Source organism: Rhizobium sp. SG_E_25_P2 (assembly GCF_029892285.1).
GTDB lineage: Bacteria > Pseudomonadota > Alphaproteobacteria > Rhizobiales > Rhizobiaceae > Rhizobium_E.
On the sequence record NZ_JARXVM010000008.1, the window covers coordinates 1 to 55,367 of the forward strand.

General features: G+C 61.1%; 60 protein-coding genes and 1 riboswitch (1 of these 61 running past the window's edge). Of the genes, 29 read left to right on the top strand and 31 right to left on the bottom strand.

Features of this window, described 5'->3' with window-relative positions:
* Positions 1-140 precede the first annotated feature (140 nt).
* Both M2360_RS12515 and M2360_RS12520 read right to left on the bottom strand, forming a co-directional pair.
* Positions 141-1,094 (bottom strand): DUF1775 domain-containing protein, encoded by a 954-nt coding sequence (locus M2360_RS12515; protein WP_280775475.1) that lies wholly within the window; start codon positions 1,092-1,094, stop codon positions 141-143.
* Positions 1,095-1,166: 72 nt separating this feature from the next.
* Complete coding sequence (locus M2360_RS12520; protein ID WP_280775476.1) at positions 1,167-1,508, bottom strand: hypothetical protein; 342 nt, start codon at positions 1,506-1,508, stop codon at positions 1,167-1,169.
* A gap of 207 nt (positions 1,509-1,715) precedes the next feature.
* Positions 1,716-1,806, top strand: a riboswitch (glycine riboswitch).
* A gap of 141 nt (positions 1,807-1,947) precedes the next feature.
* Here M2360_RS12520 and gcvT point away from each other — a divergent pair.
* From gcvT to gcvP, 3 genes are all read left to right on the top strand, one after another.
* Positions 1,948-3,084 carry a glycine cleavage system aminomethyltransferase GcvT gene (gene gcvT / locus M2360_RS12525; protein ID WP_280775477.1) on the top strand — a complete coding sequence of 379 codons (1,137 nt, stop codon included), beginning with the start codon at positions 1,948-1,950 and terminating at the stop codon, positions 3,082-3,084.
* 212 nt (positions 3,085-3,296) lie between these two features.
* A complete protein-coding gene (gcvH, locus tag M2360_RS12530) occupies positions 3,297-3,659 on the top strand; it encodes a glycine cleavage system protein GcvH (RefSeq protein WP_280775478.1) in 363 nt (120 codons plus the stop codon).
* Positions 3,659-6,523, top strand: coding sequence for an aminomethyl-transferring glycine dehydrogenase (gene gcvP, locus M2360_RS12535; protein WP_280775479.1), 2,865 nt, complete (start codon positions 3,659-3,661; stop codon positions 6,521-6,523). The genes gcvH and gcvP overlap by 1 nt, the downstream gene beginning before the upstream one ends.
* Here the strand turns inward: gcvP and M2360_RS12540 are convergent.
* The 4 genes from M2360_RS12540 to M2360_RS12555 all read right to left on the bottom strand — a co-directional run bounded on the left by M2360_RS12540 (position 6,502) and on the right by M2360_RS12555 (position 10,051).
* On the bottom strand, positions 6,502-7,299 hold the full coding sequence (locus M2360_RS12540; protein ID WP_280775480.1) for an ABC transporter ATP-binding protein: 798 nt from the start codon (positions 7,297-7,299) through the stop codon (positions 6,502-6,504). The genes gcvP and M2360_RS12540 overlap by 22 nt on opposite strands.
* The gene (locus tag M2360_RS12545; RefSeq protein ID WP_280775481.1) at positions 7,296-8,336 is read right to left on the bottom strand and encodes an iron ABC transporter permease; all 1,041 of its coding nucleotides are present in this window, start codon (positions 8,334-8,336) and stop codon (positions 7,296-7,298) included. The genes M2360_RS12540 and M2360_RS12545 overlap by 4 nt, the downstream gene beginning before the upstream one ends.
* A 23-nt stretch (positions 8,337-8,359) precedes the next feature.
* Complete coding sequence (locus M2360_RS12550; protein ID WP_280775482.1) at positions 8,360-9,463, bottom strand: ABC transporter substrate-binding protein; 1,104 nt, start codon at positions 9,461-9,463, stop codon at positions 8,360-8,362.
* A gap of 207 nt (positions 9,464-9,670) precedes the next feature.
* On the bottom strand, positions 9,671-10,051 hold the full coding sequence (locus tag M2360_RS12555; RefSeq protein WP_280775483.1) for a hypothetical protein: 381 nt from the start codon (positions 10,049-10,051) through the stop codon (positions 9,671-9,673).
* Between the two features lie 217 nt (positions 10,052-10,268).
* Here M2360_RS12555 and M2360_RS12560 point away from each other — a divergent pair, with 217 nt between their 5' ends.
* The 3 genes from M2360_RS12560 (at position 10,269) to M2360_RS12570 (ending at position 11,644) form a co-directional block, all read left to right on the top strand.
* A complete protein-coding gene (locus tag M2360_RS12560; protein ID WP_280775484.1) occupies positions 10,269-10,565 on the top strand; it encodes an alkylphosphonate utilization protein in 297 nt (98 codons plus the stop codon).
* A 142-nt stretch (positions 10,566-10,707) separates the two neighbouring features.
* Positions 10,708-10,971, top strand: a complete 264-nt coding sequence (locus M2360_RS12565; protein ID WP_280775485.1) for a hypothetical protein — start codon at positions 10,708-10,710, stop codon at positions 10,969-10,971.
* 64 nt (positions 10,972-11,035) lie between these two features.
* Positions 11,036-11,644, top strand: coding sequence for a dienelactone hydrolase family protein (locus tag M2360_RS12570; protein ID WP_280775486.1), 609 nt, complete (start codon positions 11,036-11,038; stop codon positions 11,642-11,644).
* A 31-nt stretch (positions 11,645-11,675) separates the two neighbouring features.
* On the opposite strand, the gene sufA is transcribed toward M2360_RS12570, so the two are convergent.
* The 3 genes from sufA to M2360_RS12585 form a co-directional block, all read right to left on the bottom strand.
* On the bottom strand, positions 11,676-12,065 hold the full coding sequence (gene sufA, locus M2360_RS12575) for a Fe-S cluster assembly scaffold SufA (RefSeq protein WP_280775487.1): 390 nt from the start codon (positions 12,063-12,065) through the stop codon (positions 11,676-11,678).
* An 89-nt stretch (positions 12,066-12,154) separates the two neighbouring features.
* Positions 12,155-12,442 (bottom strand): type II toxin-antitoxin system RelE/ParE family toxin, encoded by a 288-nt coding sequence (locus M2360_RS12580; protein ID WP_280775488.1) that lies wholly within the window; start codon positions 12,440-12,442, stop codon positions 12,155-12,157.
* Complete coding sequence (locus M2360_RS12585) at positions 12,442-12,717, bottom strand: hypothetical protein (RefSeq protein WP_280775489.1); 276 nt, start codon at positions 12,715-12,717, stop codon at positions 12,442-12,444. Before M2360_RS12585 ends, M2360_RS12580 begins: the two co-directional genes overlap by 1 nt.
* A gap of 400 nt (positions 12,718-13,117) precedes the next feature.
* Here M2360_RS12585 and rutA point away from each other — a divergent pair, with 400 nt between their 5' ends.
* From rutA to M2360_RS12615, 6 genes are all read left to right on the top strand, one after another.
* A complete protein-coding gene (gene rutA / locus M2360_RS12590; protein ID WP_280775490.1) occupies positions 13,118-14,209 on the top strand; it encodes a pyrimidine utilization protein A in 1,092 nt (363 codons plus the stop codon).
* The gene (gene rutB, locus M2360_RS12595) at positions 14,206-14,946 is read left to right on the top strand and encodes a pyrimidine utilization protein B (RefSeq protein ID WP_280775491.1); all 741 of its coding nucleotides are present in this window, start codon (positions 14,206-14,208) and stop codon (positions 14,944-14,946) included. Before rutA ends, rutB begins: the two co-directional genes overlap by 4 nt.
* A 24-nt stretch (positions 14,947-14,970) precedes the next feature.
* Complete coding sequence (gene rutC / locus M2360_RS12600) at positions 14,971-15,357, top strand: pyrimidine utilization protein C (protein WP_280775492.1); 387 nt, start codon at positions 14,971-14,973, stop codon at positions 15,355-15,357.
* A gap of 194 nt (positions 15,358-15,551) precedes the next feature.
* Positions 15,552-16,322, top strand: a complete 771-nt coding sequence (rutD, locus tag M2360_RS12605; RefSeq protein ID WP_280775493.1) for a pyrimidine utilization protein D — start codon at positions 15,552-15,554, stop codon at positions 16,320-16,322.
* A 22-nt stretch (positions 16,323-16,344) separates the two neighbouring features.
* The gene (locus M2360_RS12610; RefSeq protein ID WP_280775494.1) at positions 16,345-16,857 is read left to right on the top strand and encodes a flavin reductase; all 513 of its coding nucleotides are present in this window, start codon (positions 16,345-16,347) and stop codon (positions 16,855-16,857) included.
* Between the two features lie 62 nt (positions 16,858-16,919).
* Positions 16,920-17,369 (top strand): hypothetical protein, encoded by a 450-nt coding sequence (locus M2360_RS12615; RefSeq protein WP_280775495.1) that lies wholly within the window; start codon positions 16,920-16,922, stop codon positions 17,367-17,369.
* 67 nt (positions 17,370-17,436) lie between these two features.
* Here M2360_RS12615 and M2360_RS12620 read toward each other — a convergent pair whose 3' ends face one another.
* The 10 genes from M2360_RS12620 to M2360_RS12665 form a co-directional block, all read right to left on the bottom strand.
* Positions 17,437-17,757: an XRE family transcriptional regulator gene (locus tag M2360_RS12620; RefSeq protein ID WP_280775496.1), complete on the bottom strand. Its 321-nt coding sequence runs from the start codon at positions 17,755-17,757 to the stop codon at positions 17,437-17,439.
* Positions 17,757-18,125, bottom strand: coding sequence for a type II toxin-antitoxin system RelE/ParE family toxin (locus tag M2360_RS12625; RefSeq protein WP_280775497.1), 369 nt, complete (start codon positions 18,123-18,125; stop codon positions 17,757-17,759). The genes M2360_RS12620 and M2360_RS12625 overlap by 1 nt, the downstream gene beginning before the upstream one ends.
* A gap of 23 nt (positions 18,126-18,148) precedes the next feature.
* Complete coding sequence (locus M2360_RS12630) at positions 18,149-18,529, bottom strand: SUF system Fe-S cluster assembly protein (RefSeq protein WP_280775498.1); 381 nt, start codon at positions 18,527-18,529, stop codon at positions 18,149-18,151.
* Between the two features lie 5 nt (positions 18,530-18,534).
* Positions 18,535-19,758, bottom strand: coding sequence for a cysteine desulfurase (locus M2360_RS12635; RefSeq protein WP_280775499.1), 1,224 nt, complete (start codon positions 19,756-19,758; stop codon positions 18,535-18,537).
* A gap of 207 nt (positions 19,759-19,965) precedes the next feature.
* Positions 19,966-21,243: a Fe-S cluster assembly protein SufD gene (sufD, locus tag M2360_RS12640; RefSeq protein WP_280775500.1), complete on the bottom strand. Its 1,278-nt coding sequence runs from the start codon at positions 21,241-21,243 to the stop codon at positions 19,966-19,968.
* Between the two features lie 14 nt (positions 21,244-21,257).
* On the bottom strand, positions 21,258-22,013 hold the full coding sequence (gene sufC / locus M2360_RS12645) for a Fe-S cluster assembly ATPase SufC (RefSeq protein ID WP_280775501.1): 756 nt from the start codon (positions 22,011-22,013) through the stop codon (positions 21,258-21,260).
* Positions 22,014-22,093: 80 nt separating this feature from the next.
* Positions 22,094-22,507 (bottom strand): HEPN domain-containing protein, encoded by a 414-nt coding sequence (locus tag M2360_RS12650; RefSeq protein ID WP_280775502.1) that lies wholly within the window; start codon positions 22,505-22,507, stop codon positions 22,094-22,096.
* Complete coding sequence (locus tag M2360_RS12655; protein ID WP_280775503.1) at positions 22,508-22,864, bottom strand: nucleotidyltransferase domain-containing protein; 357 nt, start codon at positions 22,862-22,864, stop codon at positions 22,508-22,510.
* Between the two features lie 4 nt (positions 22,865-22,868).
* The gene (gene sufB, locus M2360_RS12660) at positions 22,869-24,338 is read right to left on the bottom strand and encodes a Fe-S cluster assembly protein SufB (RefSeq protein WP_280775504.1); all 1,470 of its coding nucleotides are present in this window, start codon (positions 24,336-24,338) and stop codon (positions 22,869-22,871) included.
* A 133-nt stretch (positions 24,339-24,471) separates the two neighbouring features.
* Positions 24,472-25,635: a cysteine desulfurase family protein gene (locus tag M2360_RS12665; RefSeq protein ID WP_280775505.1), complete on the bottom strand. Its 1,164-nt coding sequence runs from the start codon at positions 25,633-25,635 to the stop codon at positions 24,472-24,474.
* 209 nt (positions 25,636-25,844) lie between these two features.
* Between M2360_RS12665 and M2360_RS12670 the strand changes: the two genes are divergently transcribed.
* The 4 genes from M2360_RS12670 (at position 25,845) to M2360_RS12685 (ending at position 27,689) form a co-directional block, all read left to right on the top strand.
* A complete protein-coding gene (locus tag M2360_RS12670; protein ID WP_280775506.1) occupies positions 25,845-26,522 on the top strand; it encodes an alpha/beta hydrolase in 678 nt (225 codons plus the stop codon).
* Positions 26,523-26,529: 7 nt separating this feature from the next.
* Entirely contained in the window at positions 26,530-26,952 is a 423-nt protein-coding gene (locus tag M2360_RS12675; RefSeq protein ID WP_280775507.1) for a putative toxin-antitoxin system toxin component, PIN family, read from the top strand.
* Positions 26,949-27,158, top strand: a complete 210-nt coding sequence (locus M2360_RS12680) for a DUF6364 family protein (RefSeq protein ID WP_280775508.1) — start codon at positions 26,949-26,951, stop codon at positions 27,156-27,158. The genes M2360_RS12675 and M2360_RS12680 overlap by 4 nt, the downstream gene beginning before the upstream one ends.
* A 132-nt stretch (positions 27,159-27,290) precedes the next feature.
* On the top strand, positions 27,291-27,689 hold the full coding sequence (locus M2360_RS12685; RefSeq protein ID WP_280775509.1) for a type II toxin-antitoxin system HicB family antitoxin: 399 nt from the start codon (positions 27,291-27,293) through the stop codon (positions 27,687-27,689).
* 11 nt (positions 27,690-27,700) lie between these two features.
* Here M2360_RS12685 and M2360_RS12690 read toward each other — a convergent pair whose 3' ends face one another.
* Genes M2360_RS12690 through M2360_RS12700 form a run of 3 tightly spaced genes read right to left on the bottom strand, consistent with a single transcriptional unit; the run spans position 27,701 to position 29,416 of the window.
* The gene (locus M2360_RS12690) at positions 27,701-28,810 is read right to left on the bottom strand and encodes an anhydro-N-acetylmuramic acid kinase (protein WP_280775721.1); all 1,110 of its coding nucleotides are present in this window, start codon (positions 28,808-28,810) and stop codon (positions 27,701-27,703) included.
* On the bottom strand, positions 28,797-29,117 hold the full coding sequence (locus M2360_RS12695; RefSeq protein ID WP_280775510.1) for an addiction module antidote protein: 321 nt from the start codon (positions 29,115-29,117) through the stop codon (positions 28,797-28,799). The genes M2360_RS12690 and M2360_RS12695 overlap by 14 nt, the downstream gene beginning before the upstream one ends.
* Positions 29,108-29,416, bottom strand: a complete 309-nt coding sequence (locus M2360_RS12700) for a type II toxin-antitoxin system RelE/ParE family toxin (RefSeq protein ID WP_280775511.1) — start codon at positions 29,414-29,416, stop codon at positions 29,108-29,110. Before M2360_RS12700 ends, M2360_RS12695 begins: the two co-directional genes overlap by 10 nt.
* A gap of 134 nt (positions 29,417-29,550) precedes the next feature.
* Here M2360_RS12700 and tyrS point away from each other — a divergent pair, with 134 nt between their 5' ends.
* Complete coding sequence (gene tyrS / locus M2360_RS12705) at positions 29,551-30,804, top strand: tyrosine--tRNA ligase (protein WP_280775512.1); 1,254 nt, start codon at positions 29,551-29,553, stop codon at positions 30,802-30,804.
* Positions 30,805-30,858: 54 nt separating this feature from the next.
* On the opposite strand, the gene M2360_RS12710 is transcribed toward tyrS, so the two are convergent.
* Complete coding sequence (locus M2360_RS12710; RefSeq protein WP_280775513.1) at positions 30,859-34,245, bottom strand: DUF3971 domain-containing protein; 3,387 nt, start codon at positions 34,243-34,245, stop codon at positions 30,859-30,861.
* A gap of 118 nt (positions 34,246-34,363) precedes the next feature.
* Between M2360_RS12710 and M2360_RS12715 the strand changes: the two genes are divergently transcribed.
* The 6 genes from M2360_RS12715 to M2360_RS12740 all read left to right on the top strand — a co-directional run bounded on the left by M2360_RS12715 (position 34,364) and on the right by M2360_RS12740 (position 39,878).
* Positions 34,364-34,834 carry a peroxiredoxin gene (locus M2360_RS12715; RefSeq protein WP_280775514.1) on the top strand — a complete coding sequence of 157 codons (471 nt, stop codon included), beginning with the start codon at positions 34,364-34,366 and terminating at the stop codon, positions 34,832-34,834.
* 40 nt (positions 34,835-34,874) lie between these two features.
* On the top strand, positions 34,875-35,702 hold the full coding sequence (locus tag M2360_RS12720) for a ferritin-like domain-containing protein (protein ID WP_280775515.1): 828 nt from the start codon (positions 34,875-34,877) through the stop codon (positions 35,700-35,702).
* Positions 35,703-35,838: 136 nt separating this feature from the next.
* Positions 35,839-37,137, top strand: a complete 1,299-nt coding sequence (locus M2360_RS12725; protein WP_280775722.1) for a peptidoglycan DD-metalloendopeptidase family protein — start codon at positions 35,839-35,841, stop codon at positions 37,135-37,137.
* 54 nt (positions 37,138-37,191) lie between these two features.
* Positions 37,192-37,806, top strand: a complete 615-nt coding sequence (locus M2360_RS12730; protein WP_280775516.1) for a LysE family translocator — start codon at positions 37,192-37,194, stop codon at positions 37,804-37,806.
* Positions 37,807-37,954: 148 nt separating this feature from the next.
* The gene (locus M2360_RS12735) at positions 37,955-39,454 is read left to right on the top strand and encodes a DEAD/DEAH box helicase (protein WP_280775517.1); all 1,500 of its coding nucleotides are present in this window, start codon (positions 37,955-37,957) and stop codon (positions 39,452-39,454) included.
* Between the two features lies 1 nt (position 39,455).
* On the top strand, positions 39,456-39,878 hold the full coding sequence (locus M2360_RS12740) for an NUDIX domain-containing protein (protein WP_280775518.1): 423 nt from the start codon (positions 39,456-39,458) through the stop codon (positions 39,876-39,878).
* A 47-nt stretch (positions 39,879-39,925) separates the two neighbouring features.
* On the opposite strand, the gene M2360_RS12745 is transcribed toward M2360_RS12740, so the two are convergent.
* The 5 genes from M2360_RS12745 to M2360_RS12765 form a co-directional block, all read right to left on the bottom strand.
* The gene (locus tag M2360_RS12745; RefSeq protein WP_280775519.1) at positions 39,926-40,603 is read right to left on the bottom strand and encodes a hypothetical protein; all 678 of its coding nucleotides are present in this window, start codon (positions 40,601-40,603) and stop codon (positions 39,926-39,928) included.
* Positions 40,604-40,713: 110 nt separating this feature from the next.
* Positions 40,714-41,034, bottom strand: a complete 321-nt coding sequence (locus tag M2360_RS12750) for a TfoX/Sxy family protein (RefSeq protein ID WP_280775520.1) — start codon at positions 41,032-41,034, stop codon at positions 40,714-40,716.
* 68 nt (positions 41,035-41,102) lie between these two features.
* A complete protein-coding gene (locus M2360_RS12755; RefSeq protein ID WP_280775521.1) occupies positions 41,103-43,226 on the bottom strand; it encodes a TonB-dependent receptor in 2,124 nt (707 codons plus the stop codon).
* A 130-nt stretch (positions 43,227-43,356) separates the two neighbouring features.
* Complete coding sequence (locus M2360_RS12760; RefSeq protein ID WP_280775522.1) at positions 43,357-44,970, bottom strand: molybdopterin-binding/glycosyltransferase family 2 protein; 1,614 nt, start codon at positions 44,968-44,970, stop codon at positions 43,357-43,359.
* Between the two features lie 100 nt (positions 44,971-45,070).
* On the bottom strand, positions 45,071-46,744 hold the full coding sequence (locus M2360_RS12765; RefSeq protein ID WP_280775523.1) for an NAD+ synthase: 1,674 nt from the start codon (positions 46,742-46,744) through the stop codon (positions 45,071-45,073).
* A gap of 129 nt (positions 46,745-46,873) precedes the next feature.
* Here M2360_RS12765 and M2360_RS12770 point away from each other — a divergent pair, with 129 nt between their 5' ends.
* Together M2360_RS12770 and M2360_RS12775 are read left to right on the top strand one after the other, a co-directional pair.
* Positions 46,874-47,392: a DUF1003 domain-containing protein gene (locus M2360_RS12770; protein WP_280775524.1), complete on the top strand. Its 519-nt coding sequence runs from the start codon at positions 46,874-46,876 to the stop codon at positions 47,390-47,392.
* A 184-nt stretch (positions 47,393-47,576) separates the two neighbouring features.
* The gene (locus tag M2360_RS12775) at positions 47,577-48,623 is read left to right on the top strand and encodes a porin (protein WP_280775525.1); all 1,047 of its coding nucleotides are present in this window, start codon (positions 47,577-47,579) and stop codon (positions 48,621-48,623) included.
* Between the two features lie 53 nt (positions 48,624-48,676).
* Here M2360_RS12775 and M2360_RS12780 read toward each other — a convergent pair whose 3' ends face one another.
* Together M2360_RS12780 and M2360_RS12785 are read right to left on the bottom strand one after the other, a co-directional pair.
* A complete protein-coding gene (locus M2360_RS12780; protein ID WP_280775526.1) occupies positions 48,677-49,096 on the bottom strand; it encodes a GFA family protein in 420 nt (139 codons plus the stop codon).
* Between the two features lie 94 nt (positions 49,097-49,190).
* Complete coding sequence (locus M2360_RS12785; RefSeq protein WP_280775527.1) at positions 49,191-49,682, bottom strand: MarR family transcriptional regulator; 492 nt, start codon at positions 49,680-49,682, stop codon at positions 49,191-49,193.
* 133 nt (positions 49,683-49,815) lie between these two features.
* Between M2360_RS12785 and M2360_RS12790 the strand changes: the two genes are divergently transcribed.
* The 4 genes from M2360_RS12790 to M2360_RS12805 all read left to right on the top strand — a co-directional run bounded on the left by M2360_RS12790 (position 49,816) and on the right by M2360_RS12805 (position 54,854).
* A complete protein-coding gene (locus M2360_RS12790) occupies positions 49,816-51,363 on the top strand; it encodes an AMP-binding protein (RefSeq protein ID WP_280775528.1) in 1,548 nt (515 codons plus the stop codon).
* Positions 51,364-51,398: 35 nt separating this feature from the next.
* Positions 51,399-52,235, top strand: coding sequence for a p-hydroxycinnamoyl CoA hydratase/lyase (locus M2360_RS12795; protein WP_280775529.1), 837 nt, complete (start codon positions 51,399-51,401; stop codon positions 52,233-52,235).
* Between the two features lie 249 nt (positions 52,236-52,484).
* Positions 52,485-53,387 (top strand): calcium-binding protein, encoded by a 903-nt coding sequence (locus tag M2360_RS12800; RefSeq protein ID WP_280775530.1) that lies wholly within the window; start codon positions 52,485-52,487, stop codon positions 53,385-53,387.
* 198 nt (positions 53,388-53,585) lie between these two features.
* Positions 53,586-54,854: a hypothetical protein gene (locus tag M2360_RS12805; protein WP_280775531.1), complete on the top strand. Its 1,269-nt coding sequence runs from the start codon at positions 53,586-53,588 to the stop codon at positions 54,852-54,854.
* Positions 54,855-54,932: 78 nt separating this feature from the next.
* On the opposite strand, the gene M2360_RS12810 is transcribed toward M2360_RS12805, so the two are convergent.
* On the bottom strand, positions 54,933-55,367 hold the 3' end of the coding sequence (locus tag M2360_RS12810; protein ID WP_280775532.1) for a 3-deoxy-7-phosphoheptulonate synthase class II. It continues 939 nt past the right edge of the window; 435 of the gene's 1,374 nt are visible here — the last part of the coding sequence; the start codon falls outside the window, past its right edge — the gene reads right to left on this strand; the stop codon is at positions 54,933-54,935.

Below are 55,367 nucleotides of genomic sequence, written 5' to 3' on the forward strand. Positions count from 1 at the left end.
AATCTAACGGTCCAAGCCAGAGGTCTCTCAACTACTATGTAGAACTCGTCCAGTCCTCCACCGTAGGTGGAGGTTTATTTACTTCATAACAAAAAGAGCGGCGCCGGCCGCTCTTTTCGCATTGGTCCGCCTCGATCGGATCATTTATGCTTGTGCTTGTCCATGCCGCCCTTGATGTCCATCACCGGCAAGGAGATCGCCACTTTGCCAGCCTTGGCGAAAACGAGCGTCATCGGCGTGGTTTCCCCCGCCAGGTAAGGATGCTTCAGCCCCATGAACATCATATGGAGCCCACCCGGCTTCAATTCCACCGTCTGGCCCGCAGGCACGGGAATGCCGTCGGGCAGCTTGCGCATCTTCATCACATCGCCTTCCATCGACATCGCGTGCAATTCGACATGGTCGGCGCCGTCGACGCCTTCCACGGCGACCAGCGTGTCATCTTCCGCGCCGCGATTGGCGATGGTCAGGAAGCCGCCCGCCACCGGCTGGCCGGGCGCCGTCGCCTTGATGAAGCCGGGCGTGATGTCGAGCGATCCCAGCGTGATCGACGCGGGCGCCGCGTCATGGTGATGATGCATGTCCTTGGCAGCAATCAGCGTGACGGTGGGCGCGGGATTGGGCAGGTCATGAGCGTCCTGGCCAGGCGCGGCGACCTCGTTCCACACCGCTTCCGCGCCATCGCATAGCTGCGTGACTGCGAACGGAACCACCGAGCCCGCGGCAAGGCCGGCGAATTTTCCACGGACCGAAAAGATGTCGAAATAGTCGTCCGGCAGATCGCCGCCGCTCCAGCGGATCTCGACCGGTCCTTCGGTGACCGGCTTTCCATGGTCCTTGTATTCGGCCTTGTACTTGCCCTTGATCACCTCGAGGGTCCAGCCGGCCTTCGGCATCGGCTTTGCGGAAATGAAGCCTTCGGGTAGCGTCACCCGCACCTCTTTGGTGGCCTTGCCGTCGCAGCCATGCGGGATCTGCAACTGGGCGAGATAATAGCTGTCGGCCGGGGCTTCGCCCTGGACCAAAGTGACGTGAGCGGAGGCGATGGCGGGGATGGCCGCGACGGCGGCGACGGAAAGAATGGTCTTGAACATAAGGGATCTCTTCTCTGCGCGTGGCGCAAACGGGTTGCCGCAACAGGCGGCGGAATGACGGAAAAAATAGCCTTAGGCTGTCGTCGGCGGGCCGCGAACCGCCATGCGCCGGAAAGTCGGCCGGGGCGTGAAATCGCGATTGGGCGCCGGCGCGCTGAGCCCGAGAAGGGTGAAGACGGGGCCGTCAATCACGGCAAGCGCCGGCGCAGGCGCGCCATGCGGCTGTGCGATCAGGCAGGTCTTACAGTGATCAGCCGGCGTCGACCGCTGGTCGGCGCCGCCGGGTTCGCAGAGCGAAGCGTAGGAACCATCCGGAAGGCGATAATAGGCTCCGGGCGCGCTTTCGGCTCCCGCAAGGGAATGACCGGAGAAGCCCAGCAAGGCATAGGCGAGCGCACACAAAATGCGCAGCATCGCCCCTCTCCCTCGCAAGAATCCCGGCATCATTGTCTCCCCGTCCATCATGCCTAGCCCAATAGCGGCTTCCTGAACAGAGGACTTTGCGCCGCATCAAATCCGAACGCATCGGACGCGAAACACGCCAATAACCTCGCTGCGACAATTTCTGTGGCGATCGCGCCGTTTCCTCTTGTAATCGGGCCCGCCTTGCGGCTATGCCTAGCTCACCCGATGGGAGAGCTCACTGCAAGACAGTGGCGCCGAAGGAGCAACAGCCCCGGAAACTCTCAGGCAAAAGGACCATCGGGCGGGAACAGACTCTGGAGAATGGCGCGTGCGCCTGCCGAAGGGATAACAATCTCAGGCAAAAGGGACAGAGGGGGCTTGAGAACCGGAACCGCGTGACCGCGTCCGGACTTGAGCAGGCGAAAACGCCGAACCCGGGAGACTGTTCGTGACTGAAAGCCCAACTCTCAAAACGCCGCTGCATGCGCTGCATCTCGCGCTCGGCGCGCGTATGGCTCCCTTCGCCGGCTATGACATGCCGATCCAATATCCAATGGGGGTGATGAAGGAGCATCTCTTCACCCGCGGGCAATGCGGCCTGTTCGATGTGTCGCATATGGGCCAGGTGACGATCCGCGCCAAATCCGGCAACCTAACCGAGGCGGCCCTTGCGCTGGAAACCCTGATCCCCGTCGATATCGCCGGACTGAAACTCGGCCGCCAGCGCTACGGCTTCTTCACCAACGAGGCCGGCGGCATACTGGACGACCTGATGGTGTCCAATCGCGGCGATCACTTCTTCATGGTCGTCAACGCCTCGCGCAAGGCCGAGGACATCGCCCATCTCCGCGCTCATCTCTCGGATGTCTGCGATATCGAGGTGCTGGAGGACCGGGCGCTGATCGCGCTGCAAGGGCCGCATGCCGAGCAGGTGCTGGCGGAATTCTGTCCGGAAGTGACCAGCATGGCCTTCATGGATGTCGAGACCGACGATCTCCACGACATCGACTGCATCATCTCCCGCTCCGGCTATTCCGGCGAGGATGGTTTCGAAATCTCCATTCCCGCCAAACATGCCGAAACCGTGGCCCGCCGCCTGCTCGACCATCCCGATTGCGAGATGATCGGCTTGGGCGCCCGCGACAGCCTGCGGCTTGAAGCCGGCCTCTGCCTTTACGGCAACGACATCGACGAGACGACGACGCCTGTCGAGGCCGGGCTGACCTGGGCGATACAGAAAGTACGACGCAATGGCGGCGGCCGCGCCGGCGGCTTTCCCGGCGCGCATCGCATTCTCGCCGAACTGGACAACGGCCCCGCCCGTCTCCGCGTCGGATTAAAGCCGGACGGCAAGGCCCCGATCCGGGGGCATGCGAAACTCTATGCGGACGATGCGGGCCAGCATCTGCTCGGCGAAGTCACCTCCGGCGGCTTCGGCCCGAGCATCGATGCACCTGTCGCCATGGCTTACCTGCCGGTGAGTCATGCCGCAACGGGAACGCGGGTCTTCGCTGAAGTCCGGGGCAAGTTTCTGCCCACGACGGTGACCGCCCTACCCTTCGTGACGCCGGGGTATCGGCGATAACGGCAGATGTGGTGCTCCGCCCCTCATCCGGCTGCCGCCACCTTCTCCCCGCGCCTGCGGGGAGAAGGGAGATGGAGCGCCCGCCTTGCCACATCCTCCTTCTCCCCGCATGCGCGGGGAGAAGGTCCCGGCAGGGGGATGAGGGGCAGTTCGCCGACGTCGATCAGCCAAAAACATCCAAACCTATCAACACTCTCCAGAGGACCCAGACCATGCTGAAATTCACCGAAGAACATGAATGGCTGAAGCTCGACGGCGATGTCGCCACCGTCGGCATCACCCGCCACGCCGCCGATCAGCTCGGCGATCTCGTCTATGTCGAACTGCCCGAGGTCGGCGCGACGCTCGCGAAGAACTCCGCCTCCGCCACTGTCGAAAGCGTCAAGGCCGCTTCGGAAGTCTATTGCCCGCTCGATGGTGAGATTGTCGAGGTCAATGACGCCATCGCCAAGGATCCGGCGCTGGTCAATTCCGATCCTCTGGGCGCCGGCTGGTTCTTCAAGCTCAAGCTCGCCAACCCTTCGGACATCGAAGCCCTCATGGATGAAGACGCCTACAACAGGATGGTCGGCTAATGTCACTGCCTAGCGACTTCACGTTTACGGATTACGATCCCTATAATTTCGCCGACCGCCGTCATATCGGCCCCTCCCCCAATGAAATGGATGAGATGCTCGAGGTCATCGGTTACGACAGCCTCGACGCGCTGATCGACGACACCGTGCCCGCCTCGATCCGGCTCAAGACGCCGCTTGTCTGGGACAAGCCGCTGACCGAGCGCGAGGCGCTCGACAAGATGCGCGAGACGGCCAACAGGAACCGCAATCTCGTCTCGCTGATCGGCCAGGGCTATTACGGCACGATCACGCCGCCTGTCATCCAGCGCACCATTCTGGAAAATCCGGCCTGGTACACCGCCTATACGCCTTACCAGCCGGAAATCAGCCAGGGCCGACTGGAAGCGCTCCTCAACTTCCAGACCATGATCACCGATCTCACCGGTCTCGACATCGCCAACGCCTCGCTGCTGGATGAAGCCACAGCAGCCGCCGAAGCCATGGCGCTCGCCCAGCGTTCCGCCAAGAGCAAGGCGACCGCCTTCTTTGCCGACGAGAACTGCCACCCGCAAACGCTGGCGCTCTTGAAAACCCGCGCCGAGCCATTGGGCTGGACGGTGCTTGTTGGCGATCCCTTCGCCGATCTCGATCCAAGCCAGGTGTTCGGCGCGCTGTTCCAATATCCCGGCACCTACGGCCATGTCCGCGATTTTGCGCCGCTGATGGAGCAACTCCATGCCGCCGGCGCGCTCGGAGCGGTCGCCGCCGATCCCTTGGCGCTCTGCCTGCTGAAATCGCCCGGCGAGATGGGCGCCGATATCGCCGTCGGCTCCACTCAGCGCTTCGGCGTGCCAGTTGGCTATGGCGGCCCGCATGCGGCCTATATGGCGGTGCGCGACGACCTCAAACGCTCCATGCCCGGCCGTCTTGTCGGCGTCTCCATCGATGCCCGCGGCAATCGCGCCTATCGGCTGGCGCTGCAGACGCGTGAACAGCACATCCGCCGCGAAAAGGCGACGTCCAATATCTGCACCGCCCAGGTGCTGCTGGCGGTGATGGCCTCGATGTACGCCGTCTTCCACGGCCCGCAGGGGCTGAAGGCGATCGCCCAGAGCGTTCACCAGAAAACCGTCCGCCTCGCCAAGGGGCTCGAGAAACTTGGCTACAAAGTCGAGCCCGAGAGTTTCTTCGACACCATCACCGTCGACGTCGGCAAACTGCAGGGCGTCATCCTCAAGGCCGCCGTGACTGAGGGCGTTAATCTGCGCAAGATCGGCTCCGACCGCATCGGCATTTCGCTCGACGAACGCTCGCGGCCGGTGACGCTGGAAGCCGTCTGGCGCGCTTTCGGCGGTGAGTTCAAGACCGAGGATTTTGCTCCCGGCTGGCGGCTTCCGGCAAGCCTCCTGCGCAAGAGCGACTATCTCACCCACAAGATCTTCCATATGAACCGGGCCGAAAGCGAGATGACGCGCTATATCCGCAGGCTGTCCGACCGCGATCTCGCGCTCGATCGCTCGATGATCCCGCTCGGCTCCTGCACGATGAAGCTCAACGCCACGGCCGAAATGCTGCCGATCACTTGGCCGGAATTTTCCGAAATCCATCCCTTCGTGCCTGATGATCAGGCCGAGGGCTACCGGATCATGATCGAGGATCTCACGAAAAAGCTCTGCGACATCACCGGTTACGACTCCTTCTCCATGCAGCCAAATTCCGGCGCGCAAGGGGAATATGCCGGCCTCCTCACCATCCGCAACTATCATGTCGCGCGCGGGGATACCCATCGCGATGTCTGCCTGATCCCGACATCCGCGCATGGCACCAACCCCGCCTCGGCGCAGATGGTCGGTATGAAAGTCGTGCCGATCAAGGTGTCTCCGAATGGAGACATCGATCTCGACGACTTCCGCGCCCAGGCTGAAAAGCATTCGGCCAATCTGTCAGCCGTGATGATCACCTATCCCTCGACCCATGGCGTGTTTGAGGAAACGGTGCGGGAAATCTGCGAGATTGCGCATGCCCATGGCGGCCAGGTCTATATGGACGGCGCCAATATGAACGCCATGGTCGGCCTGTCGCGGCCCGGCGATATCGGCTCCGATGTCAGCCATCTCAACCTGCACAAGACCTTCTGCATTCCCCATGGCGGCGGTGGGCCGGGCATGGGGCCGATCGGGGTCAAGGCTCATCTCGCGGCGCATCTGCCCGGCCATCCGGAAAGCGACCATCGCGATGGCGCAGTCTCCGCCGCGCCCTTCGGCTCGGCCTCGATCCTGCCGATCTCCTGGTCCTATATTCTGATGATGGGCGGCGAAGGCCTGACCCAGGCGACGAAAGTGGCGATCCTCAACGCCAATTACATCGCCGCCAAGCTGAAGGGCGCTTACGACGTGCTCTACAAATCCGCCAAGGGGCGCGTGGCCCACGAATGCATCATCGACACAAGGCCCTTGCAGCAGAGCGCCGGCGTCAGTGTCGACGACGTCGCCAAGCGCCTGATCGACTCCGGCTTCCACGCCCCGACCATGAGCTGGCCGGTGGCGGGCACCCTGATGATCGAGCCGACCGAAAGCGAGACCAAGGCCGAACTCGACCGCTTCGTTGAGGCCATGATGTCGATCCGCGCGGAAGCCCAGGCGATCGAGGACGGGCGGATGGACAAGACCAACAATCCGCTCAAAAACGCTCCGCATACGGTGCGCGACCTCGTGGGCGACTGGGACCGGCCCTATAGCCGCGAACAGGCCTGCTTCCCGCCCGGCTCGCTCGGCGTCGACAAATACTGGCCGCCGGTCAACCGCGTCGACAATGTCTATGGCGACCGCAACCTCGTATGCGCCTGCCCGCCGATGGAGGCTTATGCGGAAGCTGCGGAGTAAGCGGCTCGTTCTCTCCGTGCGTCGTCATCCCCGACGGCGCCCAGAGGCAGGATCACCGCATGGCCGGAGCGGGACATGACGATCTCGGCCTCGACGCCGTAAACCCGGCGCAGGGCGGCTTCATCGATGACGGTCGAAAACGGCCCGAAGCCGCCCGATACGCCGTCATCGATCAGCAGCACGTCGTCCACATGCCGGGCGGCGAGATTGAGATCGTGGATGGCGATCAGCGCCAGGGCGCCGCTTTGATCCACATAGGCCCGGAGACGCGCGAAAACCTGCATCTGGCGCCTGAGGTCGAGCGCGCTGGTCGCCTCGTCGAGCAGCAGCAGTTCGGGCGCGCGCAACATGCGCTGGGCGAGCAGCACCAATTGCTGCTGGCCGCCCGACAGGCTGGCCATCGACCGGTCATGCAGATGCTCGACGCCGAAATCGGCGAGGATCGCCAGGGCTTTGTCGAGGATCGCCGTTTCGACGCGCCAACCCAACAGTTCATGGCGTCCAAGCAGTACGGTTTCGACCACGGTCAATTCGGCCTGCACCTGGCAATGCTGCGGCATATGCCCGACGCGCCGAAGATCGATGCCGCCTCCATTCCAGGAGATCGCGCCGCAAAACGGCAATTGGCGAGTGATGGCGTTGATCAGCGTGGATTTCCCCGCCCCGTTCGCGCCCACCAGCCCGACGATGCGCCCGCGCGGCAGGGTCGCGGACAGGCCCTTGAGGATGTCAGCGCGCCCGCGACGGACGGTAACCTGATCGAGAACAAGCGTCATGCTGCGCCTCCCGACCGACCGCCCCGCCGCGCGATGATCGCAAACAGGATCGGCACGCCGGCGACGGCGGTGATGATGCCCACCGGGATTGCTGCGGCCGGCGAAATGAATTTACCGAACACCGACGCGCCGATCAGGATCACCGCGCCGGTGATCGCCGAGAGCGGCAAAGCAAAACGGTGATCTTCCCCCACCAGCGCCCGCGCCGCATGCGGCGCGATCAGGCCGACAAAACCGATGGTGCCCACGAAAGAAACGGCCGCCGCAGTCAACAACGCCACGACGGCGAATGTGCGCAGACGCAGCGCATCCACCGCGAGACCGAGGCTTGCGGCATTGGCGTCGCCGAGCCTCAGCACCGTCAGCGACCAGACATCGCGCAGGATCATCGGCAGGCAACCGACAAAGATGACCGACACTACGGTGACGCTGGTCCAGCTGGATTTGAGCAGGCTGCCGAACAGCCAGAAAACGATCTGCTGCAGCACTTCCGGCGAGGCGAGATATTGCAGCAGCGACTGAACCGACTGGAAGAAGAACAGCACGGCGATGCCGCCGAGCACCAGGATCTCGGGCGTCGCGCCGCGTAACCGGGTGATGAGATAGACGAGGCCGCAGCCCACCAGCGTCATGGAAAAGGCGGCCAGCGGCGTCACCAGATAATTCGGAAGCGGAATGATGTCGCCATACATGATGGCCAGCGCCGCGCCAAAACCGGCGGCGGCCGAAAATCCGAGCGTGAAGGGGCTCGCAAGCGGATTGCCGAGAATGGTCTGCATCTGCAGGCCAGCGGTACCAAGACAAGCGCCCACCAATGCGCCCATCAGCGTCTGCGGCATACGCAATTGCCAGAGGATGGTGGCGATGCCCTTGTCTGCGCCCTCAGGACCGTCGCGCAGCCCCTGCAAGACATCGGAAAGCGGCATGCCGGATGGACCCGTCGTCAAATCGAGCACCATCAGGCCGGCCAGAAACAATCCACAGGCGACGATGGCGACTACACGCCGGGCCGATGCGCGACGATAATCGTCGCGCATCGAGCTTATGCTTTTGGCAGCAATCATTGCGCCGGGGCCTGATAGGGCGCAACGAAGACGCCCTCGGCCTTGATCGGCAGCCAGGCGTCATAATAGTCCCGAATATTCTTGGCCGGATCGATATCCGAGAACGCGTCGGGATAGAGCTGCTTGGCGATATATTGCGCAAAGACATAGTCCGACAGCGTGCGCGCGCCGCCGTGATAGATGGCGTGGACATTGCCGTTCTTCACCGCCGGCAGATCCGACCAGCCGGGACGCGCCACATAGGCCGCCATGCGCTCCTGCAGCGTCGTCATGTCGGAACCGAAGCCGACCTGCACCGATTGCGGCCGCTTCAACCATTCCGAACCGGCGAGCAGGATGAGATCAGGCTTTTGCGCCAGCACATATTCCGGGCTGAGCGGCCCCCAATTCTCGACCTGGCCTTCGGCGATATTGTGGCCGCCAAGCTTCTTGATCAGCGCGCCCCACATATTGTCGCCATAGGAATTTCCGACTTCGGACGGTCCCTTCTGCGCCAGTTCGACATAGACTTTCTGATGCGAGGGGCCGGCCTTCCGGATGCGGGCGTCGATGTCCTCCATCGCATGCTGGTAATTGGCGGCGAGCTTTTCGGCGCGGTCTTCCGTTCCCATCAGTTTGCCGAGCGCCAGTGTCGACGTGACGTGTTTTTCCACCGTCTGGGCGTTGTAATCGAGCACGACGATGGGGATGCCGGCGCTTTCGATCTGCTGGACGCCTTCGCCGAGCGTGTCATAGCTCCAGGCCGCCAGGATCAGTAGGTCGGGTTTGGCCGCGATGACCTTTTCGACCGAAAAATCGCCGTCCTCGGTATTGCCCACATCGGGGATCGAGGCGAGCTTCGGCAGCGCCTTCTCATAGATGGCGAACTGTTTCGGCCGCCAATCCTTCCAGGGCGACAGTGACAGCGCCACCACTTTGTCAAGCGCGCCAGGGCCGCCAATGGCGAGATAATCTTCGTAGTAAAAGCCGAGCACGATCCGCTCGGGGGTCTTCGGCACCGTGACGGTGCGACCCTTCACATCGGTGACGGTGATGTCGGCGAAGGCCTGGGCGGCGAGAGACAACAGGCCAAAGGCCGTGGCGAGAAGCAATTTCTTCATGGTTTCTTTCCAGAATTTCAACAAGGAGCGCATCACCCGGCGACAACCGGGGCGACAGGATCGCGAAAGCGCGAACGCCAGGAAAATCAGCGCGAGATGAGGCCCGGATCGGGCTTCGGACGGCGACAAGCGCAGTGGATGCTCAGGCTCCACGCTCGGAGCCAATCCACAATCGGCTGGGCCAACAGTCGCGGCTGACGGATGAAATCAGGAAAAAACCGGCGGCGCGCGCGGGGCCGCATCGGTGAGAACGATCCTCGGGATGGCCGCTGCATAATGTGAGGACGCATAATCGATAGCGACAGCGTAGTCCTGCCGAACCGCAGCCTGCTGAACGGGCGCAAGATCAACGCCGGCAGCCAATCGGCAAGCGTCGCAACCATATTTCCCGGCAGGCGCCGATCCCCGATCGGACATGTCGGGAACGCAAAGCGGCGAAATCGTGCCGTCTGGAAGCACATAGGCCGCATAATCCGCCTCAATCGCGGATGGCAGAGCCAGCGCGTGATGCTGGAATCCGATCGACAGGAGCGCAACGGCGCAAAGCGCGCGCAGCCACAGTCCCCATGTCGATAGTTTGCCGATCATCGTCTACCATCCCCGATTTTTTCGCCATAACAACAAATTTGGAGTGCTGCAATGCGCTGACAGGTCGCGGGCCCGCTTATCGGTATGTGCGAATATTCCCAAGAGCGCGGCAAGCGCCTGGCATCAGCGAGACACCCGTCCCGCAGCCATGGTCTGATTGCGCCGGCGCGCGCCATGATATATGGCCAGCCCAGACCCCATATCAAAGGATAAAGCGATGGCCGACGACGACTATATCTATGACGAAGCAACCGGCGAATGGCGCCCGGCGTCGGAAATCGCGGCGGACAAAGCTGCCGCCAATGTGGTTGTCGATGCCGCTGGAAATGTGCTTGCTGACGGTGATTCCGTCGTTCTGGTCAAGGATCTCAAGGTCAAGGGCGCGGGCCAGACCATCAAGCAGGGCACGGTGATCAAGTCGATCCGGCTGACCGACAATCCTGAAGAGATCGATTGCCGCCACGACGCCATCAAGGGCCTGGTGCTGCGCACCGAATTCGTGCGCAAGCGCTGAGAGCAGAAATCGGACGCCCCGTTCATCGCGAATCGCGGCGTCCGTCAATCATGATTTTTCGTCCCAAAATGACGCCCTGTTTCGTTTAGAAAATTGTAAGCGTCATCTTATAGAACACGTTTGCTGCATAGAGGAGATGGGCATGAGCCCAGCAAACGTGATGAACACAACCCTTTCAGGCATGCTCAGCCAGACCTCGCAGTTTGGCAATGTCGGCGACAGTCTCGGCGATTTTCAATCAGATACGGCAAGCCAATCCAGGCCTGGGCCCGATAGTCGCGCCAGTGATCTCGCCCGCGAACTGTCCGCCATGTCGGAAACGCGTTTCGTCCGCGAGGAGGCGCTCGCGTCTTTCGAAAGCGGCATGGATCTCTGGGCTGCGCTGATGCTCGTCAAACGCGAGTAACGCCTTCACATCCCGGTCATACGGCGCCGCTACCCCTTGGATATCAATCGAAGGGAACGCCGCGATGCTGCACTACGTCATACGCCGCGCCGGCTCGTCCAGACGTCCGCTGGTCTTCCTGCATGGCTCCGGCCAGGACGAAACCAGCCTGGAGGTTCTGGCGGACCGGATCGCGCCCGACCATCCGGCGATATTGCCGCGCGGCGCGGCGATCTGGGAAGACGGCTACGCATTCTTTCGCCGCCATCCCGATCGCAGCCTCGACCTCGGCGATCTCGCCCAGCAACGAGCGGCTTTCCAGATTTTCCTGGCGGGCCTCAAACGCGCCCGCAGCCTGGCGCGGCGTCCCGTGCTTATCGGCTATTCCAATGGCGCCATCATGGCGGAGAGCCTGTTGCGCGCCTCCCCCTCGACATTCGCCGGCGCGGCGTTGATCAGGCCGCTCAGCCCGGATCTCCAAGAAGAGATCCTGGATCTCGCGGCGATACCGGTGTTGATTTTGGCGGCGGCGAAAGACGAACGGCGGGCCCGCGACGACGCGGAGATGAGCCGCACGCGGCTGGCGCAGGCGGGCGCCCGCGTAGACGTCGCCGAGAGCCCTGTCGGCCATGCCCTGACCGACGACGAGACAAAGCGCCTCTCCGCCTGGCTCGCGGCGCATTTTCCGGATTGACGCGGACTGCGGCTCGAGCGACGGCGCCTGTTCAGGCGCGCGCCACCGCTTCGCCCTTGGCGGCGAGCGCCGCGAGATCGGCGGGCTTGAGCTCCACGCTCTCGCCGCAGCCGCAGGCCGAGGTCTGGTTGGGATTGGAGAAGGTGAAGCCGGATCGCAGCGTCGTGGTCTCGAAGCTCATCTCGGTGCCCAGCAGATACAGCACGGCTGCGGGCTGAATCCAGACGCGGGCGCCATCGCGCTCGATCATGTCATCTTTGGGATTGGGGTCTGTCACCAGATCGATCGTATATTCCATGCCGGCGCAGCCGCCCTTCTTGATCCCGACGCGGATGCCCTTGGCCTCGCTGTCGGAATTCTCGACGATCTCGCGCACGCGCGCGGCTGCGGCGTCCGTCATGGTCATGACTTGAAAGCCCATCGGCTCATTCTCCTTCGCAAGCCGGGTTCAAGGCCCGGTGTTGTCAAATCGCAATGTAAGGCAGTCGGGTTAAGGGTTCAATAGCACGCTTAGCGCATCGTCGCGGGCCAGTTGCGCGCGGCATGGAGAACGCGGACAATAGATACGCCTGTCGCAACCTGTTCGTAAAAGATCAGATAGTTTCCCTTTGGGAAGATCCTGAGCCCTTGGCGGATCTCATTTCTGGCCGAACCGGATTGCGCGAAGTCGCCGAGCAGGCTGAATGTTACGAAGAGGTCATCCTGCCATTTCAGCGCCGCCGCCGGGTTGTCGCGGCTGATATAGTTCATGATGGCCGCGATATCGCGTCTGGCTTGCGGACGCAGACGGAAGCCCATCAGACTGCCTTACGAAGACCGGCTTGAAATTCTTCGCGGATTTGTCTGAAGGCTTCATCGCCGTCAATGAGATCGCCGCTGGCTTGCCCTTCGTCCCAAAGGCGGCCAATTTCTTCCGGCGTGTATCCATGCACCAAGCGGCTCGCCTGCCATGTCTCAAGCGCTTGCCCGATAATCGCCTCGACGGACGGATATGTTCCCGCTTCAACGAGGGCACGCAGGGCGGCGCTGTGCTCATCATTCAGCTCGACACGGATCCTGTCTCTGCCGCTCATTGGCCGCATCTCCTCTTTAATGGTTCAAATTAGCATAATCCGAGCGCTCATCCAACGCCGCCTTCGCATGATAAAATAGTTCAAGCTCAACTCGTTCGCACAAAATTCAAACAATCGCCTCTGCCGCTTAAATTTGATGCTTATCAAGCGATTAACCTCAGGTCCTCCGCCCGACAAATCAGACAAAGATCAATTTCTCGGCGCCCCACGCCCATCATCGCGGCAAAACAGGCGAAATTTCTTGTCCAAACGATAAATATTTGACCATTCGGTAAATATTACAAAGCGCCAGGCAATAAGTTTTTGTTTTTAATATCTTTTACAAACTGGCACACCGATTGCTTCCTTAGTCGCAACCCGCCCGCTCTATCTGCGGGAGCTCAAAACAGGAGGTTCGACTATGGAAATCGGCGTCTTCATTCCCATCGGCAACAATGGCTGGCTCATTTCCGAGAACGCCCCTCAATATAAGCCCAGCTTCGAGTTCAACAAGGAAATCACGCTCAAGGCCGAGAAATACGGTTTTGATTTCGCGCTGTCGATGATCAAGCTGCGCGGTTTCGGCGGCAAGACGGAGTTCTGGGATTACAATCTCGAAAGCTTCACGCTGATGGCGGGACTGGCCGCCGTGACCTCGAAGATCAAGCTGTTCGGCACCGCCGCCACGCTGGTCATGCCGCCGGCGATCGTTGCGCGCATGGCGACCACCATCGATTCCATCTCCGGCGGCCGCTTCGGCGTCAATCTTGTCACCGGCTGGCAGCGGCCGGAATACAGCCAGATGGGCCTGTGGCCGGGCGACGACTATTTCGCCGACCGCTACGCCTATCTCGGCGAATACACGACCGTGCTCAAGGAACTCTTGACCACCGGCCAGTCCGACCTCAAGGGCAAATATTTCCAGATGGACGATTGCCGGATGAAGCCGGTGCCTGAGGGCGATGTGAAGCTGATCTGCGCCGGCTCGTCCAACCAGGGCATGGCTTTCTCGGCAGAATTTGCCGATTACAGCTTCTGCTTCGGCGTCGGCGTCAACACGCCCAAGGCCTTTGCGCCCACCAATGAACGCCTACTGGCCGCCACCGAAAAAACCGGCCGCGAGGTGCGCTCCTTCGTGCTGACCATGGTGATTGCCGAGGACACCACCGAAGCCGCCTTCGCCAAATGGGAGCATTACAAGGCCGGCGCTGACGAGGACGCCATCAAGTGGCTCGGCCTGCAGAGTGCGGCCGACACCAAATCCGGCTCCGACACCAATGTGCGGCATATGTCCAACCCCGTTTCGGCCGTCAACATCAATATGGGCACGCTGATCGGCTCCTATGCCGAAGTCGCCGCCATGCTCGACGAGATGAGCGAAGTGCCTGGCACCGGCGGCGTGATGCTGACCTTCGACGATTTCCTCGAAGGCATCGAGAAATTCGGCCAGCATGTGCAGCCGCTGATGAAGAGCCGCAGCCACATCACCCCCATGCTGGAGGCCGCCGAATGAGCACTGTCACTGCTGGCTACCAGCCCCGCACCGCCAGCCGCCAGAGCGTCACGCTGCCGGCGCGTCCTGAGCCGATCACGCTCAACCCGTCAGAAACCGCGGTCGTGGTGGTCGACATGCAGAACGCCTATTCCACCGAAGGCGGCTATGTCGATCTCGCCGGCTTCGATATTTCCGGCGCCAAATCCACCATCGGCAACATCAAGAAGACGCTGGATGCGGCCCGGGCCAATGGCGTGCTGGTCGTCTATTTCCAGAATGGCTGGGATCCAGACTATGTCGAGGCGGGCGGTCCCGGCTCGCCCAACTGGCACAAGTCCAATGCGCTCAAACATATGCGCGCCAATCCCGAATTGCAGGGACAATTGCTCGCCAAGGGCACCTGGGACTACGCCATTGTCGACGAGTTGAAGCCGCAGCCCGGCGACATCCTCGTGCCCAAGACGCGCTATTCCGGCTTCTTCAACACCAATATGGACAGCGTGCTGCGCGCCCGCGGCATCCGCAACCTCGTCTTCGTCGGCATCGCCACCAATGTCTGCGTCGAAAGCTCGCTGCGCGACGCCTTCCACCTCGAATATTTCGGCGTGATGCTGGAAGACGCCACCCACCATCTGGGCCCCGACTTCATCCAGCAGGCGACCGTCTACAATGTCGAAAAATTCTTCGGCTGGGTCGCCACCGTCAATGATTTCTGCGGCGCGATCAGCCAGGCCGCGCCCGCCGACGCCACCTGAACCACAACCATACGGAGAGAACCAATGCCGAAGACCATCATCGTTCCCGAAGGCACCCAGAAGCCGATCGCGCCCTATTCGCCCGGCGCGCTCGCCGATGGCGTGCTCTATGTCTCGGGCACCCTGCCCTTCGACAAGAACAACGACGTCGTCCATGTCGGCGACGCCGGAGCCCAGACGCGCCATGTGCTCGAAACCATCAAATCAGTGGTTGAGACCGCCGGCGGCACGATGGAAGACGTGGTGATGAACCACATCTTCGTCACCGACTGGGCCAATTACCAGGCGGTCAACGCGGTCTATGCCGAATATTTCCCCGGCGACAAGCCCGCCCGCTATTGCGTGCAATGCGGCCTGGTGAAGCCTGACGCGCTGGTGGAGATCGCTACGGTGGCGCATATCGGGAAGTAAGTGGCGGAGCTTAACCCCGCCCCAAACCCCTCCCACAAGGGGGAGGGGCTAACCCAGTCGCCCCCACATCGTTCAAAGGCCCATCCTGCACCAGGCTTAAGATGAAGAGGCCGCATCGCCGCGAGTTAAGCCCCTCCCCCTTGTGGGGAGGGGTTTGGGGCGGGGTCTTGACACAACCACATTGAGCGCATCCCATGCATTACGACATCCACGGCTCCACAGACCCAAGCGCCCCCACCATCCTCCTCTCCTCCGGCCTCGGCGGCTCCGGCGCCTACTGGGCGCCGCAGATCGAGGCGCTGGCGAAAACCCACCGCGTGGTAACCTATGATCACACCGGCTGCGGACGCACCGGCGGCGAGGTTCCTGACCAAGGCGGCATTCGCGCCATGGCCGATGATGTGCTGGAGATCGCCGACGCCTTGAAGCTCGAGACCTTTCATTTCATCGGCCATGCGCTCGGCGGATTGATGGGGCTCGACATTGCGCTCCGCCAGCCGGGCCGCATCGGCAAGATGGTTCTGATCAACGCCTGGAGCAAGGCCGATCCCCATTCCGGCCGCTGCTTTGACGTGCGCATCGAACTGCTGGAAAAATCCGGCGTCCCGGCTTTCGTCAAGGCGCAGCCGCTGTTTCTCTACCCGGCGATTTACATGGCCGACAATCCCGAACGGATGGCCGCAGAAGAAGCCCATGCGATCGCCCATTTCCAGGGAAAAACCAACATCCTCCGCCGCATCGCGGCGCTCCGCACCTTTGATGTTGACGCCGCGCTTGAAAAGATCGAGACGCCGACGCTGGTCTACGCCACCCGCGACGATCTGCTCGTCCCCTACTCCCGCTCAGAACGTCTCGCAGCTGGCCTGCCCAACGCCCGGCTTCATCTCGAAAATTTCGGCGGACACGCCGTCAATGTCGTCTATCCGCAAGCCTTCAATTCAACCGTGCTCGATTTCCTCGCCTGAGCCGCAAAAAGGGATTTTTATCATGCTGGCAGCCAAGAAAATCGAAACTGCAGACACCGCAGCCGAGCGCAGCGCCGCCTATCGCAACGCCATGGCGCGTCTCGCCGCCGCCGTCACCATCGTCACCACCGATGGCGAAGCGGGGCGCGCTGGCTTTGCCGCCACCGCCGTCACCAGCGTCTCCGACAATCCCCCCACTCTGCTCGTCTGCCTCAACAAAGGCTCATCGGCCTATCCGGCTGTGAAAGCCAATGGCGTGGTCACCGTCAACGTCCTCTCGGCCGACCACCAAAACCTCAGTCGCCTGTTCGGAGGCAAGACGCCCGTGGACGAGCGCTTCGCCGGCGCCGAATGGGAGAGAACCGAGACTGGCGCCTGGCGCCTGCCCGACGCGCTTGTCGCCTTCGATTGCCGCATCGCTTCGGTCGCCGATGGCGCGACCCATGATGTGCTGTTCTGCGAAGTGCTGGAGACGGTGATCAGGCCGGATGGCGAGGCGCTGGTGTATTTCGATCGAGGGTATCGAGTGGTGTGACGCCTATTGGGCGGAACGCGGACCAGATTGCCGCGCGGCCCGCCCGATGATACGCCTGCCGCATGCTGAAGCAAATCTTGATCGTCAGAAGACATCCTTATGAAGAACCGCACCACACGGAACTCGAAATCATAGCATCCGACGGGGAATTTGCCGGACGGGTTCGGTTCTTCACTTCTGTCGAGACGATCACAGACCTTGCGAAGGGCCTGATCGCCTTTTGCGATGACCCGAACTCGGAGTTCATATACCGCAGTGACGGTCGCGGCTCTGCATTCCGCATGACTTGCCGCTCCAGCAACAAGACGGGGAATTGCGCTTTGGAAATCGATATGCGGGCTGATGCAGCACGTCCTTTCGAAGGATCATGTCTACTGACACTCCATTCGGACATCGGTGCGATCGTGAAGCTCGGTGCGCGACTTCGAGAATTCAGCCGCCTTTCGTATGAAGAATTGCATTGGCTGCCGAACGGGGATGGGCGGATGTTTGAAAAACACCAAAAGGAATAGCAAACATCTTGCTTTCAGGCCCACACCAATGCCCCGAGGCAAATGATCAGATCGGAATGCCTGACGCTCATTGGGCGGCAGATAATGTCCGCATGTCACGAAAGAAAAGTTCGATTTCCACCGACTGCCCCAGTTGTGAGAGAATCTCAACGAGCCGGTCAATGCTGATATCAGAAAGCGACGCTCTTCGGATCCGTATCAACTCCTCGGCATTCATCCCTGGATGTGCATCAAAAAACTCGGCGGACAAGTCATCATTGCCAATCACGGCGATGATCTCGGCTGCCAGCTTCGATTTGGCGCTCAAGACCTCTGCGTTAGGATAGCCGAAATCGCGGAAGACATTGCCGCTGCCGCGAACCAGTTCGAAATCATCATCGGTGCTCATCACAGTGCTTCCCGCAATTGTCGCACTCTCCGCTTGATCAGATCAATTTCATGCTGAGGCGTCTTGATGCCGGTCTTCGACTTCTTCTGAAAAGCGTGGACGACCCAAAGATCGTCGCCAATCTGGACGGCATAGATAACACGAAACGCATCGCCGCGAAACGGCAGCGCAATTTCAAACACGCCGCCGTCGATCCCCTTTAAAGGTTTCGCTATAATCGCTTTCTGGCCCTGAGCGGCGATATCAAGAGCTGTCAGGATCTCCAACTGCGCTGCAGCCGGAAATGTCTCAAACTCTCGCCTTGCCGGCTTTATCCAGGATATTGCCCTTATCGTGACCTGTCCCTCTCCAATAGAAGAAGGATCCACCGTGGCAAATCAACCAGAACGCGTCAATACCACCCCAGCGCCACCTGCGCCTCTTCGCTCATGCGCTCGGCAGACCACGGCGGATCAAAGGTCATGCTGACCTCCACGCCCTGCACGCCTTCCACGGCGCTGACGGCGTTTTCCACCCAGCCGGGCATTTCGCCGGCCACCGGGCAACCCGGCGCGGTCAACGTCATGACGATCTTGACCATGCGGTCGTCTTCGATGTCGACGCGGTAGATCAGGCCGAGCTCGTAGATATCAGCCGGGATTTCCGGGTCATAGACCGTCTTCAGCGCCGCGATGATATCGTCCGACAGGCGGTCGAGTTCTTCGGGCGGGATGGTCGATTGCACCAGGCCCATGCGCGCATCGATCTTTTCAGCGTCTTCGGTCATGGCCATATCCTTCAGGCGAAAAATTTGCGGGCGTGTTCGAGCGCATCCACCAGCGCATCGACTTCGGCCCGGGTGTTGTAAAGCGCAAATGATGCGCGGCATGTAGAGGTGACGCCAAAGCGTTGCAAGAGCGGCTGGGCGCAATGGGTGCCGGCGCGCACCGCCACCCCGCGGCGATCGATGACCATCGACACATCATGGGCGTGAATGCCTTCAAGCTCAAACGAGAAGATGCCGCCCTTGCCGGGCGCATTGCCGATGATCCGGAGAGAATTGACCGAGCGCAGTCGCTCCGCCGCATAGGCCGCAAGCCCCGCCTCATGCTCGGCAATCGCCGCGCGGCCGATCTTCTCCATATAATCGAGCGCATAGCCCAGGCCGATCGCCTGTACGATCGGCGGCGTGCCGGCCTCGAAGCGATGCGGCGGCTCGTTATAGGTCACCGCATCCATGGTCACCTCGGAAATCATCTCGCCGCCGCCCATGAAGGGCCGCATGGCCTTGAGGCGCTCCGGCTTGCCATAGAGCACACCGATGCCCGAGGGGCCATAAAGCTTGTGGCCGGTCATCACATACCAGTCGCAATCGATGTCGCGCACATCAACAGGCATGTGGACGGCGCCCTGGCTGCCATCGACCAGCACCGGAATGCCGCGCTCATGGGCGATGCGGCAGATTTCCTTGACATTAACGACCGTGCCCAGCGCATTGGACATATGGGTGATGGCGACCAGCTTGGTCTTGTCGGTGAGGCATTTGACGAAATCGTCGATGTGGAAGGCGCCCTCGTCATCCACAGGCGCCCAGACGAGCTTGGCGCCCTGTCGCTCACGGATGAAGTGCCAGGGCACGATATTGGAGTGGTGCTCCATGATCGACAGCACGATCTCGTCGCCCTCGCCGATATGCGGCATACCCCAGCCATAGGCGACCGTGTTGATCGCCTCGGTCGAGGATTTGGTGAAGATGATGTCGTCGACCGAACCGGCGTTCAGGAAGGCCCTGACCTTTTCGCGCGCGCCCTCATAAGCGTCGGTGGCGGCGTTGGAGAGGAAATGCAGGCCGCGATGCACATTGGCGTATTCGCTCGAATAGGCATGGCTGATGGCGTCGATGACGCTTTGCGGCTTCTGCGCCGAAGCGCCATTGTCGAGATAGACAAGCGGTTTGCCATAGACGGTCTTCGACAGGATCGGAAAATCCTTGCGGATGGCCTCGACGTCATAAGCAGTCATGTCGATGTCCTTCGGATCGATGTCCGGTTGTTTCTATGCGATCTGCGATGAGGAGGGTCGCCCCTCATCCGGCCTGCCGGCCACCTTCTCCCCGCAAGCGGGGCGAAGGAGACTCGTGGCGAGAGGTCGCTCCATCTCCCTTCTCCCCGCCTGCGGGGAGAAGGTGGCGGCAGCCGGATGAGGGGCAGCCGCCCATATTAGAGCCCATCACCCTACATGCGTGTCCAGCCAGTCGCCGATCACGCCCTTAAGCGCCTCGACGAGAGCCTCGTCCTCAAGCTCCTCGACGATCTCCTGCACAAAGGCCTGCACGAGCAGCGCCCGGGCCTTGGGCTCGCTGATGCCGCGCGACTTGAGATAGAAGAGATGCGTGTCGCTGATATCGGCAACGGTCGCGCCATGGCCGCATTGCACATCGTCGGCGAAGATTTCGAGTTCCGGCTTGGCGGAAAACTCTGCCTCATCCGACAGAAGCAACGTGTTGCACGACATCTTGGCGTCGGTCTTCTGCGCGTCGGGCGCGACCCGGATCTGGCCCTGGAACACGCCGCGCGCCTGGTCGAACACCACATTACGGATGATTTCGGTCGAGGTCGTGTCGGCCACATTATGGCCGAGCGACATCGTCACATCCGTATGCGTCTGCCCGCCGAGCAGATTGATGCCGCGCAGCGTAAACGCCGAGCCCTCACCGTCCACATCGACAAAGATGTCCTGGCGCACAAGCTTGCCGCCTGCATTGAGCACATAGAGGGTGAGCTTGGCGTCGCGGCCGAATTTCACCCGGATCTGGCCGAGATGTTGATCCGCCCCACCCTGCTGTTGCTGGATGATCCAGATGATGTCGGAGCCAGCGCCCAGCGTGATGTCGGAGACATGCGACACAAGCGATGCTGCGTCGCCGCCCGCCAGATGCCGCTCGATGACCGTCGCTTTCGCGCCCGCACCAAAATGCACAGGCAAGCGCGTGTTGACGAAACCGCCGCCCTGGATGAACTGGAATTCGACGGGGGCGGCGCCCTGATAGCCTTCAGGGAAATTCACCGCATAACCATCGGTGACGAAGCCGCCATTGACGCGGGCCACGGCGTCGTCGGCATGGCGCAGCGCCAGCCCCTTCAGCGCCGAGCCGTCGCGCAGGCTCTCGGCATAGGTCTTGACCGATGCGCCAGCGATTGCTGAGCGGGCGGTCGCCTCGCCATTGACAACCGCCAGGACGGTCGACCCCGCAACCAGAGGCTCGGCCACGCCCGGCGTGGTGGCGAATGTCTGGGCCGGAACTGTGCGCAGCAGCGAGCGCAGGTCGGTGTAGTGCCAGGCCTCACGCCGGCGCGTCGGCAGGCCCAGCGTCTTGATGCCCTGCACCAGCGTCGAGCGCTGCGTGGTGATGGCGGCGTCGCCGGGCAATTGCCCCAGCGCGCCACCGAAAGCCTCAAGCAGCGCCGTCTCGGCCGCCGTCGGCTGGATCTGTGTCTGGATCGTCATGTCGTCAATCCTTATCAGGCCGCCGCGCCGATGATGTCGGCATAGCCATTGGCCTCAAGCTCGTGGGCCAGTTCCTTCGGCCCGGTCTTGATGATCTGGCCCTTGTAGAGCACATGCACCGTATCCGGCACGATATAGTCGAGCAGGCGCTGATAGTGGGTGATCACGATCACCGCGCGGTCGGGCGAACGCAGCGCATTGACGCCTTCCGAGACGATCTTCAGCGCATCGATGTCGAGGCCGGAATCGGTCTCGTCGAGCACGCAAAGCTTCGGCTGCAACAGCGCCATCTGCAGGATCTCGGCGCGCTTCTTTTCGCCGCCGGAGAAGCCCACATTGAGCGGCCGCTTGAGCATATCAGGATTGATCTTGAGGTCGGCGGCGGCCGCCTTCACCTGCTTCATGAAGTCAGGCGTGGTCAGTTCGGCTTCGCCGCGCGCCTTGCGCTGCTCGTTCATCGCGACCTTCAGGAACTGCATGGTCGCCACGCCCGGAATTTCCACCGGATACTGGAAAGCCAGGAAAATGCCCTTCGACGCGCGCTCGGCCGGATCCAGCTCGAGAATGCTCTCGCCATTGAACAGAATGTCGCCTTCGGTGACTTCATAGTCCTCGCGGCCCGACAGAATGTAGGAGAGCGTCGACTTGCCCGAGCCGTTCGGCCCCATGATGGCGGCGACTTCGCCGGCCTTCACGGTCAGGTTCAGGCCGCGAATGATCTCCGTGCCGTCTTCGGCGATGCGGGCGTGCAGGTTTCTGATTTCAAGCATGGTGTTTCTTCCTGTCATATCGCGGGTTTCAAGGACCCGCATATTTCCAATTCATTCTCCCCGGCCAAGACCGGGATTGTTCATTCTCCTGCGGCGAACCGCTTCATCACCGCGCCTGCGTCGCGCAACAGAGCTTCGACTTTCGGCGTCAAAACATCGAAGCGACTATCATCGAAATCCGCCAACGTGCCCTTGGGGCTTGGGTAGCGGTATCGGGTCGCCGCCGGCGACAATTCGTCCAATTCAAGGAACCGCTCGAACAACACATGCCCCTTGGGCAGGAGATCGGCCAAGCCCCGAATATTGTGCATCGTGCCCGCTGGTACAGATTCCGTTTCCAGCACGCCACGAAGCAGTTTCTCGACGGACTGCTGCAAAAAATAGGCAGCCTGCCGCCGATGATCCGTCCTCAACTGCATGGCCACATCGAACTCTTCCTTCGCAAGCTGAAGAAAGGATCGAACCCTAAGCCGCTGCAAGTCCTCCGGCGTCATTCAAGGCGCCTCGCCATAAACTAGTCGTCCATTGTCGACGATCTGTCGAACGAAAGACGTCTTCAAGCCAAGGCTGGCCCGATAGACCTCCATGTCGCAGGGCACTACATCCGCGCCGATTCCGGTATGGCGCAAAGGCGCATCCACCAGTTCATAATCGTCGCAGCCGAAGCTACCGTCTTGCTTGGCCAGAACCAGCAGATCGAAGTCGCTGTCATCCCGCGCAGAACCATTAGCCCGGCTACCGAACAACCAGATGGCCTGTGGATCGAGCGCCTTGGACAGTCGATCAACGAGGACAGCCAATGCGTCGCCCTCGCTATCTCGCCCGCCGAAATTCGCCCGAACCGCCGTCATTGGATCACCCCACCGAACCCTCAAGCGAAATATTAATCAGCTTCTGCGCTTCCACCGCAAATTCCATCGGCAGTTCCTGGATGACTTCGCGCACGAAGCCGTTGACGATCAGCGCCAGCGCAGCCTCTTCGGGAATGCCGCGCTGCATGCAGTAGAACAGATGGTCTTCCGACACTTTCGATGTCGTCGCCTCATGTTCAAGCTGCGCCTTGGAGTTCTTGGCCTCGATATAGGGCACGGTATGGGCGCCGCATTTGTCGCCGATCAGCAGGCTGTCGCACTGGGTGAAGTTGCGCGCATTCTCCGCCTTGCGGTGGATCGACACCTGGCCGCGATAGGTGTTCTGCGAGCGGCCGGCCGAAATGCCCTTGGAGATGATGCGGCTCGACGTGTTCTTGCCGAGATGGATCATCTTGGTGCCAGAATCGACCTGCTGATAGCCGTTGGAGACAGCGATCGAGTAGAATTCACCGCGCGAGCCATCGCCGCGCAGGATGCAGGACGGATATTTCCAGGTGATCGCCGAGCCGGTTTCCACCTGCGTCCAGGAGATCTTGGAATTCTTGCCCCGGCAATCGCCGCGCTTGGTGACGAAATTGTAGATGCCGCCCTTGCCGTCCTTGTCGCCGGGATACCAGTTCTGCACCGTCGAGTATTTGATCTCGGCGTCATCGAGCGCCACGAGCTCGACCACGGCGGCGTGCAACTGATTCTCGTCGCGCTGCGGCGCGGTGCAGCCTTCGAGATAGGACACATAGGCGCCCTCTTCAGCGATGATCAGCGTGCGCTCGAACTGGCCGGTGTTCTTCTCGTTGATGCGGAAATAGGTCGACAGCTCCATCGGGCAACGCACGCCCTTGGGAATGTAGACGAAGGAGCCGTCGGTGAAGACGGCGCAATTCAGCGTCGCATAATAATTGTCGGTCACCGGCACGACCGAACCGAGATATTTGCGCACCAGATCGGGATGTTCGCGCAGCGCTTCGGAGATCGACATGAAGATCACGCCGGCCTTCTTCAGCTCTTCCTTGAAGGTGGTGACGACCGAGACGGAATCGAACACCGCGTCGACGGCGATTCTGCGGTTCTGCACGCCGGCCAGGATTTCCTGCTCGCGCAAGGGAATGCCGAGCTTCTCATAGGTCTTGAGGATTTCCGGATCAACATCATCGATCGACATCGGGCCGGACTGGCTCTTCGGCGCCGAATAATAGCTGATGGAGTTGAAATCGATCTTCGGATAATCGACGCGCGCCCATTCGGGCTCGACCATGGTCAGCCAACGGCGATAGGCTTCAAGCCGCCATTCCAGCATCCATTCCGGCTCGTCCTTCTTGGCCGAGATCAGTCGAATGACATCTTCGTTCAGGCCGGGCGGCAGCGTGTTGGATTCGATATTGCTCTCGAAGCCGTATTTGTACTGGTCCACATCGATCGCGCGGACCTGGTCTATGGTTTCTTGAACCGCAGCCATGTCGATCTCCAATCTCGCCGGGTCAAGGCCGGCAGCTTGTTGTCGTTTGACGGTTTACACCGCCGTTATATAGGTTTGCCAGAAAGCTTTTTTCACCGTTCCGGCAAGCGGAAAATTGATTTTCCGCATGAAATTACGCTGCATCCGCCTTTCCCAGCCGCGAGGCGACCTTGCGAAACGCCGTCAGAAAGAGCGCCGCCTCGTCCTCGCGGGTTTCAGGACCAATGGAGATACGCAGCGCGCCGAGCCGAGGATCTAGCCCCATCGCTTTCAGCACATGGCTTTCGCTCACCTTGCCCGACGAGCAGGCCGAACCGGCCGACAGCGCCACGCCCTCAAGATCGAAAGCGATCTGCCCCGTCTCGGGCTTCAATCCCTCAAGCGAGAAGAAACTGGTATTTGGCAAACGCGGTGCATTCTTCGCATGAAGGACCACCCCGGGGGCGATCGCCATCATCTCAGCTTCGATTCGATCGCGCAGGACGCTAAGCGCCGCCGCGCGCTCGGTGACGCCGAGGGCGGCGCGGACCGCCGCAGCGCCGAAACCGGCGATAGCGCCAGCATTCTCTGTGCCCGAGCGGTGGCCTTTTTCCTGACCGCCGCCGCGCAAAAGCGGCGCGGGCATCAGCGTTTCGCCGCGCGCCACAAGCGCGCCCGCGCCCTTGGGTCCACCGATCTTGTGCGATGACAGGATAAGAAAATCAGCTTCCAGCCTGTCGATATCGAGCGGAAGCCGCCCCAACGCCTGCACCGCGTCGACCACCAGCAATCCGCCGGCCTGATGCGTGAGGCGGGCGATATCGGCGATCGGCTGCAGTACGCCGGTCTCGTTATTGGCGGCCATCACGGCGACCATGGGCAGGCCCGAGGCCTTATCATGGGCGTCGAGCAGCCCTAAGAGCGCATCGAGATCGACGACGCCGTCGCCATTGACCGGAATGAGCGCGACAGCATCGGAGGAAAACCGGCCGCCATCGAACACCGCCTTGTGCTCGGTCGCCGACACATACAGCCTGCTGACCACAAGCGGCGCCCGCCCCATGCGGAACTCAGGCGTCAGCACCAGATTGGCGGCTTCCGTGGCGCCGCTGGTGAAAATGACATTGGCGGCCTTGCCGCCGACGGCTTCGGCAACAAAGCGCCGCGCCGTCTCGATTTCGCGCCTGATAGCGCGGCCTTCATTGTGGACCGAGGACGGATTGCCGGGCATGAGGCTGACGCGCAGGAAGGCTTCGCGCGCGTCATCGAGAAGCGGCGCGGTGGCGTTCCAGTCCATATAGGCGCGCGGGCGGATCATTCTGGCCTTTCCATGGTGTCGGACGATGCGCCAAGCGCATTTTCCTTGAAATTTTGGTCCTGCCTGTCTTATGAAGCGTCACACGAAACGGGCTGATGCCCAAACTTTCGAATGGTTCTAAACTAGCTCTTAGAAAAGCTGACTTGTTTCGTCAAGACTGGAATATGCTTTCCGGGCTTTTTTAGTGGACCGTCAATCGCGGAGTGAGAATGCCTGAAGTTATCTTCAATGGTCCTGCCGGACGCCTGGAAGGCCGCTATCAGCCCTCGAAGCAGAAAAGCGCGCCGATCGCGATCATCCTTCATCCGCATCCGCAGTTCGGCGGCACGATGAACAATCAGATCGTCTACCAGCTGTTCTACATGTTCCAGAAGCGCGGCTTCACCACGCTGCGCTTCAACTTCCGCTCGATCGGTCGCAGCCAGGGCGAATTCGACCATGGCGCCGGCGAATTGTCGGACGCAGCTTCGGCGCTCGATTGGGTCCAGAGCCTGCATCCGGATTCCAAGAGCTGCTGGGTCGCCGGCTATTCCTTCGGCTCCTGGATCGGCATGCAGTTGCTGATGCGCCGACCCGAGATCGAAGGTTTCATCTCGGTCGCGCCGCAGCCGAACATCTATGATTTCTCCTTCCTCGCGCCCTGCCCCTCGTCCGGCCTGATCATCAACGGCGATTCCGACAAGGTCGCGCCGGAAAAGGACGTGCTCGGCCTGGTCGACAAGCTCAAGCAGCAGAAGGGCATCCTGATCACCCACAAGACGGTGCCGGGCGCAAACCACTTCTTCTCCGGCCAGATGGAGCCGCTGATCGACGAATGCGGCGACTATCTCGATCGCCGCATGGCCGGCGAACTTGTGCCGGAACCGGCGGCCAAGCGGATCAGGTAATCGGGTCATGAATATCGTCGTCGATACGAATGTCTTCATTGGCGCTTGTATCGGCGGCGGGGCATCATCCAAGGTGATTGAGGCCTGTATCCGAGGCGCGGCGCATCCATTGATGTCCGACGCTCTTCTTCTCGAATATGAAGACGTATTGGGTCGAAGCGACCTCTTCCTGAGAGCTCGGCTGAACAGCGACGAGCGTTGGGCGCTGTTCGAGATCCTCATGAGCAAGGCGCAGTGGCAGAACATCTATTTCAGATGGCGGCCAAATCTCCGCGACGCGGGCGACAACCACATTGTGGAACTGGCCATAGCGGCAGGCGCGGGCGCCATCGTCACAAACAATCTTCGCGATTTCAGTGGCGGAAATATAAAATTCGACCATATTCAAGTGATGAGACCAGACGAATTCATCAGGGAGATTTCCGGATGACCGCTATCACTCTATCGCTTCCGCAGGACACTGTGAGCAAAGCTCAAGACATCGCGCGCGATCGCAACATGGATCTCAGCGCGCTGGTCTCAGAATTGATGCAAGAAATGGTGCGAAGCCATGAGGCGGAACTTCGCTTCCGCGCCTATGCCGAACGCGGAAGGGGGCGCGAAGAAGAAGCCCTCGCGCTTTTGGGACGCGACTGATTTCTCGGGTTTTGCGGCAGCCTGACGCATTCGTTAGAGCCGCCTCAATTAAAACAGCATCAGATAAGGCCTTTCTCAAGGGACGCTGCAAAGCATCGAAAAGCAGGCAGGCCTGAAGTTGAGATTAAAGCCATGACAAATTACGTTGCGCTCATTCACAAGGACGCCGACAGCGACTTCGGTGTCTCGTTTCCCGATTTCCCCGGATGCGTCACGGCAGGCTCCTCACTCGAAGCAGCAAGATCCATGGCGGAGGAAGCGCTTTGCTTGCAAAACGAGAGCCTATTGGAAGATGGCGATGGTGTGCCGCCGCCTTCCTCGCTTGACGAGATCATGGAACAGGTTGAACACCGCAACGCCGTCGCCGTGCTGATCGCGGCCAAGGATCAGGAAAAGGCGATCCGCGTCAACATCACCATTCCGGAACGATACCTGCGCGCCATAGATGTCTACGCGCGCAACCATGGCCTTTCGCGGTCAGGTCTGCTGGTCAAGGCGGCCAAACAGGTGATGGCCGACGATAGCGTTTGAGGTCAGGCCGGCTACGCCACCACCCCGCCCGTCACAGCCTGCGCCACGCCCGTTGTCCCCGGAAATGTCAGCGGTAACCCCTTCTTTGCCCGCACCGCCAGATAGGCCCAGGCCTCGGCCTCCATGCTATCTCCATTGAAACCGAAGCGCTCGGCGGGCTCGACCAGAGCCGTCGAGAACACTTCCGCCAGATCCGCCATGATCACCCGGTTCAGCCGCCCGCCACCGCAGACCACGACCAGGTCAGGCGCCGCCCTGAGATGTCGCGCCGATCGTCCGATCGCCTCGGCTGTCAGCCGCGCCAGCGTCCGGGCGCCGTCATGCAGGCCGGCTTCATCCAGCGCGGGCGGCGAAAAGTCGTTGCGATCCAGCGATATCCGCACCTCCGATGTGAAGAAGGGATGATCAAGATAGCGGGCAAGAAGCGTCCCGACGACCCCGCCCTCCGAGGCGATCGCGCCGCCTTGATCAAAGGGAATGCCGGCTTGACGCTCCACCCATTGGTCGATCAGCGTGTTGCCCGGTCCGGAATCATACGCCTGGATCTCGCCATCGCCGCCGATGAAAGTGAGATTGGAAATGCCGCCAATATTGACGAACATCACCGGCCGCCCGGCATAGGCTTCAAGGCCAGCAGCCAGCGCCGCATGATAGACAGGCACCAGCGGCGCGCCCTGGCCTCCATGGACCATGTCATTGGCGCGCATGTCATAGACGACCCGGATGCCGGTTTCCCGCGCCAGAAGCGGCCCGTCGCCGATCTGCACCGTCAGCGCCTCGAGCGGCCGGTGCAGCACCGTCTGGCCATGAAAGCCAATGACGTCAACCGTCTCGGGCGCGATCTTGAATCGCTCCATGAACGTCTTGACGCAAACCGCATGTCGAAGCGTCAGTTCGCGCTCGATTTCGGCAAGTTTTCCCGGCCGTTCCGTGCGGTTCCGGATTCCCTTTGCCAACTCCAGCGCCTCGGCCAGCGCGCGCCGGAAGCCGGGATCATAGTCAAAGCCCATGGCCGGGCCGCGATCCACCACGCTTTCGCCATCTGTTTTCACCAGCGCCACATCGATGCCATCCATCGATGTGCCGCTCATCAGGCCGATCGCCGTCTCAAGCGGCTTCATGATCTGCGGCATCCGAGGATTTCGAGACGAGTTTGGCGGATAGCTTGACGCCCAGCGCGTCCAGAATCTTCATGATCGAGGCGAATTCGGGATTCCCCTCGCCGCTCAGCGCTTTGTACAGCGCCGATCGGCTCATGCCGGCATCACGGGCCAACTGGCTCATATTGCGCGCTCTGGCGACCACGCCCACGCACTTCGCTATAAATGCCGGATCGCCTTCCTCGAACGCAGCAGCCAGAAACTCCTCAATCGACTCGTCGCTGTCGAGATATTCAGCCGCATCGAATGGCTTGACGGTCAGTCCCATGCTTGTTCCTTCCATTCCTCCGCAAGCCGCTTGGCTTCCTTGATGTCACGTTGCTGGTCCGCCTTATCGCCTCCACAGAGCAGCAGGATCAGCATCGCGCCCCTTTGGATAAAATACAGCCGATAGCCCGGGCCATAGTCGATGCGCGCTTCTGACACCCCATCACCCACTGGTTTGACATCGCCGAATGCATCGCCTTCCATCCGAACAAGACGCATGGCAATTCTGGCTCTGGCGCGATCATCTGTGAGACCGCCAAGCCATGCGTCAAAAACATCGGTGCGGAACACAATCGCCATGCCGAACTGTACTGCATAGAGGACACATCCGCAATTCCTACCATCTCCACTCTTCGTTTTCCTCTCCCCAAGGGGTGCAACACCGCAAAAACTTTGCTAAAGGCCCGCTCGCAATCCATCGAAAGCGGAAGACCATGTCCAAGTTCAAATCCGAATTCCTGCACACTTTGTCCGAGCGCGGCTACATTCATCAGATCTCTGATGAAACCGGCCTTGACGACCTGCTTTCGAAGGAAACCGTCACTGCCTATATCGGCTATGATCCGACGGCGCCGTCGCTGCATGCGGGATCGCTGATCCAGATCATGATGCTGCATTGGCTGCAGGCGACCGGACATCGTCCGATTTCGCTGATGGGCGGCGGCACAGGCATGGTGGGCGACCCCTCGTTCAAGGACGATGCGCGGCAGTTGATGACTCTCGACACAATCGAGAGCAATATCGCCTCGATCAAGAAGTGCTTCGCCAATTACATGACCTATGGCGATGGCCCCAAGGACGCGTTGATGATCAACAACGCCGACTGGCTGCGCGGGCTCAACTATCTCGAATTCCTGCGCGATGTCGGCCGCCACTTCTCGGTCAACAGGATGCTGTCCTTCGACAGCGTCAAGACGCGGCTGGATCGCGAACAGTCGCTGTCCTTCCTCGAATTCAACTACATGATCCTGCAGGCCTATGACTTCGTCGAGCTCAACAAGCGTTACGACGTCCGGCTTCAAATGGGCGGCTCCGACCAGTGGGGCAATATCGTCAACGGCATCGATCTCGGCCATCGCATGGGCACGCCGCAGCTGTATGCGCTGACCTCGCCGCTGCTGACCACGTCTTCCGGCGCCAAAATGGGTAAATCGCTGAATGGCGCGGTCTGGCTCAACGCCGACATGCTCTCGGCCTATGATTTCTGGCAGTATTGGCGCAACACCGAGGACGCCGATGTCGGTCGTTTCCTGAAGCTTTACACGACGCTGCCGATGGACGAGATCGCCAGGCTGTCGGCGCTCGGCGGCGCCGAGATCAACGAGGTCAAGAAGATCCTGGCCACCGAAATCACCGCCATCCTGCATGGCCGCCAAGCAGCGGACCAGGCAGCCGAGACGGCGCGCAAGACGTTTGAGGAAGGCGCAGTCGACGCCAATCTGCCGACGGTGGAACTGGCCACAGCCGAAATCGAAGCCGGCATTGGTCTGCTCGCACTGTTCGTCAAGGCCGGCCTCGCCGCCTCAAACGGCGAGGCGCGGCGTCATGTCCAGGGCGGCGCGGTGAAAATCAACGACAAGACGATCACCGACGAAAAGTCCCTGATCGGCGCAGGCGACGTCACCGCCGACGGCGTGATCAAGCTGTCGCTCGGCAAGAAGAAGCATGTGCTGGTCAAGCCCGTCTGAGACGACCCAACCGTTTTGAATTCCGCGCCGCGTCCCTCCCAGGGCGCGGCGTTTTCATTCGAATTCAAAGATGTTGCGGAACACGCCGGGCGCAATCAACGACAGCGGATTGACGGTCAGTTGCGCGGCGTCGAACGGGCCCTCAAGCTTGAAGGTGATGCCGAGCAGACCACGGTCGCGGCCATTGCCGAGAATATTGCCGATGATCGGCAATTGCCCGAACAGGCTGTTCAGCCCGTAGACCGGCATAAAGGTGCCTGTGACGTCAATGCGGCCCCGAGGGTCGCGGACGACGCCCTGGAACGTCGCACCGACCTGATCGCCGCGCACGATGCCGTTCTGGACGCTGATCACGCCGCCGTCGATCAACAGGCGCGCAAAGCCGCGGCGAAATTTCTGCGAACTCGTGTCGATCTCGGTCTTCAACGCATCCGTCAGGCTTTCGCCATTGGCCCCCGTGCGCGCCGACACCAGCGACTTCAATCTCTGCTCGTTCACCAGCGAGAAGTTGCGGATATCGACCGACCCTCGCCACGACTTCTCGGCGCGCGACGTCAGCTTTACGTTCAGAAGCCCGCCATTCATGTTTTTATAGACATCGGCGAAACGAGCGAGCGCGCCGGCGTCTCCGCTGACGATCTCGAAGGCCCCGGTGGAGGCGTTCTTTCGCACCACCACCGCTTGGCCCGACCGGGTCACCCCGCCGAAATCAAGCGTCGAAATCTCACCCTTCCGGGTCGCCAGCGAGAGGCGTATCTGTGACAGGCTTTCCTTGTTGTAGCCGCCGACCGCGCCAAGTGTCGCGCTGATCAGATTGCTGGAGACGTCTTTTGCGCCGCCAGCCTTGGCGGCCCCGTTCTCATCTTTCAGCTTGGCCAGCAGCGGCCGCAAATCAAGACTATCTCCCTTAACGTCAATGGCGTAGCCATTGGCCTTCCGGTCAATCGAAACAGAGAAGTCATCACTGGACGAGAGCCGGATCCGGCTGAAGTCGGCGGCCGCCAGCCCCTTCTTGTCGATCTTGAGAACACCCGACGCCCCAAAGCCGTCTCCGCCCAGTTTGAAGTCCTTGAGTGTGGTCAGGCCCTCGGCCGCCGCAATCGTGAATTCGGCCGTAGCTCCAATGCCGGGTCCCTTCCGCCAGCCGATTCCTGGCACCGACAGCGACGCATTCTTCAGATCCAGTTTCACCCGATCGGCGCTCGTCGCATCGCCGCGCATATCAATGCCGACCGATCCAGACACCACCTCTGTCAGCGCTGGAGAAATCGACGCCAGATCCTTGTCGCCGATATCGCCGAAGACGCGCCATTTCCTCAGTTCTGTCTTGTCGGGGCGGGCCGGCTCGGTGGCCTCGACATTCAGCTTCATGCCGTCGATGGACGCCGTAGCGGCCAGTTCAGCGCTGTTTTGATCGATCCACAGCTTTCCGGAGAGCTTATCAATCTTCTTGTCCCGAAACGGCTTTTTCAACGCAAGATCCGAGAGCGTCAGATCCGCCGTGAAGGCGGGCGGCGGCGGCTTCTGTTCTTCCTCCACTCCGAAGACGCCCTGAATTTGCCCAGACACATTTCCTGACAGATCGCTCGGGGCGAAGGGCGCGCGCGACGTCGCATTGATCGGCGGAAAACTCGCGAGCTCCGCGGCCGCAGCCGCAGGTCCCTTGGCCGCCAGATCAAGCGCGGCCATAAGGGGTTTGGTGGAAATATCAGCTATGACCAGGCTGCCGCCGTCGCTCGCCAAGACTTTCCCTGAGGGCAACGGAATCTGCCCCTTGGATATGCTCACCTTGACCATCCGGTCGATCATCTCCACCCGGCCGCTGGTTTTGGTCGCAGGCGGCATGGTCTTGTTGAAGCGGATGCTCGCGTCTTCCACATCGAGGGATATTTTGATTTCGCCCGGTTCGAAACGGATTGGAATCGGATGTTCGGGAATACGGCCGGCCGCAAGCGTGACATCGATCTGGCCATTGCGCACCTTGCCGCCCTCGACATTGTGAATGACCCAGTTCCGTACTTTCGCCGCATACCAATACGGCCATAGTCGCCGCACGGAATCGACAGTCAGTTCATCGGAGCGCGCCGCGAAACTCACCGCCGGAGACGGCTCTACGAAGCGCGCCGCCAGCGATCCCGCAAAGTTGCCTTCGGCGGTTGACACGCCGATCGTGTCGAGTTGCAGCAACCGCGGCTCAGGCGCGAAAAACCCTGAAACACGCAGACTGACGGGCTGCGGCGGCAGGTTCACGCCCTGAACATCGGTCACGGCATCGTTGGAGACGACTTCGAAAGCAAAACCGGCCGGTTGGTTTTTCTGCACCCGATCCAGGTCGATCAGCGTGCCGAACAGCGGCAGCTTCGTCTTGCCAGTCAGGATCTGGCCTTTTTCAAGGATAAATTTGCGGTCGGCGAAATCGTAGCGCAGCAAGCCTTCGCCTTTTTCGACCGGTTGGGTGATGCTGTCGGCATAGAACAAGCCGGGTCGGGCGCCGATCCGGAGCAGCAGCGACTTGTCGCGCTCTACTGTCAAGCCGATATCGAGGGGCATTTCGAGCCCGAAGCGTCGCTCTCCGGTGATCTTGCTCCGCTTCATGATGAAGGAACCGGATGGCAGGTCCTCGACATTGGCGTTCAGAGCCGTAGCCTTGTCGCCGTCGGCATCGAGCGCGATCGTGATGCGCGGATGAATATCGCCGAACTCAACGCCGGTCTTGAGCACATATCGACTCTCATCGGGATGCGTGAGATCGAAATCGACCAGGGAAACCATGTCGCCATGTTCGGTGGGACGCGGCAATTTCAGCGACAGGCGCGCTGCGGCGATATCCGTCACATCCGCCCGCCGCATCGCCGCCACGAGCCGATCGAGCGCGGGATAGACTGCGGTCAAAGCGGCAGGAATTGCATCAATGCGAACCGCCTTGAGGTCGAGCGGCGCGCCCGCCGGCAGGAAACGCAGATCGCCCTCCGCCGAACCGATTTCGGCGCGCGACACCACGATCCGTCCCATGACGAGGGACAGCGGGTTGAGCGCCACCTTCAGGCTATCTGTCTTGAGCGCCACCACGCCGCTGGGCTTATGGGTGATTTTCACGTCGCCGGCGGCAAGACCGAGAAGCCAGGTCTGCGTGAAACGCAGCCTGACCGAACCGACGGAAGGCTCGAAATCCGGACCAAGCGCCGCCGACAGTTGCTGCTCCGCCCGCGCCGTCAGCGTGTCGTCGAGATAGCCCTCTTCCAGCGCGACCAGAACTGTGCTGAATAGCACGGACACGACGAGCACGATCGCGGCCAGAAGCTTGGCCATGGCGCGAAACGGGCCGCGCCGCTTGGGAGTCGCCAGAACCGGAGCGTCCAGCCGTCGGCACGACGGCAGGTCATCGAGGGGACGGAAGTCTCCTTTGCCGAATACCACCTTTTCGCCGCGAATGTGATCCAAGCCGCAAACCTCTCTCGGTCGAACATCGTATATGCGTTGTCGCGATTCCGACGAACCGCTCTTATCTCAATTGAATGATTTGCACAGCGTAGATGCTGAGAAAGGCTCGATAAACGCCATGGCCGACCTTAAAGCCGGTGACAAAGCCCCGCAATTCACCCTGCCGCGAGATGGCGGCGGCAGCGTGTCCCTTGCCGAACAATCTGGCAAGAAAGTGGTGCTGTATTTCTATCCGAAGGACAATACCGAGGGCTGCACGATCGAAGCCATCGATTTCACCCGCCTCTTGCCGGAATTTGAAGCCGCCGGCGCGGTGGTGATCGGCATGTCGCCGGACAGCGTGAAAAAACATGATAATTTTTGCAAAAAGCACGGTCTCGGCATCATCCTCGCCTCGGATGAAAGCACGGAAACGCTCGCCTCCTATGGGGTCTGGGTGGAAAAGAGCATGTATGGCAAGAAATATCTGGGCGTGGAGCGCACGACGGTGCTGATCGGCGCCGATGGCGTCATTCTCAAGGTCTGGCCAAAGGTCAAAGTGGCCGGACACGCCGAGGAAGTGCTTGAAGCGGTCAAGTCACTTCAATAAGCGGATTCGGATTGTAAGCTTTTGCGGGCAACCGATTCCAATGACAGATGAATTTTCCATCGAAAGTCTGCGCGCCGGCGCGATCGCCGGCGTGGTCGAAGCCGATCTGGATCGGAAAATGGCGCTTGCGAGAGAAACCCATCGTTTGTGGCATGGCAGAGCCTTGTCGCTGCGTTCGCCGCTCGATCCGCCGTTGCCGGCCCGGCCCGGCCGTCCGGCAAAGCCCGACCTGGTGGCGCCGAACAAGATGAAGAAGCGTTCGCTGCATACCGTCCATGGCCGCATCGCGCTCTTGCATGCGATCTGCCACATCGAACTCAACGCGGTGGATCTCGCGCTCGACATCGTCGCCCGATTCGCAGATCAACCCGTGCCGCGTTCCTTCTTCGACGGCTGGATGCTGGTGGCGTTCGAAGAGGCCAAGCATTTCTTGATGGTTCGGGACAGGCTCCGGCAATTGGGAGCCGACTATGGCGACCTGCCCGCCCATGACGGACTGTGGGAAGCGGCGCATTCGACGCGAAACTCGCTGACGGCGCGGCTGGCGGTGGTTCCGCTGATTCTCGAGGCGCGCGGGCTCGACGTGACGCCGTCGATGCGCGACACGTTGCGCGAACTCGGGGACGAAGACAGCGCGAAAGTCTTCGACGTGATCTACGAAGACGAAAAGGGCCATGTCGCAGTCGGCGCCAAATGGTTCCGCTTTCTGTGCGCCCGCGAAAAAAAGGATCCTGCCGCAGCCTTCCAATCGCTGGTTCGCGAAAACTTCCGCGGCGGGTTGAAGGCGCCGTTCAACGATCTCGCCCGCGCCGCCGCCGGCCTGACACCCAGTTTCTACAGGACGCTTTCTCCACTCGGAAACGCCTGACATTCCCGGGAATTCACACGGGAAACAGCGAAACTTAACCAATCATTAACCCTAATAAATTCTAATTGCTCCAAGAGACTCAGGGGAACGTCGAAACCGCCGACGCGGCAGGTTTGCGATGATGAGGTCAGCGGGCGTGTCGAGCGGAGCAAGCAAAACATTCGGACGGAGACGCCAACAGCATCTCCTCATTCTCGCCAGCGGCGAGAAGGTTCGCCACATGGCGATCCGACCGTGGATGACGGCGCTCGCTGCGGCAGGCGTCGCCTGCCTGTCGCTCGGTTATCTCGGGGCGACGGCCTATCTGGTTTTGCGCGACGATCTGATGGGCGCCGCCATGGCCCGCCAGGCGCGGATGCAGCATGATTACGAGGACCGCATCGCAGCGCTTCGCGCCCAGGTCGACCGCATCACCTCCCGTCAATTGCTCGACCAGCAAGTGGTCGAAAACAAGGTTGAAAAACTGCTGGAACAGCAGATGGCGCTGAGCTCCCGCCAGGGCAAGATCGGCGATGTGTTGCAGCGCGCAGAAGGCGCAGGCCTTGACGCCACGCCGCCCGACGCCGCGCCCGTTAACGCCTTCATGCCGGAAGAGGAACATTCGTCCTTCTCGCCGCTGTCTTCGTTCAAGACGCTGTTGTCGCGTGAGCGACTGGCGCATACGCCGGAAAAGGCTGCCTCCTTCATTCCGCAAAACAGCGACAATGACATCGCCGATCGCGCCGACCGGTTGTTCACCAAAGTGACGCTGTCGCTGAAATCGATCGAGCGCCAGCAACTGGCGCATATCCAGTCGCTGACCGCCGACGCCCGTCAGCGCGCCGACAAGATCCAGTCGATCCTGGCCAATACCGGCTTCCGCTTGCCCGGCGACGTGGCGTCGGCTGGAGCCGCTGACGACACCGCCATCGGCGGCCCCTATGTCCCGCCCGAAACCGGCGACATGTTCGAAGATTCGCTCAGCGATCTCGATCTGGCGCTGCAGAAGTTCGAGCGGGTGAAGTCCTATGCCGAGACCCTGCCCTTCGCCAATCCCGCGCCGGGCCGGGAAATCACCTCGCTGTTCGGCAACCGGATCGACCCCTTCTTCGGAAAGCTCGCCATGCATGCCGGCATCGACTTCCGGCAGAAGACAGGCGGCAAAGTGTTCGCAACCGGCGCCGGCGCCGTGATCGCCGCCGGCCCCGCCGGCGGCTACGGCATCATGGTCGAGATCGACCATGGCGACGGCGTCACCACCCGCTACGGCCACCTCTCCCGCGTGCTTGTCGAGAAAGGCCAAAAGATCGCCGATGGCGACGTGATCGCGCTTTCGGGCTCAACCGGCCGCTCCACCGGCCCGCATTTGCATTACGAAGTTCGCCGCAACGGCCGCGCCGTCGACCCCTTGCGCTTTCTCAACGCCGGCATGAAACTCGACACCTATATTCGCTAAACAGGCGGCTGGCGCGGCTCTTGCATTGCGATCCGCAACACAGGAGCCTTCCGCATGGACATCACGACCCTCATCGCCTTTGCCCTCGCCTTTTTCGTCTTCGCCGCCAGCCCCGGCCCCGACAATCTCACCATCATGGCCCGCGCCGTCTCGCATGGCTGGACATCCGGCCTCGCCTATGGATTGGGCACGGTGACGGGTATCATGATCTTTCTCGCGGCGGCGGTGTTCGGGCTATCGGTGATCGCCAGCGAAATGGGCGTTCTCATGACCGCCCTGCGCTATGCGGGCGCGGCATGGCTGATCTGGACCGGGATCCGCCTGTGGACCGCCAAGCCCGATTCTGCGGATCTCGCTGAGCGCAGCCGGGATCGCGGCCTGCTTGCAGCTTATGCAACCGGCGTATTGCTCAACCTCGGCAATCCCAAAATGCCGCTCTTTTATATCGCACTTCTGCCCAATGTCGTCGGCGCGGATATCGGCCCTATGCTGGCGATGGAACTTGCGCTCGTCATCCTCGCCGTCGAGGCGGTTGTCATCGCCGGTCACCTGCTCATTGCCCAGAAAGGTCGCAGGCTGATGACCTCGCCGGTCTTCGCGCGCCGCGTCAATCGCGCCGCCGGCTCCGTCATGATCGGAACTGGCGCCATCGCCATCGCAGCGCGGTAAAAAAGCCGCTCCGTTAAGGCTAATCGCCTCCAAGACCGTGATTTTCTTGACTTGGCGGCCGTTAACGATTATGTCCCGCGCAGCTTATCCAGCAGCGCCGGGCAGATTCCCGGGTAAATAAACGCCAACAACGGAAAAGTCATTTCCATTGACAACCTTTGAAGATCTCGGCCTCAGCCAGAAAGTCCTCTCCGCCGTTACGGATTCGGGCTATACGATCCCTACGCCTATTCAGGCTGGAGCCATCCCGTTTGCGCTTCAACGGCGTGACATTCTCGGCATCGCGCAGACTGGCACGGGCAAGACCGCGTCCTTCGTGTTGCCGATGCTGACGCTGCTCGAAAAAGGCCGCGCCCGCGCTCGCATGCCGCGCACGCTGATTCTCGAGCCGACCCGCGAGTTGGCGGCCCAGGTGGCCGAAAACTTTGAAAAATACGGCAAGAATCACAAATTGAACGTGGCTTTGCTGATCGGCGGCGTATCCTTCGAGGATCAGGATCGCAAGCTGGAGCGTGGCGCCGATGTGCTGATCTGCACGCCAGGCCGCCTGCTTGACCATTGCGAACGCGGCAAGTTGCTGATGACCGGTGTCGAGATCCTGGTGATCGACGAAGCCGACCGTATGCTCGATATGGGTTTCATCCCGGATATCGAACGCGTCGCCAAGATGATCCCGTTCACCCGCCAGACGCTGTTCTTCTCGGCCACCATGCCGCCGGAAATCCAGAAACTGGCGGATACGTTCCTGCAGAATCCGGAGCGGATCGAGGTCGCCAAGCCCTCCTCGACCGCCAAGACCGTGACGCAGCGTCTCGTCGCCAGCCACAGCCAGGATTGGGAAAAGCGCGCCGCGCTTCGCGAGATCATCCGCGAGGTTGAAGGCGACATCAAGAACGCGATCATATTCTGCAACCGCAAGAAGGATGTCGCCGATCTCTATCGCTCGCTCGAACGCCACGGCTTTTCGGTCGGCGCGTTGCATGGCGATATGGACCAGCGCTCGCGGACGATGACACTGCAGAGTTTCAAGGACAACAACCTGAAATTCCTGGTGGCCTCAGATGTGGCCGCCCGTGGTCTCGACATTCCCGATGTCAGCCACGTCTTCAATTTCGACGTGCCGATCCATGCGGAAGACTATGTCCACCGCATTGGCCGCACCGGTCGCGCCGGCCGCGCCGGCGCAGCCTTCATGCTGGTCACCAAGCGCGACGCCAAACATCTCGACGCGATCAAGAAACTGATCAACGAAGATGTTGAATGGCATGGCGGCGATCTCTCAGCGCTTCCTGAGCGTGAAGAGAGCGAAGACCGCAAGTCCTCCGACCGTCGTGGCGGCAGGGACAAGGGCCGGGGTCGTGATCGTGATCGTGATCGCTCCAAGGCTCCGCGAGACGTCGCAAGTCATAAAACCGACATCGAAAAAGCCGACAAGGGCGCTGTGATCGACATGGCCTCGAAGAAAGCAGAGTCATCCATGGCAAAGACCCCCCAGGCCCCCAAGCGCGACTATCGTGACGAACGCCCCTACCCGGCCAATGACGACAATCGCCGTCGCCGGTATCAGGACCGCGACGACGGCCCGACTCCGGTCGGTTTCGGCGACGACATTCCCGCCTTCATGATGGTTTCGGCCGCCATCAAGTAAGATGCGGCCCGGTCAGGATTTCCCTGGAGTAGGCGTCGGTCTGGCGATCGTCAGGGACGGTCGCATTCTCCTGTACCGCCGCGTTCGGCCGCCCGAGGCCGGACATTGGAATATCGTTGGCGGCAAGATCGACCATATGGAGCCAGCCGTCGAGGCTGTGCGCCGCGAGGCCGAGGAAGAAAGCGGCCTTTCGATCCAGAATGTCGAATTCCTGGGTCTTTCAGAACAAATTTTCCACGACGAAGGGCAGCATTGGCTGTCCCTGATCTATCGCGCCGTTGATTTTTCCGGCGAGGCCCGGGTGACGGAGCCGGACAAACTGCCGGAATTCGGCTGGTTTGCTTTCAACGAGCTGCCGGCGCCGCTGTCGCGCTTTGCCGCGGATGCGGTTGCAATGTTGAGCGACGCCCATCTCAAAACCTGAAGAGCCCGCTTTTGGGCGAGCCCTCCACTGTTCATGACTTCAGTGAATCAGATCAGGAAGTCAGCCCTGTCGATTTGTGAAAGCGTCACGTCGTCCAGGGTCAGTTCAGCCTTGCCGAAATCGATCAACACGTCATCGCCATGCTGCGACATCATCGTCTTGAGCTCTGCATAGCTGTCGATGATGCCGGAATCCTTGAGGTCGATGCGATCATGGCTGGAATGACTGTTGCGCGCCTCGAAATCCGTGATTTCGTTCTTGCCGTGATACTTTGAGAACGCGAAAATGTCTTTGCCGGCTCCGCCGGTCATCACATCGCGGCCGCCATTGCCATCAATCCTGTCATTGCCGGCATAGCCCTTGAGCACATCCGCATTATCGGAACCATACAGCCAGTCAGCACCCTTAAAGATGTTCGCCATCAGTTGCATGTCGTCTTTTGTCGACACCGTATCGATGACGGCCTGAATCTTGGCTGCAGCCATGCTGAATTCCATGTAGAAGACGGTGTCTCCGAACTTGGCTTCATAGGTTGTCACCGTGCCGCCGGTCATACGACCGTCCGCGTCATAGGTGAGATTCTTTCCGCCGAAATGTTCCTCATAGCCATTGGCGTAGTAAGCGGCGAATTCAGTTTTAGTCGTCGTGAATTCCGACGCAGTCGTGATGCTGTTATAGTTGATCTTGGTGATATCAAAGCCGACAAAGGCATAAGCTAAGACCATAGCGCGTCTCCCTGTTTTCCAGGAGGATACTCTACGGAGGCCCGGAGCTTCAAATAGAAGGGACTATGGTAAACGCCGCATCGCCCTAAAAACTCTGCGAAACCGGCGCCTCAGGCCAGACGTCGCGCCGCGTCATAGGCGATCCGCACCCACTGGGCCGCCTCGTCAGGATCATCATAGGCGCTGCCGGGGATCGGCCAGTAAGGCATGGCGACCGGCTTTCCGGATTTGGCGTGGGTGTAGGTCCATTGCGCGGAGCCCGCCTCCTCATAGAGCCGGCCCGCCTCCTTGTCGCCCTTGAGCATGATGCCGTCAAACAGGTCGAGGGCGATGATCATGCCGTCGGCATAGATGCCTTTGCCGCCGAACATGCGTCGCACCGACACCGGCCCGACGGCCCGAAACAGATCCTGGATATCGTCGGCGTCCATTGAGCCTCCCTGTCCTTGCGCGTCTGAACTATCCGCGCCGGACCGGAAGGCGTCAAGCACCCGCCGGATCAGAACCGCGTCGTCGCCCCCACCATAATGGTGCGGCCGCGACCATTGGTGATGCCGCTCAGAATATCGCCAGTGCCGGTATTGGCGGTCCAATAGGCCTTGTCGAACAGATTCTCGACCGTGAAGAAGGTCTCGAAATTCTTGGAGATCTTATAGGAGCCGTAGAGATCAAACAGCGTATAGGACGGACGCTCCAGGCTTTGCTCCTCGTTGACATAGGCCTGGAAACTCTCGCCCACATAGCGGACGCGCCCGCCGATCGTCGCCTTCTCCTCCAGGAAGCGGGCGCCGATATCGAGCGAGCCGAAATCATCCGGCAGCGTGCCGACGTCATTGCCGAAACCGGCGGCCACGCCGATCGGCTGATCGGTATCGGCGATAGTCAGCGAGAAATTGGCGTAGAGGCGGCCGGTGTCATAGCCGCCTTCAAGCTCGACGCCCTGCATGATCGTCTCGCCCGCGAGATTGACCCATTTGGCGTCGTTGTTGCTGTCATAACCATAGGTGATGTAGTTCTCGATGCGGTTATAGAAATAACCGATCTTGAGATGTCCCTTGTCGGTCGAACTCAACAGGCCTTCGCCCATCAGATTGACGCCGATATCGATGCCCTTCTGCTCTTCCGGCACGAGATTGGGATTGTTGTTGATCGGGTCGCCGATACCGTCGAAATTGTGCCCGCCGGGATAAAACAGTTCCGACGTGGTCGGCGGGCGCATGGTGTGAGCATAAGTGGCGTAAAACTGCGCCCAGTCGACCGGCGCGAAAGTGCCGCCGATCTTGGGATTCCACTTGCCGCCGGAGCGGTCGATCTCGTCGCCGCCGCAATAGCCGTTGGCGCAATCGTCGGATGCGCCCGAGGCGACGCCGCTCAGGCTGTAATAATCGTAGCGCAGACCGGTCGTCAGGCCGAACATGCCATGCGTCAGCGTCGTCTCGCTGAAGGCACCGCTCTTGATCAGCTTGCCGTCCGGATTGGCGCCGCTGTTCTCATTGCCCTTGTACTCGTCGGAATTGAGCGCGGCCCCATAGTTGAATTTCACCTCGGTCTCGTCCGACATATCCCAGAGGCTGGTGTTGCTGATATCGAGTCCCAGACCCGTATCGCGGCCATCGCGACCGTCGAACTCGCCTTCGCCCGTCATCGAATCCATCTTGACGTCGGTGAAATTGGCGTAGGCGTTGACGCGCAGATCGATGAGATTGTCGCCGGGCGTATAGGCGTATTTCGCCGAATAGGTCTGGTTTTCGATATGCCAGCGATAGCCGGCGCTGCCGACGTCGAAGGCGTTCTTGTAATAGACGCCGCCGAGATCGAGCGATTGCGTGTCGTCTGGGGCGATCTTCACCTTCATCAGCGCAGATTGCGGCTGCTGGGAGGCGTCATAGGGATAGTCCTGCCCGTCGCCATTTTCATAATTGCCGAAATTGCTGCCGGAGACGGCGCCCATCACCGAGAAATCGCCGCCCTCGCCCACGTCGCGGCGAATGCCGGCCGCGGTCAGGCGCGAAAAGTAATAGCCGTTGGTGCCGGTGCGCAGGGTGGTCATCAGACCTTCGTTCTTGCCCTCTAGCAACACGTCGTCGATGCCGACTGTGCGCAGATTGGCCGAACCCGACAAAGTGCCGAGGCCTTCGGCGCCAGAGACTGCGCCGCGGGAAATATCTGCGCCCGCCAGCATATTGGGATCGACATAGGCCATATTGTCGAAGCTGCCGCCATGGCCCGAGAGATTGCGGAAGGTTTGCGGCACGCCGTCGATCATGGTGTTGACGCGGCCCATGCCCTGCATGCCGCGAATATTGACGACGACGCCGGGTTGCTCGGCGCCTTCGCGGGTGAATGTGCCCGCCTTGCTCCTGAGCGCCGTGTTGATATTGCCGTTATAGCGCTCCTGGAAATCAACCGCGCTGATCTGGGAGACGGGCGCCGGCGCATCGGTGATTTCACCTTCGCCGGCCGACGTGGAAACCACGATCCGCTTGAGTTTCGTCGCGCCGTCGCTCGTGGTCTCCTCAGACTGCGTGTCGGTCGCATCCTGCGCCCAAACTTCAGCGGTTGACGACAAGACAAACACAGCGGTTCCGGCCATGAACATGGCGGCCAAGCGCTTCAAACCCACGATACACCCCATGCGATCGAAAGTCCTGGCTGGCCGCATCGGCGACTGGCTGGCGACTGCTTCATCGGCCCCCTTGGCCGAAGGCATTCAGATGGCATATCATGAATTTAAATGTCAAGTTTATAGAAAGTTATTCACCGAGAACGCCGCCTGCGGCGAGGATTGCGTCCGGCGTATCGGTGTCGAGATGAGCGGCGGGCCCGATCTCGACGTCAATCACCGGCAGTCCGCTTTTCTCGATGATCGGCCGCGCGCCGATATCCCCCTCAAGACGGGCCGCCGCCGCAAACACCGTTTTTGGCAGGATCACAGGATTGCCGCGTTTGCCGTTTGACACGGCCCGCACGATCGACGTCCCACCCGCCTCGACAAAAGCCCGCGTCAGACTGGCGATGTCCCCTGATGTCACGGCCGGCATATCCGCGAGAAGTACAAGCACGCCGTCGGCGCCATCCACGGCCTCGATGCCCGTTCTGAGCGACGACGCCATGCCCTCCTCGTAAGCGGGATTGAAGACGACGCGACAGCCGAGAGCATCGATCGCCGCGCCGATCTCGCCGGCGCGATGACCGGTCACCACCAAGGGCGTCTCGAATCCCGCTTGCTGTGCGGTTCGCGCCGTCCGGCGAATGAGAGGCTCGCCATCGAACAGCGCCAACAGTTTGTGCTTGCCGCCCGCGCCCATGCGCCGTCCCTGCCCGGCCGCGAGAATAACGGCTTCGACGCGCACGTTTTCGGCCGCCGCCTCGCCGAGCCGCGGCCTTGGACGTGTCGGTATTTCCATCAGCAAGCCCCCCACCCCCCAGCCGGTCATCTCCTGCGCCGTCGGCCATTCATCCGCCATGACGCGAGACAACACCCAATCAAAGGCGTTTTCCTTGGGGCTTCGCGCGCAACCGGGCGCGCCTACCACCGGCTTGCCCTCGATCTCTCCGAACACCAGGAGATTGCCGGGATCAACAGGCAGCCCCGCCTGGATCACCGTCCCGCCCGCAAGCCGGATCGCCGCCGGAATGACGTCATCAAAATCCGTCATGGCGGAAGCGCCGAACACCACCAACAGATCATGATCGGGCAACAGCGATACGATCGCGTCTTCCACGGCTTCCGCCCGATGCGGCACGCGGCGTTCCTGTGTCAGCCGGCTGCCGGAGGTAGACAGCCGTGATTTCAGGAGTTTCGCAGTCTTGTCCATCACAGACGGCTTCAGGGAGGCAAGCTGGGTCGCGACAAGACCAACCCTGAGGGCGCGATAGGGCTTCACCGCAAATGGCGCAGCTGCGCCCAGAACATTGATTGCAGCGGACACCGCAGCGCCGGGCGCGGCGAGCGGAATGATCTTGATGGTGGCGACCATGTCGCCAGCCTTCACCTCCGCATGGTCGCGCAGGCAGGCGAACGTCACGGCTGGATCGATGCGGTTCAGCCGATCCACCACGGCGCGGTCGGCGCGGAACATGCCATTGCAGGCGGCGAAGACATTGACGCGGCCCGTGGCCGCCGCCGAGAAGGTGAGATGATCGCGCGGCATGGCGTCGGCGATGGCCTGGGCGGCTTCGTCCTCCTCGACATCGCCAGGATCGAGACGCACAACGATCGTTTCCGTGACGCCCGCCGCCAAGAGTGAGGCGATATCGTCGGAGGTTAGTCGGCGACCCTTTGCGAAGGCGAGGCCTTCCGCCCGGAGAGAATGGGCCAGCAAAGCCCCTTCAGCCTCTTCGAGCGGAACAGGTCCGAATTTCATGCCGCTTCTCCAATGCAAGACAAACGACATGAAAACACGACGCATGCAGACCGGTAAAGCCCGTTTTGCGTTTCAGCCGCCGGATCGGCGCAAGTCTGCGTCAGCCGCGATCGCGAAACCGGTTGGTAATCGGATAGCGGCGGTCACGGCCGAAATTCTTCTTGGTAATCTTCACGCCTGGCGCCGATTGCCGGCGCTTGTATTCGGCGAGATAGAGCAGATGCTCGATCCGATGCACGGTGGCGGCGTCATGGCCGCGGGCAATGATCTCCTCTGTGCCCATTTCCTGCTCCACCAGGCATTCGAGAATGTCGTCGAGCATGGGATAGGGCGGCAGCGAATCCTGGTCGGTCTGGTTGGGACGCAGTTCGGCGGACGGCGCCTTGTCGATGATATTATGCGGAATGACCTCGCCGGACGGGCCGAGAGCGCCGGGCGGCACATGCGTGTTGCGCCAGCGCGACAGCGCATAGACCTGCATCTTATAGAGATCCTTGATGGGATTGAAGCCGCCATTCATGTCGCCATACAGCGTGCAATAGCCGACCGACATTTCCGACTTGTTGCCGGTGGTGACCACCATCGAGCCGAATTTGTTGGAAATCGCCATCAGGATCATGCCGCGGGCGCGGCTCTGCAGGTTTTCCTCGGTGATGCCCTCTTCCGTGCCTTCGAACAGGTCCGACAGCGCCGTCAGAAAACCTTGCACCGGCTCCTCGATCGGCACGGTGTCATAATGGCAACCCAGCGCCTTGGCGCAGGCCGCCGCATCGGTCAGCGAATCGGTCGAGGTGTAACGATAGGGCAGCATGACCGCGCGGACGCGGTCCTCGCCGAGCGCGTCGACCGCGATCGCCGCGCAAATCGCCGAATCGATGCCGCCGGACAGGCCGAGCACGACATTCTTGAAGCCGTTCTTGTTCACATAATCGCGGAAGCCGATCATGCAGGCGCGGTAATCGGCCTCTTCCTTTTCCGGAAGCGGCGACATCGGCCCTTGCGTGCAGGTCCAGCCGCCCTCGCGCCGCTTCCATGTCGTCGTAACTACCGCGTCCTCGAATTCCGCCATCTGGAAGGCGATCGAGAGATCGGGGTTGACGGCGAAGGTGCCGCCGTCAAACACCAGTTCGTCCTGACCGCCCAACTGATTTGCGTAGATCAGCGGCACTTTGGTGCGCGCGACCTGCGTTTTGACGATATCGTGACGCACAGTCATCTTGCCGCGATAATAGGGCGACCCATTGGGATGCAGCATGATCTCGGCGCCCTTGGCGGCCAGCGTGTCGGTGACGCCGAGCGCGCCCCAGATGTCCTCGCAGATGGGAATGCCAACCTTGACGCCCTTGATCATCACCGGTTCAGGTTCGCCGCCGGCAATGAAGACGCGCTTCTCGTCGAACTCGCCATAATTCGGCAAGTCCACCTTGTCGCGAATTGCGGCGATGCGGCCTGCCTCCAGCACTGCAACTGAATTGTGACGTCCCAGGTCGCCCTGGCGCGGAAAGCCGACGATCACTGCGGGACCGTCTTCATGCGTGTCGGCCGCCAATTGCTCGACAGCGCTCAGGCATGATTTGAGAAATGCCGGCTTCAGCACCAGATCCTCGGGCGGATAGCCCGAAATGAACAACTCGGTCAGAAGCAAAATATCCGCGCCCTGGCGGGCTGCGTCGGCCAAGGCGTCGCGCGCCTTGGCGAGATTGCCGCCGACATCGCCGACAGTGGGATTGAGTTGCGCGATCGCGATCCGAAGCGTGTCAGTCATAATGCCCATTCTCTCTTTCCGTCATAAGGTCTTAGCACAAACGCCAGTCATGTCCATGACGACAGCCGCGCGGCGCAAGTTGCCGTTGTTTTCATGAGCGATTTGTAGAATGTGGGGCGACAAACCGGAGATCTGGACATGCTGACCGACCTAGAAAAAAACGTGCTCGGCAAGAGCGCCGACGAGTTGAACGCCTCGGAAAAGAAAGTGATCACGCGGGCCCGCGAGCGACGCGCCGTCTCCACTGACGCCAATGAAGAATTCCTGTCCGGCGCCGATTTCGGCGACAGACTGGCCGATCGGATCGCCTGGGTCGGAGGCTCCTGGACATTTATCCTGTGCTTCTTCGGATTCCTTGTGTTCTGGGCCCTGCTCAATACGGTGCTGTTGACGACGGACGCCATCGACCCCTACCCGTTCATCTTCCTCAATCTGCTGCTCTCCATGCTCGCCGCCATTCAGGCGCCGATCATCATGATGAGCCAGAATCGTCAGGCCGAGCGCGACCGCTTCATGGCGGCGAAAGATTACGAGATTAATCTCAAGGCGGAGATCGAAGTCCTGGCCCTTCATCAGAAAATCGATCTCGAAGTGCTCAAGGAGTTGCGGGAACTGCGCGGTGAAATCGCCGAGATGCGGGCCAGCCGCAAGGAGTGACGGTTTCCTAAGTGTGCTAATTAAACATCAGCTCGACTTTTTTGGTCAATGTGACACGTTCTGTTATTTACGCGTAAAAGAGCGGGCGTAGAGCAGCATGTGAAATCGGGTTTGGAGGGGCCCCTTTTCGGCAAACCAGCTGGCGCAGGGCCGGCTCATATCATCTGACTGACTGGAGGTCATTGTGACCATAAAGACCCTTCTTCTCGCATCTGCAGCGGCATTGTCCATTTGCTCCGCCGCACAGGCCGCCGACGCCGTCGTCGCCGCCGAACCCGAGGCCATGGACTATGTGAAAGTCTGCGACGCCTATGGAACCGGCTATTTCTACATTCCCGGCACGGAAACCTGCCTCAAGGTCGGCGGTCGCGTCCGCTTCGATCTCAAGGCGGCCGACTCCTACAAGGCCGACAGCGACAACGGCTGGACCTCGCTGACCCGCGCCGAAATCTACATGGACACGGCGTCCGACACCGAATACGGCGCACTGAAGACGAAGTTCATCGCGCGTTACGAATTCGCCGGCACCTATAACGACGGCACGCACACCACCACCAAGCTGATCGCCGCCAATATCTCGCTGGCCGGCTTCCAGGTGGGCCTGGCCGATTCGATCTACACGACCTTCACCAATTACGGCGGCGACGTCGCCAATGACGATGTCATCAAATTCGGCCTGAAGGAAACCAACCAGATCTCCTACACCTACCAGGCTGGCGACCTGAAGGCGACGCTGGGCGCCGAAGCCGACGACAACATCGCGTATGCCGATCCGAACGGTAACGATTATGTCCCGAACTTTGTCGGCGGCGTGAGCTATTCGGCCGACGCCTTCGGCGTTGCCGTGGTCGGCGGCTATGACGACACCGCCGACGCCGGCGGCATCAAGGGCCGCCTCGACGGCAAGTTCGGCGCGCTCTCGGTGTTCGTGATGGGCGCCTGGAACACCGATGGCGACAAGATCCACGCCTATGCGCCTGGTGACGGTTACGTCGGCTGGGGCGACTGGGCCGCATGGGGCGGCGTCGGCTACAAATTCGCCGACGATCTCGGCGCCAATGTCCAGGTCGCCGGCACCGACAACAAGACTTTCGCCGCCGCCGCCAATCTCAAGTGGAACCCTGTTTCCGGCCTGCTGATCCAGCCGGAAGTGACCTACACCAAGTGGGACAACAAGGTGGTCGACGCCGACCAGTGGAACGGCATGGTTCGCTTCCAGCGGACATTCTGATCCTGCCCGACACCGAAGAGCCCCTTACCGGGGCTCTTCACCTCTCCTCGACCTCAATCGCTGTTGGTCAGCAGATCCGAAGAACTTTTCGGGTATTGCGGCAGTCCGTCAAGGATCTCGTAGAAATCGCCCTTATCGGCGCAAAAAATATGCGACCCCGGCGTCAGACCGCTCGGCATGTCGACGCTGCCCGCTTGGATGGACGTGTAATCCGCCCCCTCATAGCGCCAGAACAGCGCCGAGCCGCAGATCTTGCAAAAGCCTCGCCGGGCTTTTTCGCTGGAGGCGTACCAGCTGACATTGTCTTCGCCCGATATGTCGAGATCGTCGTTGTCCGCTGCGGTCGAGGCGTAATATAGCCCGGTCTGGCGGCGGCATTGGCCACAATGGCAGAAAACCACCTCTCGCATCGGCCCATTGACCACATAGGTTACGGCTCCGCACAGACAGGCTCCGGTGTGACGTTCGCTCATCTCATTCCCCATAATCGCGATCACCGACCGTGACGAAACGACTGCGGCATTTCAAACGAATATCGATGATGTGACGGTTCAACAATTTTGATCGTCACTCCGGGTCGACAACGGACCGTCCCGCATAGACCCGCTTGAGCAAATCGAAGAACTGCGTCTTTTCCGCATCGGAGAAGCGTTCGAGGAAACGTCGCTCATGCGCGAGAATCCGGCTTCGGGCTTCGGCGAGAACATCCTTGCCTTCAGACGTCAACCGCAGCTCCTGCCGACGCCGGTCGACGCGTGACGGCGCCCGCTCCACGAAGCCACGCGATTCAAGCCTGTTGGTCAACGCCATCATCGTCGCCCTGTCCATGCCGAGCCGACCGGCGATGTCGATCTGGCTCACTCCGGGATTGGCGGCGATCAGCTCCAATACGGAAAACTGCTTGGGCGTCAGCGCCAATTCGCTCATCGCCGTCATGAAATCCTGGTAGATGGCGCTGCTCGCAAGCCTCAGGTGAAACCCGATCAGCGTATCCAGCTGGCCGATGGCGAGCGCCCCGCCCTTCTCCCAATCGCCGCGTTGTGTCGTTTCTTCAGGCACTTGTCCCCCTTGCCTTCTCCGGTTTCTTACCTTGTTACTATCTTAAAAACGCCTCTTGCGCAGGGCTAAAATTTCTATAGTATGTACTACATACAATTGATCGCCCTGGAGAGGCGATCGAGGGAGGATCAGCATGACAAGGCAGCCGCCGACCGGCGTCGCAGAATTGCGCATCGAAGACCCATTGGCGTGTCGCGCCCGTCAAGTTCCCGACAAATGCGCCGTTGTGGAATGGCCGACGGGACGCGCGACCACCTATTCAGCTCTGGATGCTATGACCGCCCGCGCCGGCGGCCTCATCCAAAGCCTGACGCTCACGACGGGCCAACAACTGCGGATCGCGGTCATCGCACGCAATTCGCTGCTGCAACTCGCCGTCGCCTTTGCCTGCCAGCGGATCGGCGCGGTGTTCATGCCCCTCAACTGGCGGCTTGGCGGCGCGGAACTGGCTGCGATCGCCGAAGACTGCACGCCGGCCCTGCTCCTTTACACAGAGGAATTCGCTGCATCCGTCGCCTCCATCGCATCAGGCCCCGATCGCCTGATCATGCCGATCGAAGGCCCGGACGGGTTCGAAGCCCGCCTTGCGGACGCCACCCCCGCGCCGCACGCGGCGTTCCCCGGCCAGACGCCGGCAATCATGCTGTACACTTCGGGGACAACCGGGACGCCGAAAGGCGTGGTGATCACCGCCGCCAACGCGCTCTACGCCTCGTTGAATTTCGCCGCAGTCGGCGATGTCGGCGGCCACACCGTCGCCTTGTGCGACCTGCCCTTCTTCCACACGATCGGACTCTGCGCCATTGCCCGCACCACGATCGCGCTCGGCGGCACGCTGGCGATCTCGGACCGGTTCCTGCCGGAACGCACGCTGGCCTGCCTGGGGGACGAGACGCTCAGTGTCAGCCACTATTTCGCCGTACCGCAGATGGCGGCGGCGCTGCGCAAGGATCCATCCTACGACGCCGCCAAACTCGCGCGCCTCAAGGCCATCTTCATTGGCGGCGCGCCCCTGTCCAAGCAGTTGATCGACCTGTTCCTGGAAGACGGGGTGGCGCTGGTCAACGGTTACGGCATGAGCGAAGCTGGAACAGCCATCCACATGCCGCTCGACAAGCAGGCGGTCGCCGCCCATCCCGGCGCGGTCGGCTATCCCGCGCCGCTGATTGAAATCCGCCTGGTCGGCCCCGACGGCGTCGACGCCGCCGAAGGAGAAGCCGGCGAGATCTGGTTGCGCGGCCCGTCCGTCACGCCGGGCTACTGGAACAAGCCGCAGGAAACCGAAAAGGCCTTTGTCGACGGCTGGTACCGAACCGGCGACCTGGGACTTCGCAGCGAAAGCGGCGCGATCTATGTGCCGGACCGCCTGAAGGACATGTATATTTCCGGTGGCGAAAACGTCTATCCGGCCGAAGTCGAGGCTGTGCTTGCCGCCCATCCCAAAGTGGGCGACGTGGCGGTGATCGGCGTCGCCGATCCCAAATGGGGCGAAACCGGGGTTGCCTATGTCGTCAGCCGGGACCCCTCGCTGACCGCCGACGAACTCTCGGCCTACTGCGCCGAAAAACTCGCGGCCTTCAAACGCCCGACCGACCTGCGCTTCATCGATACAATTCCCCGCACGGCCTCCGGCAAGGCCCAGAAACATGTGCTCAAGCAAACACGCGGAAACCAGGCCTGAGCCTGCCGCCAACCCGCCATCACCAGGAGACATCAATGGAAAAGACCTATCCCGCCGACGGCCCGGTGCTCGTCGATTTCGACAATGGCATCGCCTTCGTCACGCTCAACCGCCCGGAAAAGCGCAACGCCATGAGCCCGGCGCTCAACAAGCGCATGCTCGAAGTGCTCGACGATCTTGAAGGCGACGATCGCTGCGGCGTGCTCGTGCTGCGCGGCGCAGGCTCCTCCTGGTCGGCCGGCATGGACCTCAAGGAATATTTCCGCGACAATGACGGCAAGGGCCGCGACGTGACGCTGAAATCCCGCCGCCAGTCGGGCGGCTGGTGGAGCCGGTTGATGTATTTCGAAAAGCCGACCATCGCCATGGTCAATGGCTGGTGCTTCGGCGGCGCCTTCACGCCGCTGGTGTCCTGCGATCTCGCCGTCGCCGCCGACGAAGCCACCTTCGGCCTGTCGGAAATCAACTGGGGCATCCTGCCGGGCGGCAATGTCACCCGCGCCGTGGCTGAAGTGATGAACCATCGCGACTCGCTCTATTACATCATGACCGGCGAGACCTTCGGCGGCCAGAAAGCGCGCGACATGGGTCTGGTCAACGAAGCCGTGCCGCTCGCCGATCTCGAAACCCGCGTCCGCGCCATCTGCGCCAGCCTGCTCGAAAAGAACCCTGTGACCCTGAAGGCCGCCAAGGACACGTTCAAGCGCGTGCGCAACCTGCCCTGGGATCTCGCCGACGATTATATCTACGCCAAGCTCGAACAGATGCTGTTCCTCGACAAGACCCGCGGCCGCGACGAAGGGCTCAAGCAGTTCCTCGACGACAAGACCTATCGCCCGGGTCTCGGCGCGTACAAGCGCGGCGACGCCTGAGTCGAAACAGCAACTGCGATGCGCGACCCGCCTTTCTCAAGGGAAGGCGGGTTTTTTTGTTTCATAGTGAAACACTCGCACTGTCCCGGGACGGTTCTCCCGGTCGATTTGCGCCAATAAATACTTAAACTCGTCGATATTATCCTTAATTTCGCGGAAAGAGACGCCGGAAGATCCCCTTCATTCCGCAACCGCCGGTCATGCTCTACATAGTCTTCACGACAACTCTTTGGACCGGTGGAGGACCAGATGGCGCTGATCAAGGGTACGAATTTCGCGGACGATATCCATGGCACGGATGGCGACGACGCCATTTTCGGCCTGGCTGGCAACGACATCATCCGCGCCAGCGCCGGCGACGATGTCATCGATGGCGGCAAGGGCTGGGACATGGTGGATTATACCAGCTATCATGGCAGCCTCTCCATCGCGCTGCAGGACAAAGGCAAGACCCAGGTTTATGGCGACGGCGTGCATCGTGACACGCTGGTGAGCATTGAACAGATCGTCGGCGGTTTTGGCGACGACTACTTTGTCGGCAACAAGGCTAACAACGTTTTCAGCGGCGGCGCCGGCCATGACTATTTCGTCGCCAGCGGCGGCTACGACACCTATAACGGCGACGCGGGTTATGACCTCGTCGATTTCTCCCGCATCGGCACAGGCGTCACCTTCAAGATCGAGGACAAGTCCGGCGCGACCCGCGTCTATGGCGGCGACGGCTCCTATGACGTGCTGATCAGCATCGAAAACGTCATCGGGACAAAATACAACGACGTCATCCGCGGCGGCGGCGAAGACAACAATTTTCGCGGCATCGCCGGCAACGACACGCTCATCGGCGGCGCCAGCGGCGATGTGCTGGATGGCGGCGCCGGCAATGACCGCCTGACCGGCGGCAAAAACACCGATGTGTTCGAATTCAATGGCAAGTTCGGCCATGACATTATCACCGACTTCAACGCCACGGGCGAACAGCACGACGTGATCGACCTCAGGGACGTCAACTATTTCCCCTGCTTCGACGATCTGATCACCTATTCCGCCGACCAGGTCGGCAAGGATGTGGTGATCGACGGCGGCAAGTTCGGCGAACTCACGCTGAAGAATGTCGACATCAAGGATCTCTCGGTCGACGACTTCCTGTTCTGATCCCACCCGCCTGGGATCGGATCCGACGCCCGCACGCCAGCCTCGGCGCGCGGGCGTCATTCGTTTGGGCGCGACGACAAGGGCGCTTGCAGCCGGCTTCGGCGGCGGCTATCGCTTGTCGTCGCCGTTGCTTCAGATCATTCCTGATTGTGTCGCAAAGGGCGCTGGCGCCCCGTCTCGTGAAAGTCTCCCCTCCGCATGCAGTTCATTTTCCAGATCGTCTTTCTTCTTCTGTTGTTGGCCATCTACCGATTGCTGTCGGAAACCGGTCGCGGCCTGAGACTGATCCGCTTTTCGAAATTTTCGTCGGAACCAGCCGCCAGGGCGCTGGCGAGGCTAGAGGCGGCCATAGACAATACCGGCGGCTCCTTCGGGCCCGTCGACGCCGTCGTCGACAATGTCGACGGCAGTCGCACGGTGTTTCTGTCGCGGCCCAAGGGCGTCTTCCAGCTTCGAATCCGCCCGCTTGAAGGCCTGCCGCAGGGCAGCCTCGGCGTCGAGGTCGTCTCGGTCGACGGCGTCGACGCGGCGCCCGGTCGGGAAGCGGTGGAGATCTGGACCGTCGAGCCTGCCGGCTCCGGCAGCCGCATCACCGTCGAGCAAAAACTGCATGCCAAGGTCGGCGGCGTTGTCCTGTCGATCTTCGGCGCCTGGAGCCAGTTGCGCGGCTTTGTCCGCGGCGACCGGGATTACTCCCAAGCGCCCTCGCGCGTCGCCCCGCCCACCGGCCGGGCCGGCCAACAGGCGCGCGCGACCCGCAAGCCGCTGTTCGGCTCGTTCGATCCACGCGACTACGCCATGGAGATCGGGCTTTCGCTGCTCGCTTTCGCGCTGATGGTCGTGCAGCTCGATTTTGCGTCAGCGGTGCAATTGACGCTGGTGATCCTGCTTCACGAATACGGCCACTATCTCTCGTTCCAGATCATGGGAAAGCAGGGCAATCGCATCATGCTCCTGCCGTTTCTCGGCGGCCTGGCCGTGTCGGCCTCGCCGCATCGGTCGGAATTCGAGCGCGCCTTCACCGCGCTCGCCGGCCCGGCGATCTGCGTGCCGCTTTCGATCCTGTGCTTTGTCTATGTCTACACCGCCACGGACTATTCGCCGCTTATTCCCTGGGTGGAAGGGATCGCCTATTTCAGCTGCCTGCTGAACGCCCTCAACCTTCTGCCGATCTATCCGCTCGATGGCGGTCAGGTGGCGGAAGGCTATGTGCGCAGCTTCCTCAAGGACGGCTTCACCCAGGTGATGATGGCCTTGGCGCTCGGCGGCCTGCTGCTGCTCGTCTGGCTCGGCTATTCGCGGATGGCGGTGCTGCTCGCCATTCTCGGACTGCCCGGCCTGATGCGCCGGTCCTTCGCGCCTTCGGCGACGAGCATGACGGTGCGAGAAACCCTGCTGATCACCCTCGGCTATGCGCTGTCGATGGCCGCGCATGGCGGCCTGCTCTATTTCGGCTGGGGCATCTGAACGATCCGTCCAGCGATCAGGCAACAAAAAAGGCGGCCCCGAACGGAGCCGCCTTTTTCATGTCGTGTGATCGTCGCCTTAGCCGTTGACGGCCAGTTTCATCTCGTCGCGGCCGCTCTTGAGCTTTTCAGCCAGCAGGAAGGCCAGTTCGAGAGCCTGGTCGGCGTTGAGGCGCGGATCGCAATGGGTGTGGTAGCGATCCTGCAGATCTTCGCCGGTCAGCGCGCGAGCGCCGCCGGTGCATTCCGTCACGTCGTTGCCGGTCATCTCGATATGGATGCCGCCGGGATGCGTGCCTTCCGAATGATGGATCGCGAAGAAGTTTTCCACTTCGGTCAGGATCCGGTCGAACGGCCGGGTCTTGTAGTTGTTGAGCGTAATCGTGTTGCCATGCATCGGATCGCAGGACCACACGACCTTGCGGCCTTCGCGCTCGACGGCGCGGATGAGGCGCGGCAGGTGCTCGGCGACCTTGTCATGACCAAAACGGCAGATCAGCGTCAGACGACCGGC

Coding starts and splice junctions, on each gene's coding strand:
- rutB (WP_280775491.1), top strand. CDS start 14,206: ATGAGCACTGTCACTGCTGGCTACCAGCCCCGCACCGCCAGCCGCCAG.
- M2360_RS12540 (WP_280775480.1), bottom strand. CDS start 7,299: ATGACGCTTGTTCTCGATCAGGTTACCGTCCGTCGCGGGCGCGCTGAC.
- M2360_RS12665 (WP_280775505.1), bottom strand. CDS start 25,635: ATGATCCGCCCGCGCGCCTATATGGACTGGAACGCCACCGCGCCGCTT.
- M2360_RS12765 (WP_280775523.1), bottom strand. CDS start 46,744: ATGGGCATTATGACTGACACGCTTCGGATCGCGATCGCGCAACTCAAT.
- sufD (WP_280775500.1), bottom strand. CDS start 21,243: ATGACGATCCAGACACAGATCCAGCCGACGGCGGCCGAGACGGCGCTG.
- M2360_RS12680 (WP_280775508.1), top strand. CDS start 26,949: ATGACCGCTATCACTCTATCGCTTCCGCAGGACACTGTGAGCAAAGCT.
- M2360_RS12805 (WP_280775531.1), top strand. CDS start 53,586: ATGCAGTTCATTTTCCAGATCGTCTTTCTTCTTCTGTTGTTGGCCATC.
- M2360_RS12545 (WP_280775481.1), bottom strand. CDS start 8,336: ATGCGCGACGATTATCGTCGCGCATCGGCCCGGCGTGTAGTCGCCATC.
- M2360_RS12695 (WP_280775510.1), bottom strand. CDS start 29,117: ATGGGACTGACCGTCAAGCCATTCGATGCGGCTGAATATCTCGACAGC.
- M2360_RS12720 (WP_280775515.1), top strand. CDS start 34,875: ATGACAGATGAATTTTCCATCGAAAGTCTGCGCGCCGGCGCGATCGCC.
- M2360_RS12515 (WP_280775475.1), bottom strand. CDS start 1,094: ATGTTCAAGACCATTCTTTCCGTCGCCGCCGTCGCGGCCATCCCCGCC.
- sufC (WP_280775501.1), bottom strand. CDS start 22,013: ATGCTTGAAATCAGAAACCTGCACGCCCGCATCGCCGAAGACGGCACG.
- M2360_RS12615 (WP_280775495.1), top strand. CDS start 16,920: ATGCTGAAGCAAATCTTGATCGTCAGAAGACATCCTTATGAAGAACCG.
- M2360_RS12690 (WP_280775721.1), bottom strand. CDS start 28,810: ATGAAGCCGCTTGAGACGGCGATCGGCCTGATGAGCGGCACATCGATG.
- M2360_RS12795 (WP_280775529.1), top strand. CDS start 51,399: ATGGAAAAGACCTATCCCGCCGACGGCCCGGTGCTCGTCGATTTCGAC.
- M2360_RS12650 (WP_280775502.1), bottom strand. CDS start 22,507: ATGACGCCGGAGGACTTGCAGCGGCTTAGGGTTCGATCCTTTCTTCAG.
- M2360_RS12585 (WP_280775489.1), bottom strand. CDS start 12,717: ATGAGCGGCAGAGACAGGATCCGTGTCGAGCTGAATGATGAGCACAGC.
- sufB (WP_280775504.1), bottom strand. CDS start 24,338: ATGGCTGCGGTTCAAGAAACCATAGACCAGGTCCGCGCGATCGATGTG.
- M2360_RS12730 (WP_280775516.1), top strand. CDS start 37,192: ATGGACATCACGACCCTCATCGCCTTTGCCCTCGCCTTTTTCGTCTTC.
- M2360_RS12520 (WP_280775476.1), bottom strand. CDS start 1,508: ATGCTGCGCATTTTGTGTGCGCTCGCCTATGCCTTGCTGGGCTTCTCC.
- M2360_RS12550 (WP_280775482.1), bottom strand. CDS start 9,463: ATGAAGAAATTGCTTCTCGCCACGGCCTTTGGCCTGTTGTCTCTCGCC.
- M2360_RS12630 (WP_280775498.1), bottom strand. CDS start 18,529: ATGGCCATGACCGAAGACGCTGAAAAGATCGATGCGCGCATGGGCCTG.
- tyrS (WP_280775512.1), top strand. CDS start 29,551: ATGTCCAAGTTCAAATCCGAATTCCTGCACACTTTGTCCGAGCGCGGC.
- rutA (WP_280775490.1), top strand. CDS start 13,118: ATGGAAATCGGCGTCTTCATTCCCATCGGCAACAATGGCTGGCTCATT.
- M2360_RS12670 (WP_280775506.1), top strand. CDS start 25,845: ATGCCTGAAGTTATCTTCAATGGTCCTGCCGGACGCCTGGAAGGCCGC.
- M2360_RS12565 (WP_280775485.1), top strand. CDS start 10,708: ATGAGCCCAGCAAACGTGATGAACACAACCCTTTCAGGCATGCTCAGC.
- M2360_RS12685 (WP_280775509.1), top strand. CDS start 27,291: ATGACAAATTACGTTGCGCTCATTCACAAGGACGCCGACAGCGACTTC.
- M2360_RS12560 (WP_280775484.1), top strand. CDS start 10,269: ATGGCCGACGACGACTATATCTATGACGAAGCAACCGGCGAATGGCGC.
- M2360_RS12800 (WP_280775530.1), top strand. CDS start 52,485: ATGGCGCTGATCAAGGGTACGAATTTCGCGGACGATATCCATGGCACG.
- M2360_RS12780 (WP_280775526.1), bottom strand. CDS start 49,096: ATGAGCGAACGTCACACCGGAGCCTGTCTGTGCGGAGCCGTAACCTAT.
- M2360_RS12760 (WP_280775522.1), bottom strand. CDS start 44,970: ATGAAATTCGGACCTGTTCCGCTCGAAGAGGCTGAAGGGGCTTTGCTG.
- M2360_RS12715 (WP_280775514.1), top strand. CDS start 34,364: ATGGCCGACCTTAAAGCCGGTGACAAAGCCCCGCAATTCACCCTGCCG.
- rutC (WP_280775492.1), top strand. CDS start 14,971: ATGCCGAAGACCATCATCGTTCCCGAAGGCACCCAGAAGCCGATCGCG.
- gcvP (WP_280775479.1), top strand. CDS start 3,659: ATGTCACTGCCTAGCGACTTCACGTTTACGGATTACGATCCCTATAAT.
- M2360_RS12580 (WP_280775488.1), bottom strand. CDS start 12,442: ATGGGCTTCCGTCTGCGTCCGCAAGCCAGACGCGATATCGCGGCCATC.
- M2360_RS12570 (WP_280775486.1), top strand. CDS start 11,036: ATGCTGCACTACGTCATACGCCGCGCCGGCTCGTCCAGACGTCCGCTG.
- rutD (WP_280775493.1), top strand. CDS start 15,552: ATGCATTACGACATCCACGGCTCCACAGACCCAAGCGCCCCCACCATC.
- M2360_RS12700 (WP_280775511.1), bottom strand. CDS start 29,416: ATGGCGATTGTGTTCCGCACCGATGTTTTTGACGCATGGCTTGGCGGT.
- M2360_RS12675 (WP_280775507.1), top strand. CDS start 26,530: ATGAATATCGTCGTCGATACGAATGTCTTCATTGGCGCTTGTATCGGC.
- M2360_RS12745 (WP_280775519.1), bottom strand. CDS start 40,603: ATGGTCTTAGCTTATGCCTTTGTCGGCTTTGATATCACCAAGATCAAC.
- M2360_RS12635 (WP_280775499.1), bottom strand. CDS start 19,758: ATGACTGCTTATGACGTCGAGGCCATCCGCAAGGATTTTCCGATCCTG.
- M2360_RS12610 (WP_280775494.1), top strand. CDS start 16,345: ATGCTGGCAGCCAAGAAAATCGAAACTGCAGACACCGCAGCCGAGCGC.
- M2360_RS12750 (WP_280775520.1), bottom strand. CDS start 41,034: ATGGACGCCGACGATATCCAGGATCTGTTTCGGGCCGTCGGGCCGGTG.
- M2360_RS12620 (WP_280775496.1), bottom strand. CDS start 17,757: ATGAGCACCGATGATGATTTCGAACTGGTTCGCGGCAGCGGCAATGTC.
- M2360_RS12555 (WP_280775483.1), bottom strand. CDS start 10,051: ATGATCGGCAAACTATCGACATGGGGACTGTGGCTGCGCGCGCTTTGC.
- M2360_RS12790 (WP_280775528.1), top strand. CDS start 49,816: ATGACAAGGCAGCCGCCGACCGGCGTCGCAGAATTGCGCATCGAAGAC.
- M2360_RS12655 (WP_280775503.1), bottom strand. CDS start 22,864: ATGACGGCGGTTCGGGCGAATTTCGGCGGGCGAGATAGCGAGGGCGAC.
- M2360_RS12740 (WP_280775518.1), top strand. CDS start 39,456: ATGCGGCCCGGTCAGGATTTCCCTGGAGTAGGCGTCGGTCTGGCGATC.
- M2360_RS12770 (WP_280775524.1), top strand. CDS start 46,874: ATGCTGACCGACCTAGAAAAAAACGTGCTCGGCAAGAGCGCCGACGAG.
- gcvH (WP_280775478.1), top strand. CDS start 3,297: ATGCTGAAATTCACCGAAGAACATGAATGGCTGAAGCTCGACGGCGAT.
- sufA (WP_280775487.1), bottom strand. CDS start 12,065: ATGGGCTTTCAAGTCATGACCATGACGGACGCCGCAGCCGCGCGCGTG.